This is a genomic window from Streptomyces sp. NPDC002092 (assembly GCF_053593775.1).
In genome coordinates this window covers 1-57,189 of record NZ_JBSFDG010000007.1, presented here as the reverse complement: position 1 = coordinate 57,189, position 57,189 = coordinate 1, and the positions used below count along the sequence as shown (strand labels likewise).

Genomic DNA, 57,189 nt, shown 5'->3' with positions numbered 1-57,189 from the left:
TGGGCCCTGCGCCTCACCGAGGACGGGCACGGACTCGGCCTGCTGATCGGGGAGGGCGACTGGACCGTCACCGACGAGCCGCTGCCCACCGCCGTGAGCGGTGGATGGACCGACGCGGACACCCTCGCCGTGGACGTCGTGTTCCTGGAGACGCCGCACCGGCTGACCGTCACGTGCTCGCTGCCGGAGCGCACCTTCACAGCGCGATGGCACACCACTCCGCTGCACAGCCCCCCGCTGCGTGCGCTGTGCGCGCCCCGGACCTCAGCCTGACGTCACCCGGAAGGTCCGCAGGAAGGTGTCCAGCGCCTGCCGGTCGGCGGCGTCGTTCCAGTCGGCGGCCGGAGTCGTCCAGCGCAGTGAGAAGCCGCGGCCGCCGCCGAGCAGGAAACCCCGCCCGAAGGTGCGCACCCGCGTGCCGTCGGCCTCCGACAGCCACTCCATGTCGGCGGCCTTGTGGCCCTGGTACGTCGTGGCCTTGATCTCGCCGATCCGCTGGAAGCCGTCGTCCTTCTCCAGCCGGGGCTCGACGTCGTCGCGCCAGACAGCGACCGGGTCGGGGCCCACAACGGTGCTGTAGGTGACCGCGAGGGTACGGGGATCGCCGTCCGCGCCGAAGGTCACGCGGGTCGAAAGGTCGCCGACCCGCGAGGTGTTCACCCGTTTCCAGTCCTTGGGGAGGGCGACGGCGAAGCCCTCGGGTGCGGTGTAGCGGTGGAAACCCGGCGGCAGCGCGCCGGCCGACGCGGAGGACGAGGGGGAGGGCGCGGATGTCGTCGGTGATGCGGTCGGCGTGGGCGGTGCGGACGGGCTGGGGTTCCTGCCGTCGGTGCGGCTGTCCGGCGGCGCGGCGGACGCGGTGGCGGAGACCGCCGGCTGGGGTGCGGTGTCCGTCGAGGACGTGCCGGCGCCCGGCAGTTGATCGGTGGCGGCCAGCACGGCGGCCGTCACGGTCAGCACGGCCAGTGCGGTCCCGATGGCCATGGTGCGTCTGCTCCAGCCGGGGGCGGCATGGCAGGCGGCGGTGTACACCCCGCGCAGCCGGGGCCGCGCCACGGTGGCCGAGAGCGTGTCGGGGTCCTCGGTCAGGACGCGGGTGAGGGCCTCGCGGACCACGGGGCGGGTCAGTCGCTCCCTGGAATTCTTGCGGAGCAGCCCCTGCACGGTGGGGGTGAGGGGCCCGGCGTGCACCGGGGTGCGCAGCGGAAGCCGGTCCACGCCCTTCAAGGTGGCCTCGGGCCGGTCCCGGTCCCGGAACGGAGGACGTCCCTCGACCATCGTGTAGAGGATCGCCCCCAGCGCCCACAGGTCGGCCGCCGGCCCGATGCGCTCGTCACGGGCCTGCTCGGGGGAGGCGTACGACGGTGCGGAGAGCCTTGGTGCGAGGGTCGCGCCGGCCAGGCCGAAGCCGGTGACCACGATCCCGCCCCGCTCCTGCACATAGACCTGGCCGGGGCTGAGTTCGCCGTGGGTGATGCCCTCGCCGTGCGCCGCCTCCAGCACCTCGAGCAGCTCCAGCCCGATACGGGCCGCCCGCACATAGTTGAACGTGCCCTGCTGGGCGACGAGTTCGCTCAGGGGCGTCCCGTCGATCCATTCGGTCACGGTCCACAGCGTGCCGTCCTGCTCCACGGCGTCGACGACCGTCGCGACCGCGCCGGGGCACATCAGCCCCATGGTCTCGGACATGCGGATGACACGGGCGGTCGCCCGGGGCGCGGCCTCGGCGTCCGGGTCGTCCGGGAGCGCGATCTGGGTGAGGAGATAGGCCCGTCCGACGTTGACGTCCTTGCCGTACCAGCAGATGCGGTTCGTCTCCTGGTGGACGACATCGACGAGCCGGTACCTTCCGGCGACCAACTCGTGCGTGAAGACATGCGCCTTGACCATGGCCATCCCTCGTCGTACCCCTGGCTCTCACCTTTCACAGAGGTACGGGGAGCGCGACGGTATGTGTTCAAAGGATCCACAAATCATCGGCGCCCATGGGCCCGGCAACTCAGCGCAGCCCGAAGCGTTCCGCCCACCCCATGACATCGGCGGTCGTCGCGTTGCCCCCGCACACGACCAGCCCCAGCCGTGCGCCCTCACCGACCCGCTGCAGGACCTGCCGGGCCGCGGGCAGCAGACAGCCGGCCGCGGGCTCGGCCCACACCTTGGCATGGTCGGCGAGGTCGAGCGTGCCCTGCACGGCCTCCCGGTCCGGCACCACGAGAACCTCGTGGACCAGCGCGGACACATGGTCGTAGGTCAACTGCGAGACGGAGGGTGCGCTGAGCGTGCTCACGACGGACGACAGGGCGACCGGCACCGGGCCGCCCGCCGCCAGCGCCTTTGACATGGCCTGGGCCCCCTCGGTCTCCACGCCCCAGATCCGCACCCCGGGCCGCCGGTTGCGCAGCGCGGCCGCGACACCGGAGATCAGTCCGCCGCCCCCGATGCTGACGAGTACATCGGTGACGTCACCCGCGTCGGCGGCGAACTCCAGCCCGACGGTGCCCTGCCCGGCCACGACCACCGGGTCGTCGAAGGGGTGGACCAGCGTCAGCCCTTCCTCCTGCAACCGCTTCACCAGGGCGAACGCCTCGTCCATCGCGTCCGTCAGCCGCAGCGATGCTCCCGCCGCCTCGGCGATCTCGATCGCGCGCGCGGGTGCCGAGCGCGGCATGACCACCGTGGCCTTCACATCGAGGGCGGCGGCCATGACCGCGACGGCGATCCCGTGGTTGCCACCGCTGACCGCCACGACTCCGGCGGCCCGCTCGCCGGCACTCAGCGACAGCAGCTTCGCCGTAGCCCCGCGGACCTTGAACGAACCGGTGCGCTGCAGCAGTTCCAGCTTGACGGTGACCGGAACTCCGAGCAGCGCGGCCAGTCCCGGGCTCGGCAGCGTCGGCGTGCGCACGACCTGCCCGGCGATGCGCTCGGCCACGGCTTCGACCTCGGAGATCCCGATCAAGACAGTCACCCTTCCCGGCACGGGGGAGACGAGGGCCCGTACCCCTTCGCACCCTGACGCCGGAGACGGCTCAGGTCAAACGCTTTCGCCGCTCATGGCGGGCGAAGGGCGACGGCGCCCCGCAGGCAGGCGCCGCCACCGCCTCAGAGGTCCCGCCGCACCAGATACTCCAGCAAGGAGCGCAACTCCTCCACCGGCCGTGCAGGCAGGGCCACATCGGCCAGAGCTGCCTCCACCGCGGCAATGCGCGCATGCGCCTCGGCCAGCGCCTCCGTCCGACCGCCCAGCGTCTCGATCAGCGTGGCCGCCTCCGAGGGGTCCCCGTCAGCATCCAGAAGCGCGGCGAGTCGGCGGGACGCCGGGGCCCCGGAGTCGAGTGCGGCCAGCACGGGGAACGTCTTCTTGCGTTCCCGCAGATCGCCATGCACGGGCTTTCCGGTGAGCGCTGGGTCACCCCAGATGCCCAGGACGTCGTCGACGACCTGGAAGGCGATCCCCAGGTGCCGCCCGGCCCGCTTGAGAGCGTCGACCACCGAAGGCGCCGCGCCGCCGAGCAGGGCACCGAGTGCGGCGGCGCAGCCGAGCAGTGCGCCCGTCTTGTACTCGGCCATCGCCCGGTACTCCTTCGGCCGCACCCGCTGCGGCCCCCTCCACGGGCGCGCGGCGAACAGCAGGTCGTCCGCCTGGCCGCGCACCAGGTCACCCAGCGCCACCGACAGCACCCGCACCGCCTGCGGCCCGCCCGGTGCCGCGGCGAGGGTCTCGACGGCCAGCGCGAACAGGGCATCTCCCGCGAGGACGGCGGGCCCGGTGCCGTACGCCTTCCAGACGGTGGGCCGGCGCCGCCGGGCCGCGTCGCCGTCCATGATGTCGTCGTGCAGGAGGGAGAAGGTGTGCACCAGCTCCACGGCGACCGCCGCGGGCACCCCGGCCCGCCCCTCCGCGCCGGCGGCCTCGGCTCCGAGCACGGCCAGCGCCTGCCGCACGCCCTTCCCGCCGGAGGCACCGGTCGGCTTACCGCCCACCTCGCACCAGCCGAAGGAGTAGGCGGCCATCTCACCCACCCACGGATGCATGCGCCCCACGGCCTCCACCAACGCGGGCCGTACCAACTCGCGGCAGCGGACGAGGACTTGGGGTGGCTCGGCCGGTGCCCGCAGCGTCGAGGGAAGCGCCGTCACCGTACGGCCTCCGCGGCCACGCCGAACTCCTGCTGCGCCCGCGCCACCATCTCCCGCGCGTGCCGCAGCCCGATCCGCTCCAACTCGCCCGCCAGCTCCGCGAGGTCGGCTGCCGTCTCGGCGCGGTCGCGGCCCAGCCGGGCCAGGGACTTGGCCAGGCCCAGCCGCGCCAGCGCCTGCCCGCGCGGCTCGCTCATCGCACGGAACTCCGCAAGAGCCTGCTCGTACAGGTCCCGGGCCTCGGCCCAGCGCCCCGCCCGGTACAGGACGTTGCCGCGCATCTTGTGGTTGTAGGCCAGCGCACTGGACAGCTTCATCGCCCGGCAGCTCGTCTCCGCCTCGGACAGCAGCGCCAGCGCCCGCTCGGCGTTCCCGTCCCGCACGGACACGATGTCGGCGAGCCCACGCAGCGCCCAGGCGTGGCCGCGCCGGTCGTCGGCGCGCGCGGCTATCTCGGCCGCCTCCTCGAACAGCGCGTACGCGGTGTCGTACTCACCCGTGTTGCGGTGGATCTGCGCGATGCCCTCCAGCGCCCACACAGTGTGCCGCGCCTCGCCACGCCGCCGCGCCTCCGCCAGCAGCTGCTCGTGCAGCCTGCGGACGGCCTGGTAGTCGCCCTGGATGCGGCCGGTCTCGGCGAGTCCCGCGAGGGAGTAACCGCGTACGACGACGTCACCGCCGCGTTCGCCGAGTTCCGCCGCGAGCCCCAGCAGCCGCCGGGCCAGCGGGAAGGCGCCCCGCTGCCGGGCCAGGGTGCCGCCGCTCCACAGCGCCCACGCCATCGCCGCCGTGTCCCCGGCCGCGCGGGCCGCACGGTAGCTCGCCTTCCACGCCCGGTCGGCGTCCCCCACCTGCCCCAGCCGGCGGTGCGCCTCGGCCACCGCGAGGCCGGAACGGGCCACCTCCCCGTGCCGCCCGGCCCGCTCGGCCGCTTTTAACTCCCGTGTGCCGGCGGCCAGTACATCGGTCAGCGAGGAGTTCACGGAGAGGGTGTTCAGGGCGCCCTGGTATTCCGGGGCGAATGCCTTGCCGTACATGAATCCCTTTCGATGGCCGGTATACACGCCATCTATACATTGCACGTATACATGGCGTGTATAGAGCGTCGAAAAATGGGCCCTGACCCATGGGGCCAGGGCGTCACCTGTTGGGGATCAAGACGTCGGCGGCGCCGGAGAGGTTGCTCCTGAGGCGCAGATCACTCCGTGGGGCTCAGTGCTGCTGGGCCTTCTGCGGCGTCGCCTCGCTCGGCCGTACGACCACATGTCCGTCGCCCTGCAGCATCAGCTGCACGGCCTCCCCGCTGCCGCCGCGCAGCATCGATCCGATGGACTGCGAACGGTGCAGCGAGGTCTGCAGACCGGCCGTCCAGCCGACCACCGCGTCCGTGTCCACGTACACCGGGAACTGCGGGGAGACCGGGATGACCAGCGGATTGCCCTCGCACACCAGACCCAGCCGGCCCTGGCCGGTGAAGACACTGTTGAACAGGCCGCCGCCGGCGATGCCCGCGCCCTTCACCGTCGCGATCCGGTACGACAACGAGGCGTCGAAACACAGGACGTTGCGGCCGTTGACGGTGAACTCGTCACCGGGGTCGACCTCGACGACGAAACAGTTCTGCGCCTCGTGCGCGAACCAGGCCTCGCCCTGCCCGCGCACCGCCATCAGCGGCAGCCCCTCCCCGGTGACCGCGCGCTTGAGCATGCCGCCCACGCCCTGGCCCTTGCGCTCGAACTGGAGGTTGCCGCGGTAGGCGACCATCGCGCCCTGGCGGGCGAGCATCTCGCCGTTCACCGCGTATTTGATGCACTTGGCGTTCTCGATCGTCATGCCGGGCGCGGTCGCCGGCTGGACCATGTGCTCGCTGGAAAAGAGGGAACCCTTCATACGCGCATCCTGTCCCGGAGGATTCCGTTCCGCCAAGATCGCGGGAAGGGGCTCCGGTGGTCAGGCGCCGAACAGCTGGGTCCAGTACATGCCTGCCGGGCCACCGCCCGAGAAGCCGATCCCGATGTGGGTGAAGTCGGGTTCGAGGATGTTGGCGCGGTGGCCGGGGCTGTTCATCCAGCCGTCGACGACCTCGGCGGGTGAGCGCTGACCGCAGGCTATGTTCTCGCCGATCGAGCGCCGTCGTGCGCCCGCGGCGGCGGCCCGGTCCCAGGGCCGGCTCCCGTCCGGTGAAGTGTGCGAGTAGAAGGCGCGGGCCACCATGTCCGCGCTGTGCGCCTGCGCCGCGGTGGTGAGCAGGGGGTCGGTGGTCAAGGGCGGCAGACCGGCGCCGGCGCGCTCCAGGTTGGTGAGGCCGACGACCTCGGCCGCCGTCCGCGCGAGGTCGCCCGGGGTGAGCGGCCTGGCCCACAGCGCGGTCCAGTAGATGTCTCCCGACCGGCCGTCGCCGACGTACGCCAGCCCGGCATGCAGGAAGGCCGGGTCGCGCAGGGTGCGGCCGGATTGCTCTTCGCTCAGGCAGTACCGGACGAACTCGGCGGGCGTACGCGGGCCGGAGACCAGGTGCTCGCCGACGGTGAGATATGTGTACCCGGCGGCCGTGACGCGTTGGTAGAGGGAGAGGCCGTCGCTGCCCTCGACACCGAGGCGGCCTGCCGAGGTCATGGCGGCCGCATGGGCGTGGGCCGCTGATGTCAGACGGGCGTCAAGGGCCACGGGCGGGGAACCGGCTTCGGCACGGGCGGAGTTGACCGGGCCGAGAAGGCCGTCCGGGTCAGGGGACTTCTGTGCGGCCGGGGCGGGGGAGTGGGGGCGGGCCCGGGGGGCCGGCGGCGTTGGGGGCGTCGGCCAGGTTCCGGCGCGCCGGGATGCGGGGGCCGCGGGTCGGGACGTCGCGGCCGACGGTGCGGGCGGGGACGTCGGTGTCGGGGCCGAGGCATGGCCTCCGGGTGCACGTCGCGTCGCAGAGCCGGTCTGCACCCCGGGGGTCGTCGCCGATGCCGCCGAGGTCCCTTCGTCGAGGACGTCCACGCCGAAGTCCCGCGCAAGCCCGGCGAGCCCGTCGGCGTAGCCCTGTCCCAGGGCTCGCAGCTTCCAGCCGCCGCCCCGCCGGTAGATCTCCGCGAGCAGCAGCACCGTCTCCTGGCCCGGGCGTGGCGCGGCGAAGCGGGCGAGTGGGCGGCCGCCGGGGGCCGACACGTGGAGCGTGGGCGCGGGCAGGCGGAGCAGGGGAGTGCCGGGTTCGGCGGGGCTGACGACCACGGTGACCCTGGTGGCTGCAGGGCGCAGCCTCCGCGGGTCGACGGTGAGGGTGTGGCCGTCAAGGTGGGCGCCCGGGGCGGAGGGCTGGTTGTAGAACACGAAGTCGCCGTCGCCGCGGACCCTGCCTCCGTCATCCGTGATCAGCGCGGACACATCGAAGGGGCCGGGCACCCGGACGGTCAGGGCACCGTCCGGAAGGGGCATGTTGCCCCCGGGCACCAACTCGCTCATCCCGCCGCCCCGGTGTCGTCGCTCATCCCTCGATGGGCTCCACCGGACAACGTCCACCGGGGCGGCCCGGTTCCCACCGGCTCAGTTCCGGGCAATCCCGGGAGCGATGTCCTCGTAGCGCTCGACGGGCGGTGCGGCGCGCCGGACCTTCGTCTGCTTGCCGCAGAACGCGGACTCCATCGTGCCCTGCATCGTGTTGAGCACGGCGACGTTGTTGGACGTGGTGGCCACAGCCGTGAAGCTGCGCCGGCCGTCCTTCGTGGCGAACGCGTACGTGTAGTAGCCCTGGACGACGCCCGTGTGCCCGTACACCGAGATCCCGCAGGACAGATCGCGCCGCCCCAGCCCCAGCCCGTACCCCTGGGTGCTGCTGACCGGCACCATGCGCTCCATCTGCCGCAGCTGGGCCGGCGAGGTCAGCCGGCCGCCGAGCAGGGCGGAGAGGAAGGTGTTCAGATCCCGGGTGCTGGAGATGATCGCGCCCGCCGTCTGCGCCCAGGACATCGTCTGCTCGGTCGCGTCGATCAGGGGCGCGTCCTTCTGGTCCGGTGCGAGATAGCCCCTGGCGTGGCGGCCGGGGATCTGCGTGCCGGGGTGGACGTAGAAGGTGTCGCGCAGTTTCAGCGGCTTGAAGATGCGGTTCTCGTACTCCGTCCGCACGGAGTGGCCGGTCAGCTTCTCGATGAGCATGCCCGCGACGACGAAGTTGGTGTTGGAGTACGAGAACGCGCCCGGGGCGCTGGTGCGCGGGTGCCACAGCGACCGCTTGACGAGCTCACGGTAGGTGAAGACCTTGCTGCGGACCTCCTGGAAGCCGGGGACCGTCTTCGCGAACATCGTGTTCGTGTAGTCGTACAGGCCGCTTCGGTGGCCCAGGATCTCGCGCACCGTGATCGTGCGGTCCGGCAGCAGCCCCGGCAGATACCGGTCGACCGGGGCGTCGAGCCTCAGCTTGCCCTCGTCGGCCAGCTGCAACAGCACGACGGCCGTGAAGGTCTTGGTGACACTGCCGATGCGGAACCGGTCGGCGGTGCTGATCGTCCGTCGGCTCCTGCGGTCGGCGACGCCCATGGCGGCCCCTTCGACCCTGCCGTGGTCGTCGAGCCGGGCGACCGCGCCCGGTGCGCCCTGTTTGAGCGCGGTGACGAGGTGGCTTTGCAGGCCGATCAGATCGGGCTTGGGCAGCGGCGCGGTGGCGGTGGCATACGAGGGGACCGCGAGCAGGGAGAGCACGACCGTTCCCAGGACCGTGCCCTTGGATGCGAGATGAGTCACATTCACGTGAGGCAACTTTCTTCCGTGTCGTCACATCTCCACAGTCGACACACAGTTGGTCACCCACTGATCACTGAGCGATGTGGATTTGCAAAGTATTGCCATATATCGCACGGAAAGCGATATTTTAGTCTTTACATGGACATGACTCGTCCGAAAGGGTTTCTTTCCGGGGCCCGACCAGCCCCCATGGCGCCCAACGGCGCCATGCGTCAAGGCGATTGGTGATCCCGGCCGCCTTGCAAGGAAGGAACCCTCATCAGTGCGTAGACCGCACATACGCAGCGTGGCGGTTGCCGTCGCCGTGACGACGGCCGCCACGGGCCTGGCCGGCACCGCCTTCGGCACCACCACGGGGACGAGCCACACCGCCGCCACCGTCGGCACCTCGGCCGCCTCCGTGGTGACCGCCGCCCGCGCCGCCGCCTTCGCCCACTCGTCCGCGACCGGCGTCTCCCAGGGCGACGAACTGCAGGCCGAGGACGTCATGATCGACCCGGAGGGCGCCCGGCACGTCCGGTTCACCCGGGCACACCAGGGCATGCAGGTGCTCGGCGGCGACCTCGTCGTCCACCTCACCAGGCAGCTGACGTACGCCGGTGTCACCCGGGCCGCCGGACACACCGTCAAGCCTGCTGCCGCCACCGCGGCCAAGCTGTCGGCCGCCGAGGCGCAGCAGAAGGCGGCCACCGCCGCCAAGGGTGACGCCGGCACCGCCGAGCTCGTCGTGGACGCCCGTGACGGCGCATCCGCCCTCGCCTACCAGGTGCGGGTCAGCGACAGCGGCACCGCCGAGGGCAGCGGCTCCCGGACGGTCGTCATCGACGCCGTCACCGGCAAGGTGCGCAGCAACACCCCCGACAGCGACGAGTTCCTCTCGCCCGCGCTGCTCGACACCCTGCGCGAGCACGGCGAGAAGCTCGACCCCGCCACGGGCGCCGGTGCGCAGACGGCCGGACTCGCGGCCGCGTCGGCCTCCTCCGCGGCCGCTGCCACCCGCTACCCGTCGACGGCCCACGGCACCGGCAAGTCCCTCTTCGTCGGCACGGTCCCGCTGACCACCACCCGCACGGCCCGCACCACCTACCTCCTCAAGGACCCGACCCGCTGGGGCACCGAGACCCGGGACGCCAAGGGGCAGGAACTGGAGAACTTCGCCCGCGGCAAGAAGATCACCACCACCAACGACGTCTTCGGCAACGGCAGGGTCACCAGCCGCAACACCGCTGCTGCCGACGCCCAGTACGGCATCACCGAGACCCTGGACTTCTACAAGAAGACCTTCGGCCGCAAGGGCATCGAGAACAACGGCAAGGGCGCTCAGGCCATGGTCCACTTCGGCAACAAGGTGGCCAACGCGTTCTGGGACTCGACCTGTGACTGCATGCTCTACGGCGACGGCGACGGCGACATGTTCAAGAAGCCGCTGGTCGCCCTCGACGTCAGCGGCCACGAGCTGACCCACGGCGTCGTCGACGCCACCGCCAAGCTGGAACCCACCCGCGTCGACGCGGAAGGCAACCAGTACGGCGAGCCGGGCGCGCTGAACGAGTCCCTGGCCGACATCTTCGGCTCCAACGTCGAGTTCTTCGCGAACAACGCGTCGGACAAGCCGGACTACCTCATCGGCGAGAAGATGGGCCTGGCCCAGAAATTCCTGCGCCGCCTCGACCACCCGTCGCTCGACCGGCTCGAGGGCACCATCGACTACTGGTCGCCCGAGGCGTACGACGCCGAGGTGCACGCCGGCTCCGGCGTCTCCTCGCACGCGTACTACCTGCTCGCCGAGGGCAGCGGCCGCAAGACGATCGGCGGCGTCCAGTACGACTCGCCGACCTACGACGGCTCGACGGTCAAGGGCATCGGGCGCACCAAGGCCACGGCCATCTTCTACCGGGCCCTGACCCGCTACATGGTCTCCACGACCGACTTCCACGACGCGCGCAACGCGACGCTGAAGGCGGCCAAGGACCTCTACGGTGCCAACAGCACGGAGTACACCACGGTGGACAAGGCCTGGGCCGCCGTGAACGTCACCTCGGCCAACACCCCGGCCGCACACCGCTGACCGCGGAACAGTGACACCGGTCCGGGCGCCCCAGTCAGGTGGGGCGCCCGGATCCGGCACATCCACCCGCTTCTGAAGGGCCCGGCTTCTGAACGGCCCGGTCATCGCCGCACTGCGGTGGCCGAACTCGAGTGCGACAATGCGCACACAGCTGTGTCTCCCGCAGGTGAGCCCGAAGCCCGTCTGACTGGAGGAGTCGATGTCCCCCGGAAACCTCGGCGAGCGGCTCCGTCACTTGGAAGGGCATCGCCCGGTGAACGCCCGCTTCGCCCGGGCCGGCCGACTCGGCGCCCTTCTGCTGCTGGCCGGTGCCATCCAGGCGACCCCGGTGCACGCAACCGACGATCAGGCCCCGTTCACCGTGGTGGGAGCGCCCGCGGACCGCCGTGAGGTGGTCACCTGGGGGGCGAGCGCCGAGCGCATGGACGACGCGGTCGCCGACCGCGGCTACCGGCTCGTCGTCCACACCAGCACCGCCGGAAGCGACCTGCGGATACGGCTCTCCAACGCCTTCGGCGACCGGCCGGTGACCTTCGACAGCGTATACGCCGGTCTGCGGCAGCAGGGCGCCCGACTGGTCCCCGGCAGCAATCACCGGCTGACCTTCGGCGGCTCCCGTTCCGTCACCGTCACCGCGGGCGCCGCCGCCCTCAGCGACCCGCTGCCCGGCCGGCTGCCCGCCGCGACCGACCTCGTGGTCAGCATCCACTCACCGGACGCGGCCGGACCCGCGACCGGTCACTGGCTGGCGCTGCAGACGTCCTACACGAGCGAGGGCGACCACACCGCCGAGACCGGCGCCGCCCACTGGACGCAGACCACCGGCTCCTGGTTCTACCTGGACGCCGTCTCCGTACGCCCGCCCGCCGGCACCGCAGCGGTCGTGGCCCTCGGCGACTCCATCACCGACGGCCGGCAGTCCACCACCGACCTCGACCGCCGCTGGCCCGACTACCTCGCCCGCCGGCTGCGGTCCTCCGCCGGCCACGTCAAAGGCGTGGCGGACGAAGGGATCTCCGGCAACCAGGTCCTTGCGGACGGCGGCGGCCAGAGCGCCCTGAAGCGCCTGCAGCGCGACGTCCTGTCCCAGCCGGGTGTCCGCACCGTCTTCCTCTTCGAAGGCGTCAACGACATCAAGGCCCATACCGGAGTCACCGCCCAGGACCTGATCGCTGGCTACCGCGAGATCGTCGCCCGGGTGCACGCGGCGGGGAAGTGCGTCGTCGCCGCGACCGTCGCCCCGTACAAGGGCTGGCCGGAATGGGATCCGGCCGGGGAGAAGACACGGGGGGAGGTGAACCGGTTCATCCGCGGCAGCGGCGAGTTCGACGCCGTCACCGACTTCGATCATGTCCTGCGCAGCCCCTACGACCCCGAGCGCGTCCGTCCCGTCTTCGACAGCGGCGACCATCTGCACCCCAACGACAAGGGCATGCGGGCCCTGGCCGACGCCGTCGACCTGAGGAGCCTCGACTGCGCCGCCCGGCACCCCGGCGGGTGAGGTCAGCCCGATGCCATCGGCTCCGGTGCGATCAGCCCCTGCCGGTAGGCGATCGCCACCGCCTCCGTGCGGCTCGAAGCACCCAGCTTGGCCAGGATGTTGGAGACGTGGACGCTGGCCGTCTTGCCGGTGATGAACAGTTCTTCGCCGATCTGCCGGTTGCTGCGGCCGCGGGCGAGCAGCCGCAGCACGTCCTGCTCCCGGGCGGTCAGCGGCGAGGGACGCTCCCCGTCCGACGGGGCGCCGGCCAGACGGCCGCGGCGTATCAGAGCGTCGATCCGCTCCAGCAGGGGCGCCGCGCCGAGCCGCTCGGCCACCGCTCGCGCCTCGCGGGCCCGCACGGCCGCCTCCTCGCGCCGCTCGGCCGCCAACAGGGCCTCGACGAACCGCACTTGGCAGCGGACCCGCTCGTACACGTCCCCGAACCCGAACGCGGTCACCGCCCTCTCCCAGGCCACCGCGTCCGGCCCGGACACCGCCCGCAGCCACTCCGCCTCGGCGCGGGCCAGCCAGGCCATCCCCTCGGGCCCCTGCGGCCTGCCGTCCTCGCCGTGCAGGGCCGACTGCCGGGCGAGCTCGACCAGTTCGTCCGCGGTGTCCTTCCAGCGGTGCCACTCGCCGCCGGACGCGCGCAGTTGCATGGCGGCGTCGGCGACCGCCGTCAGGGCGAGCGCCGCGAACCGCACCGAGGCGTAGGGGAGGTGGCCCGCCTCGTCGGTCAGCGCCGCGACCGTCGCCCGGGTCCGCTCCACCGCCGCCTCCGGCTCGCCGCGCAGCACGGCGGCCTCGGTCAGCGCGATGCCCGCGACCAGCGTGGCCATCCAGTCGAAGGGCCCCTCCAGCAGGGTCTGAGCCCGCTTGACGGCGCCCATGTCCCCGCGGGCCAGCGCCACATACAGGGCGGGGCCCATCGCATAGCCGCCCGCCGAGGGCAGCACGGTCGCGTCGGCCGCCGCGGCCCGCACGCACTCGTCCCAGCGGCCCAGCGTGTACAGCGCCAGCAGATGCAGATAACGCATCTCCAGCGGATACGGCGAGGACAGCAGCCCGGCCCGCCGGGCGCGCTCCAGGCCCTCGGTCACCCATGGCAGACAGCCTTCGAGGTCACCCGCCTCGAAGCAGCCGACGGCCAGGTTGAACAGGGCGCGCATCTCCACCGGCGCGTTCCCCGCCCGCCGGGCCAGCTCCCGGGCCTGCTTCAGCCGCTCAAGGCCCGCGACGGTGCGGCGGCCGCCGCCCTCCAGGATCGCCAGCGAGATGAGCAGGTCGGCCTGCGCGTCCGCGACCCGCAGCTGTTCGGCCACGCCCAGGGCCTGGTGGGCGACACGCAGCGCCGTCTCGTCGTCCCCGATCTGGCGGGCCGCCATGACATGCGTGGCCGCCGCCCACACCCAGGTCCGGGTCGGCGGCTCGGCGGGGATCATGGCGAGCGCCTCGCTGCTGTAGGCGAACGCGGCCGTCAGACTGTCGACGCGCATCAGATTGCCGGCCAGGGTGTACCGGACCCGGGCGGCGAGTTCGGAGTCCGTGTCCTGGCCGACGCCGGCGAGCGCGGCCCGGGTGAGGGACACCGCCCGGTGCGACTCACCGGCATGCGCGGCCGCGGCCGAGGCGCGCAGGGTGAGCGTCACCCGGTCGATGCCGTCGCCCGCGGGCCGGACTGCCGGGTCCACCGACTCCCAGAGGTCCAGGGCGGTCTCGAGGTGCCGAAGTTCCTCGGCGGGCGCGCCCACCCGCCCGGCATGCTCTGCCGCCTCCAGGGAGGCCGCCAGCGCCTCGGCCAGGTCATGGCTCTCACGGTAGTGGTGGGCGCGCTCGGCGGCGCTCTCCGCCCGGTGCCCGGGTCCGGCGAGCAGCCGGGCGAACGCGCCGTGCAGCCGGGCCCGTTCGCCGGGCAGCAGATCCGCGTAGACCGCCTCGCGGGCCAGGGCGTGCCGGAAGGCGTAGGTGTCGGCGTCACCGGGGACCAGGAGCTGGCGGCCGACGGCCTCGCGCAGCGCCGCCTCCAGCTCGTCCTCGGGCAGCCCGACCGCTTCGCGCAGCAGGTCGTGCTCCACGCGCCGCCCGGCGACCGCGGCGGTGCGCAGCACCTGCTGGGCGGTGTCGGACAGCTGCTCGATGCGGATGAGGAGGACGTCGGCCAGGCCGCTGGGCACGCCGCCCGCCTCCGTGTCCGTGGCCGCGAGCAGCTCCTCCGCGTAGAAGGCGTTGCCCTCGGCGCGCTCGACGATCCCGCGGACCGTGGCCTCCGGCAGCGGGCGCTCCTGCAGCGCGCGCACCAGCCGGGTCACCTCGGCATCCGCCATGGGGCGCAGCTCCAGCCGCTCCACGGCGGGCAGCCGTACCAGCTCGGCCAGGAGCGGGCGCAGCGGGTGGCGACGGTGCAGATCGTCCGCCCGGTAGGAGGCGAACACCGCCAGCCGGTGCGTGGGCGCACCGCCGGCCGGCCGCTGCAGGATGCCGCGGCTGAGCAGGAAGCGCAGCAGGTCCCGGGAGGACTGGTCGGCCCAGTGCAGATCCTCCAGGACCAGCAGCAGGGGAGCGATCTCCGACAGGTCGGCCAGCAGCCCCGCCATGCCCTCGAACAGCCGCAGCCGCCCTCCGCCACTGTCCGGACGCGTGGTGAGACCCCCTTCGTCCCGCACCGCGTCCGGCCCCGCACCCCGCAGCCGGTCCACCACCGGATGCCGGGCCAGCGCGTCCGCGAACCGCTCGTCGGCCGCCAGCGCGCCCAGGATCTCGGTGAACGGCAGATACGGCAGCCCGACGTCACCGAGGTCGACGCAGTGACCGGCGAGGACCGTCATCCCGGCCCGGGCGGCCCGCCCCGCGACCTCGTCCAGCACCCGGGTCTTGCCCACCCCGGCGTCCCCGGCGAGCAGCACGGCCCGGGCCTCCCCGCCCCGGGCACGCTCCAGCACCCCGGCGAGCCGGGCGATTTCCTCGTCCCGGCCGATCACCGGCGTGGTGTTGCGTATTCCCGGGGGATGACCCCCGGACCCCCAGCCGACAGGCATGCCGGCTGGGGTGATGGGTGCGGACATCGCGCGGCCACCCTGAGTAGATACGGTCTGCGGCACAGATCCATCCTGGCACGCGGCACTGACAAACGAGCCTGCGAACAGGGGAGGTCAGGGCCTCAGCGCAGCGTCTCCGCCCAGTTCTCCGGCACCCGCCCCGCGGGGCCCGGCGCAGGCTGGTCCGCGGGATGGCTCACCGGGGGAGCGAGGTCGGGCCCGGACTCGTACAGCTCGTCGGTGTCGAAGTTCCAGAACCATCCCTCGCCCGGCTCGAAACTGCGGATCACCGGGTGGCCGGTCTCCCGGTAGTGGGCGCTGGCGTGCTTGGCGGGCGAGTCGTCGCAACAGCCGATGTGCCCGCACTGCGCGCAGCGTCGCAGATGGAACCACCAGCCGCCGACCGCGTCGCACTCGACGCACCCGCTGCCGCTCGGCGGGACACCGGGGTCGATTCCATGGGCACTGGTCATGCGGGCTCCTCCGGTGTGTCGTCGTCCGCCGCGGTCAGGGGCAGCAGGACCTGGAAGCGGGTGTCCCCGGGTTCGGACTCCACCTGGAGGGTGCCGTGGTGCTTGTTGACGACGATCCGCCAGGAGATGTCCAGTCCCAGCCCGGTGCCCTCGCCCACCGGCTTGGTGGTGAAGAACGGGTCGAAGATGCGGCCGCGTATGTCCTGCGGCACGCCGGGCCCGGTGTCGCGGAACTCCACCAGCAGCCGGTCGTGCTCGAGAGCCGTCCGCACCGTCAACGTGCCTTCTCCGCCAGCGCTGTTGATGGCGTGGACCGCGTTGTCGATCAGGTTGGTCCACACCTGGTTCAGCTCCGCCGGATAGGCCGGGATCTTCGGCAGGGTTCGGTCGTAGTCCTTGACGACCTCGATCCGCGAGCCCATCTTGCCCGACAGCATCAGCAGCGTGCTGTCGAGGAGTTCGTGGACGTCGGCGTTCTGGTAGGGGGCCCGGTCGAGCTGGGAGTACTGCTTGGCTGCGTCGACCAGGTGCGAGATACGCGTAGTGGAGTCCTCGATCTCGTCCATCAACAGCTCGGTCTCGACCGTGTAGTTGAGCCAGCCGATCGCCGCGGGCAGGATCTCCTGGTCCACGTCCGCCGCGACCTGGTCCAGCCAGTCGACGTCCAGACCGGCCTGCACGAACGTGGGCGCGAGCCGCCAGCCGTCCGGGATGCCGTGGTCGTCGAGCCAGTCGGTGAGCGCGTCCTCCCGGTCCGCGGCCTCCAGCGGGCTCAATGTGGGTGCCTTGGCGACGAGTTCGGCGGTGCGCTCCTGCACCTCGATGAGGTTCGCCAGCGCCTCGCGCGAATACGGGCCCGCGGAGATGACGCCCAGCTTGTGCCGCATCTTCGCGACCCGCTCGCGCAGCGTCGCGGTGGCCCGCACGGCCGCCGCCGCCGGATTGTTGAGCTCATGGGTGAGCCCGGCGGACAACGAGCCCAGCGCCAGCAGCCGTTCCCGCTGCCCGATGACCCGCTGGGTGCTCTTCGAACCGAAGAACAGTCCCTCCAGCAGATGGACCGCCATCGGGAACCACTCCTGCATGACGGCCGCGAACGTGTCCGCGGGCAGCACGAAGAACCGGGTCTGCTCCGTCACGCGCATGGAGTTGTTGTACAGCTGCCGGACCCGGTCCCCGAGGTAGGCCTGCATGGCGCCCGAGTACACGCCGGGCTGCGAGGTACGGGTCACCTCGACGTCGTCACCGCCGACCCGCCGGGAGAGCACGACCGTGCCCTCGATCATCACGAAGAAGCAGGTGGCGGGCTCGCCCTCGGTGTACACGGGCCCCGCCTCGAAACGCTCCACCCGCCCCTCGCTGCACAGCCGCCCGAGCTGCTCCGGGGTGAGCTTCTCGAACAGGAACAGCGAACCGATCTCCTGCGGGCTGCAGGGCATCACCTGCCCGCTCACGACTGCTCCAGATACCGGTGGACGAGCATCACGGCCATGGCTCCCTCTCCGACGGCGGACGCGACCCGTTTCGCGGACTCGGCGCGGGCGTCGCCCGCCACGAACACGCCGGGAACGTTGGTCTCCAGGTGGTACGGCGGCCGGTCCAGCTCCCAGTCCGCCGGTGGCCGCCCGTCCGGGGTCAGGTCGGGCCCGGCCAGGATGAACCCGTGCTCGTCGCGCAGCACCGTGCCGTCGAGCCAGTCGGTCAGCGGGGCCGCGCCGATGAACACGAACATCCACTGCGCGTCGACGAGTTCGGTCTCGCCGGTCTCCGTGTCGCGCAGGGTGAGCTGCTCCAGCCGGCCGGAACCGTGTGCGGACTCGACGACCGTGCGGGCGCGCACGGAGATGTTGGGCGCCTCGTTGATCTGCTGGATCAGGTAGTACGACATCGAGGCGGACAGGTCCGGCCCGCGCACCAGCAGCGTCACCGACTTGGCGCCCCGCGACAGGTACATCGCCGCCTGCCCGGCCGAGTTGGCGCCGCCGACGATGTACACGTCGTGGCCCTGGCAGGAGGCCGCCTCGGTCAGCGCCGAGCCGTAGAACACCCCGCAGCCGGTCAGGTCGTTGCAGCCCGGCGCGTCGAGCTGCCGGTACGACACGCCGGTCGCCAGGATCACGCTGTGCGCGGCGACCGCCGAGCCGTCGGAGAACCGCACGGTCCGCGCGGCCCCGTTGACCTCGAGTCCGGTCACCTGGCGCGCGGTGAGGATCTCGGCGCCGAACTTCGCCGCCTGCCGCCGCGCCCTGTCGGTCAGCTGCGCCCCCGACACGCCGTCCGGGAAGCCCAGGTAGTTCTCGATCCGCGAGCTCTGCCCCGCCTGCCCACCGGTCGCCGACCGCTCCACGAGCACGGTCCGCAAGCCTTCCGAGGCCCCGTACACGGCGGCCCCGAGTCCGGCGGGCCCGCCGCCGATGACGACGAGGTCGTAGAAGTCCGCCGCAGGCGTCGTCGCCAGCCCCACCCGCGCGGCCAGCTCGGGCGCCTCCGGCTCGACCAGGGGCGTCCCGTCCGGGGTGATCACGAGCGGCAGCCGCTGCCCGTCCTGCCCGGCCGCCGCCAGCAGCCGTCCGCCCTCGGGCTCGTCCGCCGAGTACCAGCGGTAGGGCACCTGGTTGCGGGCCAGGAACTCCCGTACGTCCGAGGACCGCGCCGACCAGCGGTGCCCGACCACCTTGGTGCTGGGCACCGGCCGGAAGTCGCTGCAGCGCCAGGCCTCCAGCAGGTCGTCCAGGACGGGGTAGAGCTTCTCCTCGGGCGGGTCCCAGGGCTTGAGCAGATAGTGGTCCAGGTCGACGACGTTGATCGCGTCGATGGCCGCGCTGGTGTCCGCGTACGCGGTCAGCAGCACCCGCCGGGCACCCGGATACACGTCCAGGGCCTGCTCCAGGAACTCGATGCCGTTCATCTGCGGCATGCGGTAGTCGGCCAGGATCACCGCCACCAGGTCGCCGCGCAGCTTCAGCTCCCGCAGCGCATCCAGCGCGGACTCGCCGGACTCCGCGCGCACGATCCGGTACGACTCGCCGTAGCGCCGCCGCAGATCACGGGCGACGGCCCGGGAGACTCCCGGATCGTCGTCGACGGTCATGATGACGGTCCGTGCTGCGTCGGACGCCTGTGCCATACGTCTCCCACCCCGAGTGGTCGCACTGACGGCCGGCGAGCCCTGTCGCCAAGGCGGTCGCCGCCGGCTCCCGCCCATCGTATGTTCGATCGTCCCGCTTCGCTCCGGTATACGGCGGGGCCGCCGCTCAGCGGCGCCTCGACGAGAGCACGCAGAACTCGTTCCCCTCGGGATCCGCCAGCACCACCCACGACTGCTCGCCCTGCCCGACGTCCACGCGCCGGGCGCCCAGCGCCAGCAGCCGGGCCACCTCGGCGTCCTGGTCGTCGGGGCGGAAGTCCAGGTGCAGGCGGTTCTTGACGGTCTTGCCCTCCGGCACCGGGCCGAAGATCAGTCCCGGCAGACGGTCCTTCTCGGGCCGGATCTCGAACTCGTCGGCCGCGTCGTTGACCACGACCCAGCCGAGCGCCTCGGCCCACCACCGTCCCAGCGCGACGGCGTCGGCCGCGTCGCAGGAGCGTAGTGAAGACTGGGTACGAGTGACCTGGTCACGAGCCTGGGAGGCAGCCGCATGACCCGCCCGATCACCGCAGGTGTCGACGGAACCGAGGAGAGCGTCGCGGCACTGCACTGGGCGGCCCGGGAGGCGGTCCGCCGGGGGCTGGCGCTGCGGGTGGTGCAGGCCTGGCGGTTCCAGCCGTACGAGGCGATCGACGCGGCGGACCCGGACACCCAGGCCGGATGGGTGCGGGGCGCGCTGGCCGAGGTCGTGCGGAGTGTCACCGCGCGCCATCCGGACCTCGACGTCACCACGGACGTCGTGGCGGGGGAGACGGTCGACACGCTGCTCGATGAGGCCGCTGAGGCCGAGATGCTGGTGCTCGGCTCACGCGGGCACGGGCCCGTCGTCGGCTTCCTGCTCGGCTCCGTCGGGCAGCAGGTGATCGCCGAGACGACGCGGCCGGTGGTGCTCGTGCGCGCGAGCGACCAGCCGACGGCCGAGGCCGCCGGACGGGAGGTGGTCGTCGGCCAGCAGGGCCGACCGGACGACAGCGCCGACACCCTGCGGTTCGCCTTCGAGACGGCGGCCGCCCGTGGCGCCACCGTGCGTGCGGTGCGGGCCTGGACACTGCCGCCGGTGTTCGCGTACAGCCCGGGCTCGATGCACCTCCTCGACGAGGCCGGCGGCCTGGAACCGTTCCAGGCGAAGGCACTGGCCGCCGCACTGCAGCCCTGGCGGGAGCGCTTTTCCGACGTACCCGTGATCGAGCACCTGGAGATCGGCAGTGCGGGCCAGGTGCTGCTGTCGGTGGCTGGGCGGGCCCAGCTGATGGTCGTCGGCCGGCGCGCGCACCGCACGGCCGTCGGCGCCCGTATCGGCTCGGTGGCGCACGGAGTCCTGCACCACGCCGACTGCCCGGTGGCCGTGGTACCGCACGCCTGACTCACTCCGGGGTGACCGGCTCCAGGGTCTCGCGCGCCTTGGGCAGCACGTTCTCGATGTAGTCCTCCACCGCCGTGTCCAGCCCTATGTCGTGCTGCGCCCGCTCGGACAGGTACCAGCGGTGTTCGAGCAGCTCGTGGTAGATCTCCGCCGGGTCCATCGCGCCGCGCAGTTCGAGGGGTACGGCGCGCACGGTGGGCCGGAAGACGTCGCGGACCCACCGGTGGGCCAGTACCTCGGGGCGGGCCGCGAGGGGGTCGCCGGGCGCGTAGTCGTCCTGGGTGGCCATCCAGCTCTCCAGGTCGTTCAGCAGCCGCCGCGCCTGGTTCTCCTCCGCGTCCAGGCCGGTCAGTCGCAGCAGCTGCCGCTGGTGGTGGCCGGCGTCGACGACCTTGGGGACGAAGGTGACCGTGTCCCCGTTCGAGGAGTGCTGGATCTGCATCTCGGCCACGTCGAAACCGAGGTCGTTGAGGCGGCGGATCCGGCGCTCGATGTAGTGGTACTTGCCCGCCGGGTACACGGACGTGCGGGTCAGCTCCTGCCACAGGTCCCCGTAGCGGGCGCAGATCTCCATGCCGAACTCGACCGGGTCGACGGACGGGTGCAGCGCCCCCGAGGCTTCCAGGTCCAGCAGCTCGCCGCTGATGTTCACGCGGGCGAGGTCCAGGTCGTACTCGCGCTGCCCGCCGCTGAGCTGGGGATGCAGATCACCGGTCTCGGCGTCCACGAGGTAGGCGGCGTAGGCGCCCGCGTCGCGCCGGAAGAGGGTGTTGGACAGTGAGCAGTCGCCCCATGCGAACCCGGCGAGGTGCAGGCGCACCAGCAGCACGGCCAGGGCGTCCATGAGGCGGTGCATGGTGGCCGGGCGCATCGTCGTCTCGAACATCGAGCGGTACGGCTGTGAGCCGCGCAGATGCCGGGTGATCAGCACCGGTTCCAGCGGGTCGCCCTCCTGGTCGGAGCGCCCGGTGACCACGGCCAGCGGGTCCACCGCGGGGATGCCCAGCCGGTCCAGGTCGCGCAGCAGCTCGTACTCGCGCAGGGCGGGCCGTTCGGCGAGTTCCTTGACCGCGATCACCTCGTCGCCGGCGCGGGCGTAGCGCACGACGTGGCGGGATATGCCGCGCGGCAGCGGGACGAGGTATTCGTCGGGCCACTCCTCCAGCGGCAGGTGCCAGGGCAGGGCCAGCAGGAGCGCGGGGTGCTCCGGGTTCGTCGCGCTGATCTGCAGTGCCATGGCGTGCGTGTCCTTGCCTCGCGGGTGATCGTCACCTCACCTTAGAGGGCACGCTCCTTGGCCTGAAGTGCCGCTTCACGTACTGGACCGCGGTGCACCGGACCGTGCCCCGGCAGCAGCAGCTCACCGTCCAGTGCGGCGAGGATGTCCAGCGAGGCCACGGCACGGGCCCGCTCGTGGTGGAACATGTCGGGCAGCAGCTGCGGCCCCTGGATCCGCGAGGTGGCGTGGCCGGTGGCCAGGGCGTCGCCCGAGATCAGCACCCCGGTGTCCGGCAGGTGGAAGGCCGCGTGGCCGTCGGTGTGGCCGGGCGTGTGCACCGGCACGGGGCGGCCCGGCAGGTCCAGCGGGCCCACCGCCGGAAACGGCTCCGGGGCGGCGACCGGCACATGGGCCATGCCGCCGGCGCGCAGGGTGTGCACCGACCAGGGCAGGACCCCCGGCCGCCAGCTGTTCTTCACGACCTGCCCGACGGTCACCTGCTGCAGGAACTCCCGGCGTGCGTGCGGCACTTCGGCCTCGTGCAGATACACGGGTGTGCCGTAGGTGCAGCGCAGATACTCGGCGGAGCCCAGATGGTCGTTGTGCGCGTGGGTGATCAGCACCGCCGCGACGGCCTCCGGCGCACCGCCCACCGTCTCCAGCGAGGCGAGCAACTGCTCCCGGTCTCCGAGGTAGCCGGTGTCCACCAGGGTGATCTCGTCGCCCTCGGTGAGGATCACCCAGTTGGTGTTGCTGCCGTGTACCAGGTGAATGCCGTCGGCGACTTGCCGCACGTCTGCCTGCATGATTGCCCCGCGTGGTGAGGTCCCTGACCGACGGCACAAGCAAAGCAGACCAGGACCGCACCGGAAGCGGCAGGTCCACGCCAATCTGCGGGCTCGGAGAGTGAGGGCTGCCTCCGGCACCGTCCGCCGGAGGCAGCCCCCTGCGTGCAGCCGAAGCGGCCGCCTCTCCGCCTCACTGCACGCCGTGCGGGCGGAACTGGATGCTGATGCGCGGTCCCGCGGCGCGTGTGGTCTTCGGGACGGAGTGCTCCCAGGTCCGCTGGCAGGAGCCGCCCATCACGATGAGATCGCCGTGCCCCAGCGGGCGCCGCACGCTCTCGCCGCCCCCCATCGGGCGCAGCAGCAGATCGCGGGGCGTGCCCACGGAGAGGATGGCGACCATGGTGTCCTCGCGGGCGCCCCGCCCGATCCGGTCGCCGTGCCAGGCGACACTGTCCCGCCCGTCGCGGTAGTAGCAGAGCCCGGCCGTGGTGAACGGCTCGCCCAACTCGTCGGCATAGTGCGCGGACAGGACCTCGCGCGCCTCGTCCAGTACCGGGTGCGGGAGCGCGTCGCCCGCACCGTAGAACGCGAGCAGCCGGGGTACGTCCACGACCTGGTCGTACATCGTGCGGCGCTCCGCACGCCAGGGCACCTCGGCGGCCAGCTGTTCGAACAGCGTGTCCGAGCCGCCGAGCCATCCGGGCCGGACGTCGATCCAGGCGCCGAGGCCGAGGTGCGTCCGGCGGATCCCGTCGAGGGGGGCGAGACGCAACTCGTCGGTCTGGTCGAAGAGGGAGCCCTGGAGGTGCATGTCCACAGATACAGCGTACTCCTCTATTCGAAAATCTGTTCCTATCGTGTTCGGTCGGAACGGCACCAGGCCCACCTTCCGATACATCGATGTATCGGATACATTCCTGTATTGAACGGAGGTCGAAGATGACGACGGAGCAGACGGCCCCACGTGTGACCAGGCGCCGGGTCCGCACCCGCGCCAACCTCCTCGACGCCGCCTTCGCCGTGTTCGCCGCCAAGGGCTTCGGGCGGGTCTCCATCGAGGAGGTCTGCGAGGCCGCCGGGTACAGCAGGGGAGCCTTCTACTCCAACTTCGACAGCCTGGACGAGCTGTTTTTCGCCCTCTACCAGCAGCGCGCCGACCTCATCGCGGACCAGGTCTCCGGTGCCCTCGCCCTGGACGGACCGGACCTGGACGTGCCCGCCGCGGTCGACCGCGTCACCGAGGTACTGCTCCTCGACCTGGACTGGCTGCTGGTGAAGACGGACTTCCTGGTGCACGCCGCCCGCGATCCCCAGGTCGCCGAGACCCTGCTGGAACACCGGACGCGGCTGCGGCAGGCGGTCGCCGACCGCCTCGCTCGCGCGCAGGGCCTCGCCCAACTGCCCGCCGTGCTCGGCGACATCGACGGTGCGGCGCACGCCGTGGTCGCCGCGTACGACGGCGTCACCACCCAACTGCTGCTGGACAAGGACGTCGACGGTGCCCGCCGCTGGCTCAAGCAACTGCTCACCGCGCTGCTGACCGACGGCAGCGGCACCTCCCGATGAGATCTCGAACGAGCCCCACAACCAGACCACCCAACGAGCAAAGGAACCCTCGCCATGGATGCGGACGTCATCGTCGTCGGAGCGGGCCTCGCGGGCCTGGTCGCCGCGCACGAGCTCACCAGCCGGGGCCGCAGGGTCGCGCTGGTCGACCAGGAGAACGCCGCCAACCTCGGCGGCCAGGCGTTCTGGTCCTTCGGCGGGCTGTTCCTCGTCGACTCCCCGGAGCAGCGCCGCCTGGGCATCAAGGACTCCTTCGACCTGGCCTGGAACGACTGGCAGGGCAGCGCCGGGTTCGACCGGGTCGACGACGAGGACTCCTGGGCGGTGCGCTGGGCCCGCGCCTACGTCGAGTGGGCGGCGGGCGAGAAGCGGTCCTGGCTGGACGGGCACGGCATCAAGCTGCTGCCGACGGTCGGCTGGGCCGAACGCGGCGACCTGCGGTCCGACGGGCACGGCAACTCAGTCCCCCGCTTCCATGTCACCTGGGGCACCGGCACCGGCGTGGTGGAGCCATTCGTCGACCACGCCAAGCAGGCCGCCCGCGACGGCCTGCTGACCTTCTACCACCGCCACCAGGTCGACGAGCTGGTGATCGAGGAAGGCGCCGCCCGCGGAGTGCGCGGCACCGTACTCGCCGAAGACCGCTCGCCCCGGGGCGTGGCCTCCAACCGTGACCGCATCGGCGACTTCGAACTCACCGCCCAGGCCGTCGTCGTCACCACCGGCGGCATCGGCGCCAACCACGACATCGTCCGCCGCTACTGGCCCGAGCGCCTCGGCACCCCGCCCACCGAGATGGTCACCGGCGTCCCCGCGTACGTCGACGGCCGCATGCTCGACATCAGCGCCGAGGCCGGCGTCCGCCTGGTCAACCGCGACCGCATGTGGCACTACACCGAGGGCCTGCAGAACTGGGACCCGATCTGGCCCGGCCACGGCATCCGCATCCTGCCCGGCCCGTCCTCCCTCTGGTTCGACGCCCTCGGCCGCCGACTGCCCGACCCCTGCCTGCCGGGCTACGACACCCTCGGCACCCTCAAGTACCTGCGCACCACCCCGGACATCGCGGACCACGACCACTCCTGGTTCATCCTCACCCAGAAGATCATCGAGAAGGAGTTCGCACTGTCGGGCTCCGAGCAGAACCCTGACATCACCGCCAAGGACAAGGGCGCGGTCCTGAAGAACCGCCTGGGCAAGGGCGCCCCGGCCCCGGTCGACGCGTTCCTGCGCAAGGGCGCCGACTTCGTGACCGCACCCACCCTGGAACAACTCGTCACGAAGATGAACGAGTTGACGGACAAGCCGCTGCTCGACGCGGACGTCCTGCGCCGCCAGATCGAGGCACGCGACCTGCAGATCGCCAACCCCTACAGCAAGGACTCCCAGATCCAGGGCATCCGCAACGCCCGCCGCTACATCGGCGACCGCCTCGGCCGCGTCGCCACCCCGCACCGCATCCTCGACCCGGCGGCCGGCCCGCTCATCGGCGTCAAGCTGCACGTCCTCACCCGCAAGACGCTCGGCGGCATCCAGACCGACCTCGACTCCCGCGCCCTGGGCGCCGACGGCAACCCGATCGACGGTCTCTACGCGGCCGGCGAGGTGGCGGGCTTCGGCGGCGGAGGCGTGCACGGCTACAACGCGCTGGAGGGCACCTTCCTCGGCGGCTGCCTCTTCTCCGGGCGGGCAGCCGGCCGGGCGGCGGCGAAGCAGACCGCCTGAGCGACGGACGGCAGGGGCGGTCGGAGCACGAACTGGCCGCCCCTGTCGCGTCCTTGCGTGAACCGCCCGCCGCTGCAAGGGGATTGACCCACGGACACCTCCCGCCGGGCGGACGGCAGCGAACTGGAGATCCTCAGCCCCCTCGTCGTCACGGCCGCGGGCGCCCTGCAGACCCCGCCGCTGCTGCGCCGCAGCGGCCTGGGCGGGCATCCCCGCCTGGGCCGCAACCTCAGCGTCCACCCGGCCACCAGCGTCGCCGGCCGCTTCACGGAACCGGTCACGTCCTGGGAAGGCGTCCTGCAGAGCACCGGCGTCGAGGAGTTGCACGACCGCGGGATCCTGATCGAGGCGACCGCGAGCCCGCCCGGCATGAGCAGCTTCGTCCTCCCCGGCCTCGGGCGCGCGCTGCGCCGTGAACTGGAAGGGGCCGACCGGCTGGCCATCCTCGGCGCCATGATCGCCGACCGGCCCTCGGGACGGGTTCTCGGCCGCGACCGCACCCTCGTCCGCTACCGCCTGGACCCCCGTGACGGCGCCCGGCTGATGACGGCCGTACGCGCCATGGGCCGTGTCCTCTTCGCCGCCGGGGCCGTGGAGGTGCTCACCGGCATCCCACGGGCGCCCCGCGCCCGCACCCTCCCGGAACTCGACGCGCTGCTCACCGGGATCACCCCGTGCGACCTGCACCTGTCGGCCTTCCACCCGGCCGGCACGGTCGCCGCGGGCAGCGAGCCCGAGCGGGCGCCGGCCGATGCCGAGGGCCGGCTGCGGGGCGTCGACGGTGTTGTGGTCACCGATGCCTCCGCCCTGCCGGGCTGCCCGGAGGTGAACCCGCAACTGAGCATCATGGCGGCCGCCCTGGCCGTCACCGAGACCTACCTCGAACGCGAACCCAGCAGCCGGAGCAGCACCTCGGCATGACTGTGCTCGGGCTCCTTGGACGCGGTCAGCAGCGTCACGGGCCCCTTGTCCACCAACTCCCGGACGTGTTCGAGCAGTTCGGCCGCATCCGGGGCGTCCAGCTCCGCCTCGTAACGGTCGGCGAACTCCTCGTAGGACCCCTCGCCCGCGTGATACCAGCGGCGCAGTTCGGTCGACGGGGTGAGGGCCTTGGGCCACTCGTCCACGTGCGCGGCGTCCTTGGACAGTCCGCGCGGCCACAGCCGGTCGACCAGGACGCGTACACCGTCGTCCGGCTCGGGCGGTTCGTAGACGCGACGCACGCGAACGCTCACGATCGGGTCCTTTCTGGGTGGCGGGTGACCTTGAGCGTAGTGCGCGGGCGTCGAGTGACGTCGTATCACTTGACCTGATCGAGAAGGAAACCGGGCCGGGCTGCCCATAACCTGGGATTCGTATGATCATCGGCCACCCCCCCAGGAGCGCATGTGAGGCAGTCCAGCCGTCACGCCGTCAGACCCACCACCGTCCTTCGCCGCGAGGCCCTGACCGCGACCGTCCCGGTCGCCCTCGCGGCACTGCTCGCCGCCGCCGGACCCGCGACCGCCGGCACCGGTGGCGCATCGGGTGTCGGTGACCCTTACTTCCCGCTCGCCGGCGACGGCGGCTACCACGTCGACCACTACGACCTGACCCTGCGTTACGACCCGACGAGCCGTCACCTCGGCGGTGCCGCAGTCCTCACGGCCCGCGCCACCCAGGACCTGACCCGTTTCGACCTCGACCTCAAGGGGCTGAAGGTCACCGGCCTGACCGTCGACCACGCCCGGGCGCAGTACCGCCGCGACGGCCAGGAACTCGTCGTCACCCCGCGCCGCACCCTGCACAAGGGCGAGGAGTTCCGCGTCGGTGTCACCTACAGCGGCATCCCCGAGCAGGTCACCGACCCCGACGGCTCGGCCGACGGCTGGATACGGACCGACGACGGCGCCTTCGTCGCCGGGGAGCCTCAGGGCGCCATGACCTGGTTCCCGGCGAACAACCACCCCAAGGACAAGTCCTCTTACGACATCACGGTCACCGTCCCCGAGGGCCGCGCCGCCGTGGCCAACGGCGTCCTGGTCGGGCAGCGGACCGCGCACGGGCAGACCACCTTCCACTGGCGCCAGATCGAACCCATGGCCGCCTACCTCGCCACGGCGACGATCGGAAAGTTCAAGGTCGAGCAGTACACCACGCGCGACGGCATCCGCGTCTACAACGCCGTCGACCCGCGCGAGGCGTCCCAGGCGGCCCCCGTCCTGAAGAAGCTGCCGTCCGTCCTGGAATGGGAGAGCAAGCTCTTCGGGTTCTACCCGTTCCGCAACGCCGGGTCGATCGTGGACCACGCGCCGGACGTCGGATACGCGCTGGAGACCCAGTCGCGCCCGCTGTACGACTCGGCGCCGGACCTGAGCACCCTCGTCCACGAGAGCGCCCACCAGTGGTTCGGCGACTCCGTGTCGCTGACCTCCTGGAAGGACATCTGGCTCAACGAGGGCTTCGCGACCTACGCGGAGTGGCTCTACAGCGAGCAGCACGGCGGCGACAGCGCCCAGAAGACCTTCGACGGCCTCTACCACCACCCGGCGAGCGACCACCTGTGGGCGTTCCCGCCCGGCGACCCCGGCAGCGGCAAGAACATCTTCGACACTCCCGTCTACGACCGCGGCGCCATGGCCCTGCACGAACTGCGCACCGCCGTCGGCGACCGCACCTTCTTCGGCATCCTGCGGGCCTGGGCGGCCGAACACCGCGACGGGCACGGGACGACCGCACAGTTCATCCGCCTCGCGGAGCGGAAATCCGGCAAGGACCTCAACCATTTGTTCACCACGTGGCTGTACAGTCCCGGGAAGCCGAACGAAGCCTAGAACCTGACGAGTTCCTCACATGTGTCGGTCACAGTCGACCCGTGATCATGAATAGACCCCGTGTCGCCCTGCTCGCCGCGTCCCTGCTCCTCACGGGATGCGGCGGCGGGGCAGTGGCGTCGCCGGGCCACCCGTCCGGCGCCCCCACGGCCACGACGAGCACACCGGACGTCGCCGCCCTCGCTCCGCCCTCGCCGGAGATGTCCGTCCAGGCCGCCCCGTTGCGCCTGCCGGGCCTGGGGCCGAGGACACTGGCCGCGATCCCCGCCGACGCCCGCCAGGCAGTCGTGGTCACCGGACGAGACAGGAACTCCCCGCTGTCCACGGTCGTGCTGTACGAGCGCACCGCGGCCGGCTGGCAGGCGGGCGAGAGCTGGCCCGCGCACAACGCGCTCAAGGGCTGGTCCGAGCACCACACGGGCGGCGACCTGCGCTCGCCCATCGGCGTGTACGGCCTCACCGACGCCGGCGGGCTCCTCGTCGATCCCGGCACCCGGCTGCCCTACCACCGCTCCGGCGCCTTCACCTCACCCGGCACGGGCTTCGAGGGCGAACCCCTCGCCGGCTCCTTCGACTACGTGATCGCCATCAACTACAACCGCAAGCCCGGTGCGTCGCCCCTCGACTGGACCCGGCCCCTCGGCGCGGGCCGCGGCGGCGGCATATGGTTCCACGTCGACCACGGCGGCCCCACCCACGGCTGCGTCAGCGTCTCGGAGCAGCACATGAAGGAGCTGCTGCGCACGCTCGACCCCGGCCTCCACCCCGTCGTCGTCATGGGCGACGCGAAGTCCCTCGCCCGCTGAAGCGCCCAGGAGCCGCCGCGTGTGCGCACATGTGCTGGTCGCAGAGGACGACGAGATGCAGGCCGAACTCATACGCCGCTCCCTGCTGGCGGAGGGTCACTCGGCCACGGTGGTCCATGACGGCGCGGCCGCCCTGGACGCCGCCCGCCGGCTCAGACCCGACCTCGTGGTCCTCGACCTGATGCTGCCCGTGGTCGACGGCTTCGGCGTGTGCCGGGTGCTGCGCGGCGGCGAGGAGGACATACCGGTGCTCATGCTGACCGCACGGTCCGAGGAGGACGACGTCCTGCTCGGCCTGGAACTGGGCGCCGACGACTACATGACCAAGCCGTACAGCCCGCGCGAGCTGATGGCCCGCATCCGTACCGTGCTGCGGCGCAGCGGCCGGACGGCAGGCGTGCGGGAGGATCCCGTCGTACGGGCTGCCGGGCTGACCGTCGATCCGGAACGGCACGAGGTGCGCTGCGACGACGTACCCGTGGAGTGCACACCGGCCGAGTTCCAGATCCTTCTCGCCATGGCGGCGGAGCCCGAAAGGGTCTTCACGCGGCGCCAGTTGCTGCAGTGCACCCGCGGTTTCGACCGGGCCTCCACCGAGCGGGCCGTCGACGTCCACATCATGAACCTGCGCAAGAAGATCGAGACCGACCCGCGCCGGCCGGTGCGGCTGCTGACCGTGTTCGGGGTCGGCTACAAGCTCAGCGGCGGCCGTCCGTGAAGCGCCGCATACCGCTGCGCAAGCGGCTGCTGGTGCGCCTGCTGATCGCGTCGGTGCTGATCGCCGTGTGCTCGGTGGCGGCGACGGCCTGGCTGGCGGTGGAGACCACCACCCGCGCCCTGCGTGAGGAACAGGGCCAGGACCTCGCCGACGACATGCGGATCCTCGCGGAACTCAGCGGCTATGCGGCAACGCACCCCGACTGGAAGGGCGTCGGGGCCACCGTCCGCTCCCTGGCCGCCACCATGGGCCGGCGCATCGCCCTGACCACCGCCGACCGCACCCTCATCGCCGACTCGGCGCGTACGGGCACCTCCCTGCCCCTCGGCGCCGCCGCGACCGTCGACCCCCTGCACACCGACACCTACACCGAGACCGGCGCCCAGCTCAGCGGGATCGACCCCCGAGCCGTGGGCCCCTACCGGCTCACGGCGAAAGAGCGCGCACAACTGGACGCGATGGCCGAGAAACAGCGGACGTGCTACCGCCGGTTCGGCGTCGAGACCAAGGTCGAGCACAGCCCGAGCGGCCGCCCCACGATCGTCAACTCCGACGGCTCCGCGGCCCCCGACTATCTGACCGAGGACTGCGGCTACGGGCTGTTCAGCGACCCCACAGGCACCGAGAAGAAGGCGCTCGACGACCTGACCCGGGGCGCCCGCGCCTGTCTGCAGCAACACGGCCTCGAGCTCGGCAGGCCGCTCTACCTCATGCTCAACCCCACCGGCAAGGCCCCCGTGAGCCGGTACGCCATCGCCAAGTTCGCCAAGGAGGGCGACACGAAGGCGATGCAGACGGCGCAGAGCTGCACCGACGACGCCCTGCGTGCCCAACTCGACCCGTATGTCGCCCCCGTGGCCGAGCTCTACCTCGGCGGCGACGACACCACCCCGCCCCGTTTCGACATGTCCCCGGCCAACAAAGCCAAGATCGTCGGGGCCGCGGGTCTCGTCCTCGCCGTCACCCTCGCCGTCACGGCCGTCGTCGCCACCCGGCTCGTACGGCCCCTGCGGGCGCTGACCGAGGCGGCGCAGCAGCCGCCGGACCGGCATGTGCGGGTGCCGGTGACCACGCGGGACGAGACCGGCATCCTCGCCGAGGCGTTCAACGACCTCACCGAGCGGCGCGCACGTCTGGAGGCCCAGCGCAAGGCGATGGTCAGCGACATCGCGCACGAACTGCGCAGCCCGCTGACCAACATCCGCGGCTGGCTTGAGGTCACCCGCGACGGCGTCGTCGACGCGGATCCCGCGCTGCTCGGCTCACTGCACGAGGAGGCTCTGGTGCTGCAGCGCATCATCGACGACCTCCAGGACCTCGCGGCCGCCGACGCGGGCACCCTGCGCCTGCACCGCGAACCGGTCCGCGCCGACGACCTGCTGGACCAGGTCGCGGCCGCCCACCGCGTCGCCGCCGACGCCGCCGGCGTCACCGTACGCACCGAACAGGACGGCAGCCCGTGGCTCGACGCGGATCCGGTGCGCATGCGGCAGGCGCTGGGCAACCTCGTCTCCAACGCGCTGCGGCACACGCCCCCCGACGGCACCGTCACCCTGGCCGCCCGCCGCGACGGTGAAGAGGTCGTCTTCACGGTGACCGACACCGGCACGGGGATCGCGCCGGAGGATCTGCCGCACGTGTTCGACCGGTTCTGGCGTGCCGAGAAGTCCCGCAGCCGCCGCACCGGCGGCAGCGGGCTCGGCCTGCCGATCGTCCGTCATCTGGTCGCCGCACACGGCGGAACGGCCGTCGCCGCGTGCGAGCCGGGCGCAGGCGCGGTGTTCACCCTGCGACTGCCGGGCGCCCCAACTCCGAAGAGCTGAGGCGCCCGGACAGGCCCTAACCGTTGCGCGCGGCCGCGCGCCGGCGCCGCCTGCGCTGCATGGCGTGCCGTTCCGTCTCACCGGTGCCGCCCCACACGCCCAGGATCTCGCCGTGGGCCAGCGCCCATTCAAGGCACTGCTCCCGGACCGGGCAGCGGGCGCACACCGCCTTTGCCTTCTCGGTCTGCAACAACGCGGGGCCTGAGGTGCCGATCGGGAAGAACAGCTCGGGGTCCTCGTTACGGCACGCGGCCTGGTCTCGCCAGTCGTCCATGAAATGTCACCTGCGATCGAAGTCGTACGTGCCCTCGCGAATGGCTTACTCGGTTTCGAGTCACCTGTCGATGCGCGAGTGAAACGACAAAAGTCGCGCAGATACGGTGCTCATTGCTCGCGCATGCCCCACGGGGAGCCGTAGGCGGTCAGCAGATCCAGGAACGGGCGGGCCTCGAACGCCTCCGGGCCGAGGACGCCCGAGCCGGACCAGGCGCCGGTGGCAAGGAGTTCGAGCGCCACGACCGGGTTGACGGCGGTCTGCCACACCACCGCCTGGCTGCCGTACTCCGCCACGGACCACTGGTTGTCGACCACGTGGTACAGGTACACCTCGCGCGGAGCACCGTCCTTGACGCCGCGCACCCAGGTGCCCGCACAGGTCTTGCCGTGCATCCGCTCGCCCAGCGTCGCCGGATCGGGCAGGCACGCGGCGACGACGTCCCGGGGCGAGACGCAGACCGGTCCGGCGGCGCTCGGCACGGTCACCGGCGCGGTGCGGTCCAGGCCCAGCAGGTGCAGCGTCTTCAGCGTCTCGATGAACTCTTGGCCCAGCCCGTACTTGAAGGTGACCCGGCGCGCGTCCACCCAGCGCGGGACGAGCAGCACCTCCTCGTGCTCCACGTTCACGCACTCCACGGGACCGATGCCCTCGGGGAAGTCGAACACCTCGGGCTCGCTGAACGGCTCGGTGGTGAACCAGCCGCGCCCGGCCTCGTAGACCACCGGCGGGTTGAGGCACTCCTCGATGGTGGTCCAGATGCTGAAGGACGGGGCGAAGTCGTAGCCGTCGACGGTGAGGTTCGCGCCGTCGCGGACGCCGATCTCCTCGATCTCGTCGAAGAGTTCGTCGGCGGCGTACCGGGCGAAGACGTCCGACAGACCGGGCTCCACGCCCATGCCGACCAGGGCCAGCGCGCCCGCCTTCGCCCACTCCTCCGCCTGCGCGAACTGGTCGTCGCCGAGCTTGACCCCGCACTCCGCGTACGGTCGCTCGGGGTGCGGGTGCGAGAGGGCCATCGCCATGTCGAGGTAGGTGGCTCCGGCGGCGCGCGCCGCGCGGAACAGCGGCATCACGAAGCGCGGGTCGGTGGCGTTGAGGAGGACGTCGCAGCCGTGCCGGCGCAGCAGCTCCGCCACGGCCGACTCGTCGCTCGCGTCGACGCGCTGGGCGCCGAAGCGACCGTCGTCCAGGGCCGCGACCGCCGCCTCGGCCCGTGCCGGGTCGTAGTCGGCCACCACCATCGCCTCGAAGAACGAGCGGCGGGCGGCGATCCGGGTGATGGCGGTGCCGACACCGCCGGCTCCCACGAGCAGGACACGCATGACAGATCTCCCTGTCGGAGGGTTGATGACGAGGGGCCCCGCCGGAGATACAACGCTGTGGGTTCACATAAGGTCAATGGCGTTGGCATAAGGCCTGGGGAGGTTGTCATGCCCAAACCGGTGGTGCCCGAAGAGAAGCGGCGCAGACGGCGGCCGACCAAGAGCGGCACGGTCCTGTCGGAGCGGCTGATCGTCGAGACCGCGCTGCGGATGCTGCGCGAACACGGCAGCGCGGGCCTCACCGCCCGCCGCCTGGGCCTCGCGCTGGACGCCGACCCGAGCACCCTCTACCGCTACTTCCGCGGCATGGACGAGCTCACCCTCGCGATCGGCGACGCGCTCATCGGCCAGGCCCTCGACGGCTGGCGCCCCACGGGGGAGTGGCGGGCGGACCTGCGCGCGGTCGGCCTGCGCATCCACGCCGCCTGTCTCGCCCACCCGCAGGCCGCGGTGCTGACCACCAGCCGCGTCACCGGCCGGGCCAACGAACTGGCCGCCGACGAGGCCGTGCTGGACGTCCTGCGTACCGCTGGATTCCCGCTGCCGGACACGGTGCGCATCTACCACGCCTTCATCGACCAGACCCTGGCCTTCGCCGCCCTCGACGCCGCCTCCCTCGCCCTGCCCAGCGCGGCCCTGCGAGCCGACGAGGACATGTGGCGCTCGACGTACGCCCGGCTGCCCCGCACCACCCACCCGCGGATCGCCGAGGCGGCGCCCCTGCTGGCGGCCCGCATGGCCGACAGCGCCTATCCGACGGCACTGGAGATGCTGCTGGACAGCGCGGAGGCACAGTTGGCGGCACTCGGGGCCTGACGTGATCCGCCCGCTCGATTGCTTGATGCAAGTCACGGCTCTATAGTCGGTCGAGTCGATTGCATCAAACAATCGACCGCTCGGTGCCGGAGGCGGAACATGGAGCGTCGCTGGAAGGTCCTCGTCGTCACCTCGGCCGTGGTCTTCATGGCCCTGCTGGACGTCACCATCGTGAACATCGCGTTCACCGACCTCGGGCGGTCGTTCCCGCGCGACTCCCTCGCCGACCTGTCGTGGGTGCTGAACGGATACAGCGTGGTGTTCGCCGCCGCCCTCGTACCGGCAGGCCGCCTGGCCGACCGGTACGGACGCCGGCGGCTCTTCCTCGCCGGGCTGCTGCTGTTCCTTGCCGCGTCCGTGGCGAGCGGCCTGGCCGCATCGGTGCCGGTCCTCGTCGCGGCCCGGGTCGTGCAGGCACTGGGCGCCGCGACCGTGCTGCCGACCTCGCTGAGCCTGACGCTGCCGGAGTTCCCGCCCGAGCGGCGCGGCACCGCGATCGCCCTGTCGACGGCCGCGGGCGCGGTCGCCGCCGGAGTGGGGCCGTCGCTCGGCGGACTGCTGGTGGACTGGCAGGGCTGGCGTGCGGTGTTCTTCGTCAACCTCGTCATCGGCCTGCCCGCGCTCATGGCGGCCGCACGGCTGCTGCGCGAGAGCCGCGACGAGCGGGCGCAGGGCGTTCCCGACGCCCTCGGCGCCCTGCTGCTGGTCGGCGCCGTGGGCGGCCTCGCACTGGGCATCGTCAAGGGCGCGGACTGGGGCTGGAGTTCGGGCGGAGTGCTCGCCGCCTTCGGGACCGCCGCCGTACTGCTGCTGCTGTTCGTCCTGCGGTCCGTCGCCCACGCCACACCGGTGGCCGACCTCGGTCTGTTCCGTCTCCGTTCCTTCACCGTGGCCACCCTCGGCACGTTCGACTTCGGCGCGGGGTTCTTCGCCTCGCTGCTGTGCAACGTGCTGTTTTTGACCACCGTGTGGCACTGGCCGGTGCTGCGCGCCGGAGCCGCGGTCACACCGGGACCCGTGATGGCCGCCCTCGTGGCCCCCCTGGCCGGCCGGCTCACGGACCGCTACGGACCGCGCGCCGCCGCCGTGCCGGGCACCCTCCTCTTCGGTACCGGCCCGCTGCTGCCGGCCCTGACCGCCACGGCCCAACCGCAGTACTGGACGGTTCTGTTCCCGGCGGCGGCCATCACCGGCGTCGGAGTCGGCCTGTCCCTGCCCGCGCTCGGCGGCGCCGCCGTCCTGGAACTGCCGCCGCCGAGCCTGACCACAGGCATCGGCATGACCTCCGCCCTGCGTCAACTGGGCGCCGTGGTAGGCGTCGCGGCCCTGGTCGCCCTCCTCGGCACGCCCGGACCTCAGGCCCTCGGCGGCTTCCGCCACGCCTGGCTCATGATCACCGGCGCGGGCTGGCTCGCCGCCGTTCTCTCGCTGGCCCTGGGCCGTGTCCGGGCACCTCGCCCGGAGGCCGACAAGACCGGGGGACAGCGGCTCACGCCACTCAAGGAAGCACCATGACGTCACAGAAGGAGAGGCCATGAAGGAGACCGACGCCCTGCGCCGTGCAGCGCGCTGGCCCGGCGTCCCCGACCGGGTGACTGCCGTGCTCGCCCAGCAGCTGCTCGCGGCCCGCCAATTCCGCGAAGGCCACGACTACTTCACCGCCCTCAGCGCCGAACGTCCAGAATCGGCGCTGCTGGAAAGCCTGGCGGGAGTCTTCCAGGCCCGCCTCGACGGACCGGACGAGAAGGCGATCGCCCGGCTCGACGCGGCCGCCGAACGCGGGCTCGGGCTGCCCCAGTACTTCAGGGGAACCGCACTGGCGGGCCTCCCGGACTGCGCGGGCCGGGCCGAGACGGTGATCGCCGACCTGGAGTTCGTGCTCGCGGTGCGGGACCGGTTCCCGGCCGGGTTCCTGCGCTCCGTGCACGCGGCCCTGGCCCGTGCCTACGCCTGCCAGGGCCGTACGGAGGAAGCCCGGGCCGCGCGCGAGCGCCTCGGACACGCCCCCGGCCTGTCACTCGTCACGGACTACCTGGTCAGCGCCGAGGAGGGCCTGCGGATGACCGCTCCACGGCTGGTGGAAATGGCCCCGGGCGTGCACGTCGCCCAGGGCCACGACCTCGCCGACTTCGCGTTCGTCCGCACGGACGACGGCATCGTGGCGATCGACGCGGCGAGCCACCCCCGGCACGTGGAGGCGGCCCTGCGCGATCTGCGGGCCGTCACCCGCGCACCGATCACCCATGTGATCCTCACCCACGCACACTTCGACCACATCGGCGGCCTGGAAGCACTCGTCGGCCCCGGAACCCAGGTCGTCGCTCAAACCGCCTTCCCCGAAGAACTCGCGCTGCAGGCCGTGAGCCCGCCGCCCTTCCCGGCCCTCCTGCCGGACGGCCAGGAGCACCGTCCGCACGTCGTCCCGGACCGGCTCGTCGAACGGCCCGAGGCCCTGACCGTAGGCGGGCGGAGGTTCACGCTCATCCCCGTCGCCGGAGGCGAGACCCGCGACGGCCTTCTCGTCCAACTGCCGGACGAGGACGTGGTCTTCGTCGGCGACATGTGCATGCCCTACCTCGGCGCGCCGTTCTTCGCCGAAGGATCGGCCGAGGGGCTGTTCGACGCACTGCAGACGGTCCAGGACCTGCGCCCCCGGCTGCTGGTCCACGGCCACCCGCCGCTGACCGAGAATTTCACCGTCGAGGCGCTGCCCGGCCTGCTCGCCGCCCTGCGGGACCTGCATGCCGTCGTCGCGGACGACATCGTCGCGGGCCGGTCGCTGACCGAGGTGCTGGACCGCGACCACCTTCCCGAGGTGCTGCGTGGGCATCCGGCCGCGATCCTCCCGTACCTGATCATGCGCGAGGGCTTCGTCCAGCGCGTCCACGACCAGCGGACCGGCTACTGGAAGGCGGACGGGGACGGGGTGGACCCCGTCGGCCGCACGCAGTGGGCCGCAGCGCTGGACCTGCTGGCCGGCGGCCGGGCCGAGGCGTTCGCCGCGGCGGGTGAGCAACTGCTGGCGCGCGGGGAACCGGCCGTGGCGCTCAGGATCGTCGACTGCGCCCTGCTGAGCCACCCGGACGACCCGTCGCTCGCCGAGTTGCGCGGACGGGTCCTGCACGCTCTCGTCGAACGGCACCAGCTCTTCAGCCCGTTCAGGTTCGCCTACTACGCGGGGCTCGCGGGACTGACCGTGGAATCCGCGGGCTGAGCACCGGGCCCGGGCCGCATGTCGCAGTCGTACGGCCCCAGCGGCTTCCCGCAGGCGGAGCAGGTGAGCCCGGGCCGCAGCCGGCCGCCGCAGCCGCGGTGCACGACTACCAGCGGCGGCCCCTGCGGCGCCCGGTGCCCGTCTCCCCACAGCAGCAGGGACATGATCACCGGCCACAGATCCAGGCCGGCCGGGGTCACCACGTACTCGTACCGCTCCGGGCGCGTCTGATAGAGCCGCCGCTCGAGAATCCCGGCCTCGCAGAGCTTGCCCAGCCGGTCGGACAGCACGTTGTGCGCGATGCCGAGACCTCCGCGGAAGTCCTCGAACCTCCGCGTGCCGCGCAGCGCGTCCCGCACGATCAGCAACGTCCAGCGCTCACCCACCACTTCGAGCGACCGGGCGATCGAGCAGACCTGACCTTCGTATGTACGAGGAAGCACGCCACCATCGTACGTCGATTGCATCACGCAAGTCAGTGGTGGCTGTCGGCCCCGCCCCGCAGCGCCGGCAGCCGCCTCCGTCACCGCTGGGCGACCGCCGCGAGCGCCGGGGAGCCCAGCTTCCACTGCTGCCAGTACAGCGGCACGTCGAGGGCCCGGCCCGGCGAGGTGCACCAGACCCCAGCCCATGCCCACCGCGACGGACTCGGCACACCCCCCCGAGGTGGGCACGAAGTGCCGGACCGGACTCGCCCCGCTTCGCCGCGCTCGGCTTCGGCGCCCGCGGGTTCGGCCGCTTCCTGGCCAGGCCCGCGGCCTGGCGGGTCATGGACGGACTGGGCGCCGCAAGGATGCTCGCCCTGGGCGGCATGCTCGTTGCGAGGGCGTGAAGTCCGTGGTGTGAAGTCCACAAGCTGAGATCGCGCGTCCCGAAGTCCCGGACGGTACTGGGATAGTGAACCCCGACCCGAAAGATGTATCGAGCAACCAGGAAGCCCGTGGACACCAGCGAGAGCAGCACCGAACCGCAGACACCGGACCCGGTCGCGGTCGACCCGCCTCGGCGCGGCTGGCGCCGGTGGGCCATGGACACCCGGCCGCTGCGCATTCCGGCCTACCGCCGACTGTGGGCCTCGACGATCGTCACGGCGGTCGGCAGCCAGCTCACCGCGGTCGCCGTGCCCAAGCAGATCTACGACATCACCGGCTCCTCCGCGTGGGTCGGCGCGGCGAGCCTCGCAGGGCTGCTGCCGCTGATCGTGTTCGCGCTGTGGGGCGGCGCGGTCGCCGACAGCATGGACCGCCGCAAGCTGCTCCTGATCACCAACAGCGGCATCGCCGTCACCTCACTGCTGTTCTGGCTCCAGGCCTTCACGGGGCTCGAGTCCGTGACCGCGCTGATGGTGCTGCTCGCGATGCAACAGGCGTTCTGGGGCCTGAACGCCCCCGCCCGCAACGCCTCCATAGCCCGCCTGGTCCCGGAGAGCCAGCTGCCCGCCGCCAACGCCCTCGGCTCGACCGTCATGCAGACGGGGCAGGTGGTCGGACCGCTGCTCGCGGGCGCCCTGATCCCGGTCATCGGCCTGCCCGAGCTCTACCTGATCGATGCCCTCGCCCTCTGCGTCACGGTGTGGGCGGTCTACAAGCTGCCCTCCCTGCCGCCCCTGTCGGGCACGGAGAAGCGACGCGCGGGCGTACGGGAGATAGCGGAGGGCTTCCGCTACATCTCCGGGCACAAGGTGCTGCTGCTGTCCTTCCTCGCCGACATCATCGCGATGGTCCTCGGCATGCCCCGCGCCCTGTTCCCCCAGCTCGCCGCCCAGACCTACGGCTCGTACGGCGAAGGGCTCGCCCTGGGCCTGCTGTTCGCGGCGATCCCCATCGGCGCGGTGCTCGGGGGACTGTTCTCGGGCACGTTCTCCCGGGCTCGCCGGCACGGCTGGATGGTGATCGGCGCCGTCGTCGCCTGGGGCGCGGCGATCGCCGGCTTCGGGCTGAGCGGCAACCTGTGGGTCGCGGCCGCTTTCCTGGCCCTGGCCGGGGTCGCCGACATGGTCTCGATGGTCTTCCGCGGGGCGATCCTGCTGTCCGCCGCCACCGACGAGATGCGCGGCCGTATGCAGGGGGTCTTCACGGTCGTCGTCGCCGGCGGTCCGCGCCTGGCCGACGTCCTGCACGGCACCGCGGGCTCGGCCTTCGGCCCGCGCACGGCCGTGGCGGGCGGCGGCCTCCTCGTCGTCGCCGTGATGCTGGCCCTGACCGCCGCGATCCCGGCCCTGCGCCGCTACCGCATCTGATCCCGCCCGGGGGTGGCTGCGGCACACCGTTCCGTGCAGCCGACCTGATCCGAACGACAGAGCCTAGAGCACGCTGCGTCCGCGGCCCGCGTGCTGTTCCATGAGCTTGCCACGGGTCATCTCCAGCCGGTGCGCGAGGATCTCCGCGACGCTGCGTACCAGCGCGAGTCCGAGCTGGGTGTCCTGCTCGCACAGCCGCAGCACCGCCGCCGCGTCGAACTCGTAGGCTCGGACGGGGCTGAAGGCCTCCGCGCCGAAGTCCCATTCGTGCGGCGGGAACAGCCAGGACCAGCCCAGCAGATCGCCCGAGCCGAGGCTCGCCACGGTCACCCGCTGCAGCGAGTTGACCCGCTGGTCGAGCGAGACGGCGCCCGAGCGGATGACCCAGAAGCGGTCGGCCTTGCCGCCCGCCTCGAAGATCCGGGTGTCCTCCGGGAAGGAGACCTCCTGCGCGAGCGTCATCAGGCTCTGCCGCTGGGGTGGGGGAAGGGCGGTCAGCAGTTTTATCGCTTTCGTCATGACGCGGGGCTCCTCGCCGGGATCGGTTCCGGTGCTTTCCCTACGCTCATTTCAGCCGCTGCGGGCGCCCCGAGCACCTCGGCGGACAGCAGTTCCTGCCCAGAACCGCCAAGACATGAAAAAGCCCTGGCTGGACGGGGGAGGCCAGCCAGGGCCGTAAGCGGTGGCGTCGGAGGACGGTACGGTCGACTCCGTCACCACGTATGAATGAACCGTAAACCATCTGCCGCCGTTTTCCTCACCCAGAACCGGGTCACGTGACCGGTTTCACTCCTTGGGCTCCTCCACGACCCTGATCGTCTCGAGCTTCGGATCGCTGGGGTCCGGCAGGTACATCCCCGCCTCCAGACCGGTGCGCAGAGAGCGCAGCACGGGTTCGGTGCGTCGCTCGCCGGCAGTACGGCCGGGGTCCGCCGGCCCCGTCAGCCGGTCTTGCCCGGGGTCAGAATCTCGTCCAGCACCCTGAGGACGGCTTCGTAGGCCAGCGTCCGTACGGCGGCCTCGCGTGCCTCCTCCGGCTCGTCCGCCCGCAGGCCCTCGTCCCGCGCCTGCCACCGGTGCTTCTCCTGCTGCGCACAGGCCCGTGCACGCTGGATGCGGCGCAGCAGTTCGTCTGAGTCCACAACATCGGTCATGGCTTCCGCGTACCCCCTGATGGCCGTGGCACGTACTTTCCGCCGGGAGGTTTGGCTGGGCCAGCGCAGGTGAGCCGAACTAGGAGACCTGCGGTGCTCGCGCAGCGGAAGGCGGAATCGCTGCCGAGGGGCGGGGGAAGCAGCCGTGTCCGAGAGGCGCTCGGTGCTTGCCCGGACTGCGGCGGCCGCGGGTGAGGCAGGGTCCGGCTTCCCGCCCCCGCACAAGGAGGCCGGTTCTTCACCGAATCAGGGAGCCAGGCGATGTGCGAGGAGCACGGGACCGAATCCGCCCTCGGGCGACTGGGCGCGCAGCGGACCGGACCGCCGCGCTCCTGCAAGCCCGCAGAGGCGCGCAGGGCGGTCGAGCGGGCGGTCACGGAACGCTGCAGGGCCACCCACACCCGCTGTGACGAGGAGGCTCTGGGGGATGCCCTGCTCGTCGCCACCGAGCTGACGACCAATGCGATCCTGCACGGCGGCGGCGTCACGGACTTCCGCGTCGACGTCCTCGGAACGGGCGTGCGCGTCTCGGTGAGCGACCGCAGCGACCGGCTGCCCATGACCAGGGCGTCCCAGGATCCGCGGCGACGGCACCGCGTCGGCGGCCACGGCTGGCCCATCGTGTGCCGGCTGGCCCGCGACGTGCGCGTGTCGGAACTGCCCGCCGGCGGGAAGTGCATCACCGCCGTGGTCGCCTTCCGCTGAAGGCCCTCCACGAGGGGCGGCGTTTGTTCCCAGGATCGCCGGGCATACGGATGTTCGTGCTTCGGACCGGAGGCGCGCCAGCGGGAGCCACATGGCTGCTCGGCCCTCTGATCGGTCCGGGCGTCGGCCTTCCCGCGGTAGTCCCTGAAACCCCTCGTTCAGGAGCGAATCCGCATGCTTATCGACATGTCGACCAGCACTTCCGGCGCCAAGGCCCGGACGACCGCCCCCACCCGGCGGCACGACGACGCCCCCGACACGGCGGACCTCTTCGTCCGCCTGGCCACCCTGGAGGACGGCCCCGAGCGGGAGGCGGTCCGCGACGAACTCGTCACGGCCTGGCTGCCCATGGCCCACCGGATCGCCGGCCGCTTCCGCGACCGCGGCGAGTCCATCGAGGACCTGCGCCAGGTCGCGGCACTCGGCCTGGTGAAGGCGATCGACCGGTACGCCCCCGAGCGGGGAGCCTTCGAGAGCTACGCCGTGCCGACCATCACCGGCGAGGTCAAGCGGCACTTCAGGGACCGGATGTGGGCCCTCAGGGTGCCCCGCCGCATCCAGGAACTGCGCAACAAGGTGCGCGTGGCCCGCCGCGAGCTGACCCAGACCCCGGGCAGCTCCGAACCCTCCGCCGCCGACATCGCCGCCCACACCGGGCTCACCGAGGACGAGGTCAACTCCGGCCTGGAAGCCCTCGACAGCTTCAGCACCCTGTCGCTGGACGCCGAACTCTCGGGCGACGAGGACGGCTACAGCCTCGCCGACACCCTCGGCGCGGCGGACTCCGCGTACGACGTCGTCATCGACCGCGAGGCCGCCAAGGAAGGCCTGCGGCGCCTGCCCGAACGCGACCGCGCCATCCTCTACCTGCGCTACTTCGAGGACATGACACAGAGCCGGATCGCCGACCGCTTCGGCATCTCCCAGATGCATGTCTCCCGCCTCATCAGCCGCAGCTGCGCCCGGGTGCGGGCCGAGGCACTCGGGCAGGCGGGCAGCAATGGGCGGGCGGCCGCGGCTTGAGCGGCCCGCAGCGAGGAGGAGGACCGATGCTGATCCCTCATCCTGCCGTCCTGCGCAGGCTTGTCGAGGAGTACGAGACCGCGCTGGCCGAGGAGGCCGAGCGCGGCGGCGGGCCGAGCCCACGGGTCGAGGACCTGGCCTACACCCTGTGCGTGTCGACCGGCACACGCAACGTGGGGCGGGCCCTGGAAGCGGCCCATCGGCTGCTCGCGGCCACACCCTCGCCGAGATCGGGGTCGCCACAGATCGTGGTCCGGTGACACCAGGCATGGCAACAGTCGACGTCCAGGTGGCCGGCCGTGCGGAGCGCGGCCCGGCCATCGGGAAGCACACCTGCCCTACGGAGCCCGGGAGGCGTTCGTGAACTCCAATGCCATGGCGCGGACGAGCAGGCTCGGGGCCGAGCGGGCGGCGCGCGGCTCGATGACCGAGGGCGCCGCCCGGGCGGGGCTCGCCGCCCGCGGGGTCATCTACCTGCTGGTGGGTGTCCTGGCGCTGCAGATCGCCTTCGGCGACAGCAGTCGGCAGGCGGACCGCGGCGGCGCCCTCGCCACGCTGGCCGGGCAGCCGTTCGGCACCGTGCTGCTGTGGGCGCTCGGTCTCGGGCTGGCCGGCATGGCGGTGTGGCGGCTGTCGGAGGCCGTCTTCGGCTCGGTCGGCCCGGACGGCCGTAAACCGCGAAAGCGGTTGCTCGCGGTCGCCCGTTGCGTCTTCTACGCGGTGGTGGCCTACTCGGTGCTGACGTTCGCCGCTGGCCCCCGCGGCGCCGGCAGCCGATCGAGTGACGCGCAGTCCCGCGACGTCACGGCCAGGGTCCTCGATCTGCCCGCCGGGCAGTGGCTCGTGGGCGCGGCCGGAGTCGGCATCATCGTGGCGGGCGTGTGGATCGGCGCACAAGCGGTACGGCGCCACTACCGCAAGGAGCTCAAGCTCGGTGAGATGACTCCCTGGGCCCGCCGGCTGGTGGACGTCACCGGCGTGGCCGGCGGCGCGGCGCGCGGCCTGGTGTTCGCCGCCGCGGGCATCTTCGCCGTCCGCGCCGCGGTCGACTACGACCCGCAGCGGGCCAAGGGGCTCGACGACACCCTGCGCTCGTTCGCTCACACTCCGCTGGGTCCGGCGTTGCTGGCCTGCGTCGCGGCCGGTCTTGCCCTGTTCGGGTTGTTCTCGTTCGGGCTGGCTCGCTGGCGCAGGGTCTGACACGCGCCGCACGGGGAACACGAACCTGATGAGCGAATCCGAGTTTCCACCGGAGCACCGGCCCGTCGATCTCTACCTCGGCCTCCTGCGCACCCGGATGGACACGGAGGACTTCCGGCAGCTGCTGGGTGTGGTCGAACCGGTCCTGCGGGCGATCGAGGAACAGCGCATGCCCTCCGTGGACTTCGCGCTCGGCGAGGACCACGGGGAGGGGCTGTCCCAGGAGGTCCGTGACGAGGCCGCCCTGGTCATCGCCGCCGCCGTGACCGGCCGGCTCGACAACGAGGTCGTCGAGATCGACCTCGAGGGGACCGGCCCGATCAGAGTGATCACCGATGCGGACACCGCCTCGGACCCGGTTCGACTGGGCGAGATCGCCGACTACATCCGGGAACGGCACCGCCAGGACGAGGAGCTGCGCGGCATCGCCGAGGTGAGCGGTCTGCCCACCGACTTCTGAGGGCGGGGCGCTCACCGCTTCGGCGCTGCCACCGGCACCTTCAGCGGCCGGGCCAGGCCCACCACCGCCTCGTCCAGGCGCTGCAGATGGCGCAGCACCCGGTCGGTGATGCGGCCGTAGCGCGAGCCGCCGGGCAGGTCGGACTCCAGGAGGGCGGCGATGCTCGCCCCCGTCTCCACCTCGACGGCGGCCCGCTCGTCGGCGACCCGCGCGGCGATCGTCCCGATGTTGCCGAGGATGCGCTTGCCGGCCCCCCGCAGCCGCGGATCCGCCGCGATCGAGGGATGCGTCGGCAGCAGCTCGGCCATCGCGGCCAGTGAACGCGCGTGGTACGCGCAGGTCTCCAGCAGCGCGACGACATAGCGGGCGGTGTTGCGCCGGGCCCGCAGCGGAGTGACCGGGTGGGTGAGCGGCTGGGTGGCGGTGCGCAGGTCGGCCAGCGCCTGGTCGAGGTCGCGTGCCTTGTCGAGGAGCTCGGCCGGTTCCCCGCCGCTGAGCTGGTCGACGGCGGCCTCGGTGACGTCGGCGAGCCGGTCCAGGGTGGTGACCAGGAGGTCGTTGGTACGGCGGTCGGTGTGCACCGGCAGGACGAACGCCGCCGCGATGATCCCGCAGGCCGCCCCCAGCGCCGTCTCCTCCACCCGCAGCACCAGCACCGACAGGCTGTAGGTGTGCAGCAGCGTGTACAGCACGCCCAGCGCCGCGGTGACGAAGAAGGACATCAGCGTGTAGGACAGCGGCGCCGTGTAGAACATCGCGAACACGCACAGCAGCACCAGCGCGAACGCCGTCCACGTGTGGTGCCCGACCAGCCCCGCGAGCAGCAGGCCGGCCACCACTCCGAGCACCGTGCCCAGCAGCCGCCGGTAGCCCTTGACCAGGATCTCTCCGGTCGAGGCGGTGTTGATGAACACGATCCAGCAGGTCAGCACCGCCCAGTACCAGCGCTGGCTGGAGAGGAACTCGCCACCGACGATCGCCAGCGCCGAACCCACCGAGACCTGCACGGCAGCCCGCGTGGTGGGCCGCCGCAGCCCCGTCGGCGCTTCCTCGGCGGCCTCCTCGCCCGCGTCGATCGCCGCGTCCTCCGCGTCCAGTTCCTCGCGTGAGCGGGCCGTCGACGGGGTGTCGTCCGACTCGTCCTGCGGACCGCCGAGCGCGATCCGCAGCCCGAGCACCGCACGGGCGGCCTCACCGACACCGCGGAAGACGTCCTGGACAGCGGGGGAGGCCTTCGGCAGGTTCTCCTCGTCGCGGTAGCCGAGGAGCCGGTTGCGCAGTCGGGCCAGACCGGTTCCCAGGTCCTCGGAGACGGGCCGCAGGACCAGCAGGCGAAGCGCCTCCAGGTCACGGCGCAAAGTCGCGGTCGACTCGTCCTGTACGGGCAGCCGGCCGCCCGGCGGGACGGACGCGCCCGGCAGGTGCAGGGTCAGCGTGTCCGCCCGCTCGGCGCTGCGGGCGGTCAGCAGCAGCAGTCCGAGGCGTTCGGCGGCGATCTCGGCGTCCGCGATGCGGCGCTGCACGAGCCGCGCCACGGCCTCGTCGGCGGTGCCTTCCTCCAGCCGCCCCTGGATCATCATGGCCGTCTCGTTGAGGCGGGCGGTCCCGTCGCGCACGTCCTCAAGCGCCTTGTCGATCTCGTCCGGCCCGGCGTCGAGGAGAGCGAGCTGTGCGGTCACCAGCTGCGCCAGCCGGGCGCGGAAGGCCTCCCGCAGCCGCTGCAGGATGCCCGCGGACGTCTCGGGTACGAGCGCGAAGCGCACCACGGCGCTGGAGGCGACGGCGACGGCCACGACGCCCCACAGCTGCGGCAGTGCCGACACGGTGGCACCGACGAACAGGGACATGAAGTAGACCTGGAAGCCGATCAGCCCGAGCGTGGTGCCACGGTCGCCGAAGCGGCGGGCGTAGACGGCGCAGAAGATGAGCGCGACGAAGAAGAGGTCCCCGCCCACCACCCGCGAGTGCAGCACCGCGCCCAGCGACACGGAGGCCAGCGCCACCACAAGGCCCAGCGCGAGCGTGACGGCCTGGCGGCCGCGTTGCTTCTCCCGGATGGCGAAGGTGGAGACCATCGCCGCGATGGCGCCTGCCACCAGATGGCGCACGTCGGCGCCGAGCACGGAGAGCACGGCCAGCGTGAGCGTGATGGCGCCGACCGTTCTCAGGCCGGCGGCCAGACGCAGCAACCCGGGATCGGCGGCCGCGACGAGATCGCGCAGCCGTGCCCGGACCGACCCTCCCACTGCCCTCACGCCGCCGTACTCACTCCCGCTTCACGTCATGATCCGGATCTCAGCATGACACGACGCGACCGGAGCGGCGCCACCCGTCTCACTCCCTGGGGTCCGTTCCCTCGACCTGCGCCCGCACCTCGTCCGGCGTCAGATAGGCGTTGGTGTACTCGAAGTCGTGCAGTTTGGCCGGCTTGCGGGCCTGGAAGCCGGTGCGGACGAAGTCGTCGCCGGCGATCGCGTTGAGCGTCCAGTTCGTGGCGACGCGGACCTTGGCGACGTTGGTGCGCAGTGCCGCCCAGTGGTAGCCGCGGGCCGCGACCTGGGCGGGCAGGCCGCGCAGTTCGATGCCGAGCGGCTTGGAGACGGCGTCCTTGCCGCCGAGGTCCACGACCAGACCGAGGTCCTTGTGGACGTAGGGCGTCAGGGCCTGGTTGCGCAGGGTCGCGATGACGTTGTCGGCGACCTTCTTGCCCTGCCGCATCGCGTGCTGCGCGGTGGGCGGGCAGACCGCCGCCGCGTCGTCCTTGGCCTTGTCGGGCACCGCGGCGGCGTCGCCGAGCGCGAACACGCCGTCGTGGCCCGGTAGTTGCATCTCGGCGTTGACCGCGAGCCGGCCGCGCACGGTCTCCGCGCCGAGCGTGGCGATGAGGGGGCTGGCGACGACACCGGCGGTCCAGATCAGGGTGCGGGTGGGGACCACCCGGCCGTCGGTGAAGGTGACCTCCTCGGGCCCCGCCTTGTCGATGGAGACGCCCAGGGAGACCTCGATGCCGCGCCGCTTGAGGATCTCCTGCGCACTGCGGCCGAGCTTGTCGCCCAGCTCCGGCATCAGCTTCGGGGCGATGTCGATGAGATGCCACTTGATCAGCGCCGGGTCGATGCGCGGGTAGCGCTTGACCGCGGCGTGCGTCAGCTTCTGCAGACAGGCGGCGGTCTCGGTGCCGGCGTATCCGCCGCCGACCACCACGAACTGCAGGCGCGAGGCGCGCTCCGCCGGGTCGTCGCTGGCGTCGGCCAGGTCGAGCTGGGAGATGACGTGGTCGCGGATGTAGGCGGCCTCGGCCAGCGTCTTCATGCCGTACGCGTGATCGGTGAGCCCGGGGATGTCGAAGGTGCGGGTGATGCTGCCGGGGGCCAGCACGATGTAGTCGTACGGCTCGTTGACGATCTGGTCGGTGATCGTGCGGACGACGCAGACCTTGGCCTTCAGGTCGACGCCGATGGCCCCGCCCGGAATGATCCGGGTGCGGTACTTCTTGCTGCGCCGCAGCGACACCGCGATCGACTGGGGCGTCAGTACGCCGGAGGCGACCTGGGGCAGCAGCGGCAGATAGAGCTGGTAGGCGAACGGCGTCACCAGGGTGACGTCCGCTTCGTCGGGCGCGAGTTTCCGCTCCAGCCGGCGTACGCACTCCACGCCGGCGAAGCCTGCGCCAACCACCAGGATCCTGGGTCGTGTCACGGTGTTCATCCCTCTCTGCGGCTCCAGGCGGTCTGCATCCAACGCCCTTCGCATGCCCTGGATCGCTGCTTGCACCACATCGATCCCACCGTGGCCTCAGCCGTTCCGCCAGCTGGGTGCGGCAGGCAGACGAACGCGTCGAGCACCACCATGCCCGTCTGCGTGCCCAAACGCACCGGTCGGGAGTGAACCTTTTGGATCACGTGCTGCGCAGAAAGTGGCGGGATTGTGTTCAGTCGGTGGTCAGCGGAACACGTTGTCGGCCTCGTCCCAGCTCGACAGTTCGTCCGGCACCGTCTGCCGGGGAGCGCGGGTGCGTGCCTGGTACATCGCGTCGATCTCGAACGCGTAGTGCCGCACGATCGCGTCGCGGCGCAGTTTCATGGACGGCGTCATGAGCCCGTTGGACATGTCGAACTGCTCCGGCAGCACCCGGAAGACCCGGATCGACTCCGAGCGCGAGACGGCGCTGTTGGCCGCGGCCACGGCCCGCCCGATCTCCTCACGCAGCGCGTTCTCCTCGCGGGCCTCCCGGCTCGGCATGTCGCTCTGCAAGGACAGGGAACCGCGCCAGTACGCCAGGAACTTCGGATCCAGGGTGATCAGCGCACCGACACAGGGCCGGTTGTCGCCGACGACGACCGCCTGGTGGATCAGCGGATGCATCCTCAACCGCTGTTCCAGGGCGGCCGGGGCGACGTTCTTGCCGCTGCTGGTGACGATGATGTCCTTCTTGCGGCCGGTGATCGTCAGATAGCCCTGCGCGTCGATCCGTCCGAGGTCACCGGTGGCCAGCCAGCCGCCGCGCAGCACCGCCCGCGTCGCCGCCTCGGCGTTGATGTAGCCCTGGAACACCGAGGGACCGCGGACCAGGATCTCGCCGTCCTCGGCCACGGCGATCTCGTTGCCCGGCAGCGCCTGCCCGACGGTTCCCGACATCTCCCGGCCCAGCGGCTGCGCGGTGACGCCACCGGCGGCCTCCGTCAGGCCGTACCCGTCGTTCACATAGATCCCGATGCCCTCGTAGAAGAGGGTCAGTTCACGGCTGAGAGGCGAGCCGCCGGACGTCGCCCGCATCACCCGGCCGCCGATCGCGGCGCGCAGCTTGCGGTACACCGTCCGCTCGAACAGGGCGTGTTGCAGCCGCAGATCGAAACCGGGCCCCGAACCGCCGCCCAGCCGCTGCCGCTCCAACGCCGCGGCGAAGTCGCGTGCCGTGTCCGCGGCCCGCTCGAACAGCGCCCCGCGGCCCGCCTCCTGGGCGACGCGCAGGAAGTTCTTGTAGATCTTCTCCAGCAGCGAGGGGACCGCGCACAGGTAGGTGGGGCGGAAGGAGAGCAGGGACGCCGAGAGCGCCTCCTCACTCATGTCGGGCTCGTGCGCCATCACCATGCCGCCGCGCATGCACAGGGTTTGCACCAGAAGGCCGTAGACATGCGAGAAGGGCAGGAAGGCGAGCACCGAGGCCTGCTGTTCGCCCGGCGGGATCACGGTGTGGCCCCAGCCCGTCAGCAGGGTGTCGCAGGCGCTCGCCAGGTTGCGGTGGCTGAGCGCACAGCCCAGCGCCCGGCCCGTGGTGCCGGAGGTGTAGCTGATGGCCGCCGTGGAGTCCGGCAGCACGATGCGGCGCAGCGAGTCGACCGTGGCCAGCGGGATGAACCTGCCGCGCTCCCGCAGATCGTCGAGCGCCCCCGCGTCCAACTGCCAGACGTGACGCAGCAGCGGCAGCGACCCGCACACGGAGCCGACCGTCATCACCGCCTGCTCGTCCTCCACCACCACGGCCACGCAGTTCGCGTCCCGCAGCACCCACTCCACCTGATCGCGCGAGGAGGTCGGATAGAGCGGTACGACCTCGGCACCGACCGCCCACAGGGCATGGCTGAGCACCGTCCACTCGTACCGGGTACGCGCCATGATCGCGACACGGTGGCCCGGCGAAATGCCGGACGCGACCAGCCCCTTGGCCAGATGCACCACCTCGTCCCGCACCTCCACGGCGGTCAGCTCCTCCCAGGTGGCGGAGGACGGGGTGGGGCGGCGCGCCAGCATCGGCTGCGTGGGATTGAGGGCTGCCGTGTCGAAGACGGTGTCGGCCAGTCCGCCGGTCAGGGGCGAGACGGTGGGGGGAGCGAGGGCGAAGTCGCGCATGCGCTGCTCCTGAGCTGTACGGAGGGTGACCATGCCGACGAGTTCCGTTGTCGACGGTGCTCGAATCTAGCCCAGGTGGGTGCGGATGGTGACCGGAACCTGCGAAGTTGCGGATCCGTGATGATCAGGCCTGGGTGTGGCGCACGCAGCCCGTGACGACCTCGCGCAGATTGCCGTTGCGGGCCAGGAGTTCACGCTGAACCTGTGCGCCGGTGCCGCCCTTGAGCAGCCGGACGCAGGTCTCCCGGGCGCGCTCCAGGTCGCCGCTGTCGGCGAGCGCGTCGCCGATGTGTTCCAGCAGCGCCCGCACCACACTCTCGGCGGACTGCCGCCGCATGGTCACGGGGTGCAGCAGCTCGTCGCTGAGACCGGAGCGCGCGGCCTGCCAGGCGGCCAGCCGCAGCAGGCTGACGCTGTGGTCGAGGGGCGGGTGGCCTGCCCACCACTCCCGCGCGGCGGTCTCCACGAGCCCCCGGGTCAGCGTGGCGACGAGGGCCGCCGTACCGGCGTGCAGGCAGACGTCTGCGACCCGGACCTCGACGGTCGGGTACTGCCGGGACAGACGCGCGTCGAAGTAGATCATCCCGTCGTCGAGGATCACCCCGCTCGCGACCATGTCCGCCACCCGGCCGTGGTAGCGCTCGGCCGAGCCGAAGACCTCGGTGGGTCCGGCCGACGGCCAGCGCTGCCACACCCGGCTGCGGTAGCTGTTGTAGCGGGTGTCCCTGCCCTGCCAGAACGGTGAGTTGGCGCTCAGCGCGGAGATCACGGACAGCCAGGGCCGGATGCGGTCGAGTACCGCGACGCCCTCCTCGTCGGAGTCGACGGACACATGGACGTGACAGCCGAGCACGAGCTGCTGCTGAACGGCGATGCCGTACTGCTCCTCCATCCACTGGTAGCGGCTTCCCCTGGTGACGGTGGGGCTGACGGGCAGGGGCGAGGTGGCGAGCGCGGCCACCGTGCAACCGATCTCCCCGGCGTGCCGGGCGGCCTCCCGGCGACAGCGCACGATCTCCTCGTTCAGGTCCACCATGTCGGCCTGGGGATGCGTGTTGAACTCCAGCATCTGGTTGTACAGCTCTTTCTCGAACACGCCCTCGCACGTGTCGTCCCGCGCCGCACGGGCGAGCACCGCGGCGGACAGCGCCTTGGGCTCGCCCGTCTCCGGGTCCACCAGGAGGAGTTCCTCCTCCACTCCGACGGTGCGCACGTGAGGCCGCCTTTCTGTGGCCGGGCTGCGGCTACGACGAACACCGAGTACCCCGCCTGGCCGGTCACAGCAGCGGAGTCAGCCAGATCGTGGCGAGCGGGGGCAGGGTGAGCGTGATCCTTCCCTCCTCCACCTTGACGTCGTCGGGGTTGGTGACGTCGCTGCCGCCGTAGCACAGGGCGTCGGTGTTGAGGATCTCCCGCCAGGCGGGCACCTCGTCGGGCGCCCACAGGCGGTAGCCGTGACGCACGACGGGGGAGAAGTTGGAGACCGCGAGGAGCGGGCTGCCGTCGGCGGCGAACCGCAGGAACGCGAAGACGTTGTCCTCGGCGGCGTCCCCCATCACCCACTGGAAGCCGCAGGGCCGGGTGTCCTGCTGCCACAGCGCAGGGGTGCGGCGGTAGACGGCGTTGAGGTCGCGCACCAGGTCGCGGACCCCGCGGTGGTCGGGCTCGGCGCCATAGCAGCGATCGACCAGCCACCAGTCCGGACCGTGCTCCTGGGACCATTCGGAACCCTGGGCGAACTCCTGCCCCATGAAGAGGAGTTGCTTGCCGGGGTGGGCCCACATGAACCCCAGGTACGCCCGGTGGTTGGCGCGTCGCTGCCACCAGTCGCCCGGCATCTTCGACACCAGCGCCTGCTTTCCGTGCACCACCTCGTCGTGCGAGATGGGCAGGACGTAGTTCTCGCTGTAGGCATACACCATCGAGAAGGTCATCTCGTTGTGGTGGTACTTGCGGTGCACCGGCTCGTGCTCCATGTAGCCGAGCGAGTCGTGCATCCAGCCCATGTTCCACTTCAGGCCGAAGCCCAGCCCGCCGCTGTCGGTGGGGCGGGTGACCCCGTCCCACGCCGTGGACTCCTCCGCGATGGTCACCACGCCGGGCGCCCGCCGGTACACGGTCGCGTTCATCTCCTGCAGGAACGCCACCGCGTCCAGGTCCTCGCGCCCTCCGTGCACGTTCGGCGTCCACTGGCCCGAGTCCCGCGAGTAGTCCAGGTAGAGCATGGAGGCCACGGCGTCCACCCGCAGACCGTCGATGTGGAACTCCTCGCACCAGTAGACAGCGTTCGCCACAAGGAAGTTGCGCACCTCGATGCGCCCGAAGTCGAACTCGTAGGTCCCCCAGTCCGGGTGCTCGGCCCGCCGCGAGTCCCCCGGTTCGTACAGCGGATCCCCGTCGAACCGGGCCAGCGCCCAGTCGTCCTTGGGGAAGTGGGCGGGCACCCAGTCCATGATCACGCCGATGCCGGCCCGGTGCAGGGCATCGATCAGGCACTTGAAGTCGTCAGGCGTACCCAGCCGGGACATCGGCGCATAGAAGCCGGTGACCTGGTAGCCCCAGGAACCGGCGAAGGGATGCTGGGCGACCGGCATGAACTCGACATGGGTGAATCCCAGACCGCTCACGTACGGCGGCAGCTGCTCAGCAAGTTGACGATACGTCAGCCCATGCCGCCAGGAGGGGAGATGGATCTCGTAGACCGAGAAGGGTGCCTCGTGCACCGGCAGGTCACCGCGGTGCGCCATCCACTCGTCGTCGCCCCACTCGTAGTGCGAGGCGTGCACGACCGAAGCCGTGTCCGGCGGGACCTGCGCGTACCGCGCCATGGGGTCGGCCTTGAGGAAACGGCCGCCGTAGCGCGAGGTGATCTCGAACTTGTACAGCGCGCCCTCCCCGATACCGGGCACGAACAGCTCCCACACCCCCGAGGCACCCAGCGACCGCATCGGCAGGGCTGTCCCGTCCCAGCAGGTGAAGTCCCCGGCGACCCGGACCCCCTGGGCGTTCGGCGCCCACACGGTGAACCGGGTGCCTGTCACGCCCTCGTGCTCCATGGGCTCGGCGCCGAGCGCCTTCCACAGCTGCTCGTGCCGGCCCTCGCGGATCAGATGAAGGTCCAGCTCACCGAGGGCGGGCAGGAAACGGTACGGGTCGGCCGTCTCGTGCTCACCGTCCGCGTACCGCACCACCAGCGTGTACTCGGGGATCGCGTCGAGTGGCAGCACTCCGGAGAACAGGCCGTCGCCCTCCGAGGCCAGCGCTCGCCGCTGTCCGTCGACGACGACACTCACCGCGCGGGCGTACGGCCGCAGTGCCCGGAAGACGATGCCGCCCGGAGCCGGGTGGGCCCCCAGCAGGGCGTGCGGGTCGTGGTGCCGGCCGGTGAGCAGACGTTCGCGCTCGCCGGGATCCAGGGCGGGCGCGGTCGTGCATCCGGCGGTGAGCGGTCCGGACCGCTCGGGGAGCGAGGTGTCACGCAGGGCCACGGGTTCAGCCTCCTCTTACGGCGAGACGCTCGATCGCCGCCATCGGTACGGGGAGCCAGTCCGGCCGGTGCCGGGCTTCGTACAGGACCTCGTACACGGCTCGATCGGTCTCATAGGCACGCAGCAGTCCGTGCTTCTTGCGCGGGTCCCAGCCGGCCCGCTCGGCATAGCCCGCGCAGTAGGCTTCGCGGCAGCGGCGCGCCCACTCCGGGCGCCACGGGCGGCGCTGGCGGGCGGCGTAGTCGAAGGAGCGCAGCATGCCCGCGATGTCCCGCACCGGGGACTGGGTGCTGCGCCGCTCGGCGAGCGGGCGGGACGGCTCGCCCTCGAAGTCGATGACGAACCAGTCCCGGCCGGCCCGCAGCACCTGACCGAGGTGCAGGTCGCCGTGGATGCGCTGGGCGGGCGGCCCCGGATCGCAGGCGACGAGCGCACCGAAGGCGGTGCGCAGCCGGGGCACGTACGGGCGCAGCGCCGGTACGCAGTGGGCCGCGGCGTCCAGGCGCTCGGTCATGGCCGCGGCCGTCCGTACGCTCTCGTCGTGGGCTCCGGCCGGGAAGGCGGCCGCCAGCGCGAGGTGCACCTCCGCGGTGGCCCGGCCCAGCTCGCGGGCCTGCACGGTGAACTCGTCGCCGGCGGCGAGCGCCTGCAGGGCCAGCGCCCAGCCGTCGGAGGCATCGGGCAGAAACGGCTGCAGCACGCCGAGCGTCGCCTGCTGGGGATGCGTCGTACGGAACCACGCAACCGGCGCCGGCACCCGGCCGCAGCCCTGCCCGGTCAGCGCACTCGGCACCTCCAGGTCGGGGTTGATGCCGGGCTGCACGCGCCGGAACACCTTCAGGATGAACTCGTCGCCGTACACCAGGGAGGAGTTGGACTGCTCGGCCTCCAGCACCCGCGGCACCAGCCCGGCGGGCACATGGACGGACGGATCGGCCTCGAAGCGCAGCGGGCCCGCCGCACCGGGCTGCCGCAGCCGCTCCAGGAGCAACTGGGCCGAACGGGGGTCCTGCAGCGCGTCGTACACGGTCAGACCGGCCAGCGGGCCCTCCTCCGCCCTGCCGATCAGGGCCCGTCCGAGCCTCGGCGACACGTGCCGGCGCACGCCGAGCAGCAACTGGTAGCAGTCACCGGCCGGCGTGGCGCCGCTGGGCGAGGGCACGCCGCTCTGCCCGGTGTGCACCAGCAGATGCAGACAGCCGGGGAACAGCTCCGTCATGGACAGCAGGCCCAGGTCCGTGACGGGCCGGTCCTTGCCCGCGAACCAGCGCTGCCGCGGCAGCCACTCGCGCAGCAGCCCGGCGAGCGAGGCCATGGGCCCGGCGGCGAGGCTGGGTCTGGGGCGGAGCGGTGCGGTCTTCGCCATGGTGACGCGTCCTTTCCTCGCCTCACGCTCGAGGGCGGCGGCCGATGCGGGATGCGACTCGGGTGAGCCGGAACCAGTAGAAGCCGTGGCCGGCGAGGGTCAGCAGGTACGGCAGCTCACCGATGGCGGGGAAGCGCACCCCGCCGATGAGCTCCACGGGGTGGCGCCCGTCGTAGGCCCGCAGATCGAGCTCGGTGGGCTGCGCGAACCGGGAGAAGTTGTTCACGCACAGCACCAGGTCGTCGCCGTACTCCCGCAGGAAGGCCAGCACCGCGGGGTTGGAGGACGGGAGTTCCGTGAACGACCCGAGGCCGAAGGCCGGGTTCTGCTTGCGGATCTCGATCATCCGGCGGGTCCAGTGCAGCAGCGAGGACGGGTCGGCCATCGACGCCTCGACGTTCGTCACCTGGTAGCCGTAGACGGGGTCCATGATGGTCGGCAGGAACAGCCGCCCCGGATCGCAGGACGAGAAGCCCGAGTTCCGGTCGGGCGTCCACTGCATCGGGGTGCGTACGGCGTCCCGGTCGCCGAGCCAGATGTTGTCGCCCATGCCGATCTCGTCGCCGTAGTAGAGGATCGGCGAGCCGGGTAGCGACAGGAGCAGGGCGGTGAAGAGCTCGATCTGGTTCTCGTCGTTGTCCAGGAGCGGGGCGAGCCTGCGGCGGATGCCGATGTTGGCGCGCATACGCGGGTCTTTCGCGTACTCCGCCCACATGTAGTCGCGTTCCTCGTCGGTGACCATTTCCAGGGTCAGCTCGTCGTGGTTGCGCAGGAAGATGCCCCACTGGCAGCCCGCGGGGATGGCGGGGGTCTTGGCGAGGATTTCCGAGACCGGATAGCGGGATTCGCGCCGTACGGCCATGAAGATGCGTGGCATGACGGGGAAGTGGAACGCCATGTGGCATTCGTCGCCACCACTCTGGTAGTCGCCGAAGTAGTCGACCACGTCCTCCGGCCACTGGTTGGCCTCGGCCAGCAGCACGGTGTCCGGATACATCGCGTCGATCTCGCGGCGGACACGCCTCAGGAACGCGTGGGTGGCGGGCAGGTTCTCGCAGTTGGTGCCCTCGGCCGCGTACAGATAGGGCACGGCGTCGAGGCGGAAGCCGTCGATGCCCAGGTCCAGCCAGAAGCGCAGGGCGGCCAGGATCTCCTCCTGCACCGCAGGGTTCTCGTAGTTGAGGTCCGGCTGGTGGGAGAAGAAGCGATGGAAGAAGTACTGACCGCGGACGGGATCGAAGGTCCAGTTGGAGGCCTCGGTGTCGACGAAGATGATCCGCGCGTCGGCATACTGCTTGTCGTCGTCGGCCCACATGTAATAGTCGCCGTAGGGGCCGTCCGGGTCTTTTCTCGATTCCTGGAACCACGGGTGCTGGTCGCTGGTGTGGTTCATGACGAAGTCGATGATGACGCGCATACCGCGCTGGTGGGCGGCGTCGACGAACTCGACGAAGTCGGCGAGGTCGCCGAATTCGGGCAGAACCGAGGTGTAGTCGGAGACGTCGTAGCCGCCGTCGCGGAGCGGTGACTTGAAGAAGGGCGGCAGCCACAGGCAGTCGACGCCCAGCCACTGCAGATAGTCGAGTTTGGCGGTGATGCCCTTGAGGTCGCCGATGCCGTCGCCGTTGCTGTCCTGGAAGGAGCGGACGAGGACCTCGTAGAAGACGGCACGCTTGAACCACTCCGGGTCCCGGTCCTTGGCGGGAGTGTCCTCGAAGGTGTCCGGGACGGGCTGGTTGACAGTCATGTCGCTCTGAATCTCCGATCGGTGGCTACGCGGACGACTGCTGGACGTGGAGCACGTGTGCCGGGGCCCGCCCGGGATCCAGGCGCACATAGTTGGTTCTGCCCCAGTGATAGGTCGCACCCGTCAGTTCGTCGTGCGCGGACATGAATGCGTGCCACTCCAGACCGAGTTGCGGCATGTCCAACGAGACCGTGGCCTCCTGGGTGTGGTGCGGGTCGAGGTTGACGACGACGAGGACCGTGTCCCGGCCCGTGGTCTTGCTGTACGCGATGACCATGTCGTTGTCGGTGTGGTGGAAGCGTAGGTTCCGCAGGCGCTGAAGAGCGGGATGACGCCGCCGGATCGTGTTGAGTCGGGTGATGAGGGGGGTGATGGTGCGGCCTTCGCGTTCGGCTGTTTCCCAGTCGCGGGGGCGGAGCTGGTATTTCTCCGAGTCGAGGT

Annotated in this window: 49 protein-coding genes and 3 pseudogenes (1 of these 52 only partly in view); 22 read left to right on the top strand and 30 right to left on the bottom strand. The window is 71.6% G+C overall.

The features are described 5' to 3' along the window. Positions 1-273, top strand: the 3' end of a protein-coding gene (locus ACWCRD_RS17445; RefSeq protein ID WP_450966690.1) for a serine hydrolase domain-containing protein. 1,173 nt of this gene lie to the left of the window's left edge; only the last 273 of its 1,446 coding nucleotides appear in the window; its start codon lies beyond the left edge, outside the window; its stop codon occupies positions 271-273. Here the strand turns inward: ACWCRD_RS17445 and ACWCRD_RS17440 are convergent. The 7 genes from ACWCRD_RS17440 to ACWCRD_RS17410 form a co-directional block, all read right to left on the bottom strand. Then, positions 265-1,890, bottom strand: a complete 1,626-nt coding sequence (locus tag ACWCRD_RS17440) for a serine/threonine protein kinase (RefSeq protein WP_450967011.1) — start codon at positions 1,888-1,890, stop codon at positions 265-267. The two genes, ACWCRD_RS17445 and ACWCRD_RS17440, sit on opposite strands and share 9 nt — an antisense overlap. Positions 1,891-1,999: 109 nt before the next feature. After that, positions 2,000-2,959 (bottom strand): threonine/serine dehydratase, encoded by a 960-nt coding sequence (locus ACWCRD_RS17435; RefSeq protein ID WP_450966689.1) that lies wholly within the window; start codon positions 2,957-2,959, stop codon positions 2,000-2,002. A 143-nt stretch (positions 2,960-3,102) separates the two neighbouring features. Continuing rightward, entirely contained in the window at positions 3,103-4,140 is a 1,038-nt protein-coding gene (locus ACWCRD_RS17430; protein ID WP_450966688.1) for a polyprenyl synthetase family protein, read from the bottom strand. Continuing rightward, entirely contained in the window at positions 4,137-5,177 is a 1,041-nt protein-coding gene (locus ACWCRD_RS17425; protein ID WP_450966687.1) for a tetratricopeptide repeat protein, read from the bottom strand. The genes ACWCRD_RS17430 and ACWCRD_RS17425 overlap by 4 nt, the downstream gene beginning before the upstream one ends. 175 nt (positions 5,178-5,352) lie before the next feature. Further along, positions 5,353-6,030, bottom strand: coding sequence for an AIM24 family protein (locus ACWCRD_RS17420; protein WP_450966686.1), 678 nt, complete (start codon positions 6,028-6,030; stop codon positions 5,353-5,355). A gap of 60 nt (positions 6,031-6,090) precedes the next feature. After that, positions 6,091-7,584: a CAP domain-containing protein gene (locus ACWCRD_RS17415; protein ID WP_450966685.1), complete on the bottom strand. Its 1,494-nt coding sequence runs from the start codon at positions 7,582-7,584 to the stop codon at positions 6,091-6,093. Between the two features lie 81 nt (positions 7,585-7,665). Continuing rightward, positions 7,666-8,874 (bottom strand): serine hydrolase domain-containing protein, encoded by a 1,209-nt coding sequence (locus ACWCRD_RS17410; protein WP_450966684.1) that lies wholly within the window; start codon positions 8,872-8,874, stop codon positions 7,666-7,668. A gap of 247 nt (positions 8,875-9,121) precedes the next feature. Here ACWCRD_RS17410 and ACWCRD_RS17405 point away from each other — a divergent pair, with 247 nt between their 5' ends. Beyond that, positions 9,122-10,927, top strand: a complete 1,806-nt coding sequence (locus ACWCRD_RS17405) for a M4 family metallopeptidase (RefSeq protein ID WP_450966683.1) — start codon at positions 9,122-9,124, stop codon at positions 10,925-10,927. A gap of 253 nt (positions 10,928-11,180) precedes the next feature. Further along, complete coding sequence (locus ACWCRD_RS17400) at positions 11,181-12,428, top strand: SGNH/GDSL hydrolase family protein (RefSeq protein ID WP_450967010.1); 1,248 nt, start codon at positions 11,181-11,183, stop codon at positions 12,426-12,428. 2 nt (positions 12,429-12,430) lie between these two features. Here ACWCRD_RS17400 and ACWCRD_RS17395 read toward each other — a convergent pair whose 3' ends face one another. The 5 genes from ACWCRD_RS17395 to ACWCRD_RS17375 all read right to left on the bottom strand — a co-directional run bounded on the left by ACWCRD_RS17395 (position 12,431) and on the right by ACWCRD_RS17375 (position 19,475). Further along, on the bottom strand, positions 12,431-15,445 hold the full coding sequence (locus ACWCRD_RS17395) for a helix-turn-helix transcriptional regulator (protein ID WP_450967009.1): 3,015 nt from the start codon (positions 15,443-15,445) through the stop codon (positions 12,431-12,433). A 122-nt stretch (positions 15,446-15,567) separates the two neighbouring features. Beyond that, complete coding sequence (locus ACWCRD_RS17390) at positions 15,568-15,918, bottom strand: UBP-type zinc finger domain-containing protein (RefSeq protein ID WP_450966682.1); 351 nt, start codon at positions 15,916-15,918, stop codon at positions 15,568-15,570. Beyond that, entirely contained in the window at positions 15,915-17,372 is a 1,458-nt protein-coding gene (locus tag ACWCRD_RS17385; RefSeq protein WP_450966681.1) for an ATP-binding protein, read from the bottom strand. The genes ACWCRD_RS17390 and ACWCRD_RS17385 overlap by 4 nt, the downstream gene beginning before the upstream one ends. Next, entirely contained in the window at positions 17,369-19,045 is a 1,677-nt protein-coding gene (locus ACWCRD_RS17380) for an FAD-dependent oxidoreductase (protein WP_450966680.1), read from the bottom strand. The genes ACWCRD_RS17385 and ACWCRD_RS17380 overlap by 4 nt, the downstream gene beginning before the upstream one ends. 127 nt (positions 19,046-19,172) lie before the next feature. Next, positions 19,173-19,475: a VOC family protein gene (locus ACWCRD_RS17375; RefSeq protein ID WP_450967008.1), complete on the bottom strand. Its 303-nt coding sequence runs from the start codon at positions 19,473-19,475 to the stop codon at positions 19,173-19,175. Between the two features lie 81 nt (positions 19,476-19,556). On the opposite strand from ACWCRD_RS17375, the gene ACWCRD_RS17370 reads away from it, so the two are divergent. After that, positions 19,557-20,429 carry a universal stress protein gene (locus ACWCRD_RS17370; protein ID WP_450966679.1) on the top strand — a complete coding sequence of 291 codons (873 nt, stop codon included), beginning with the start codon at positions 19,557-19,559 and terminating at the stop codon, positions 20,427-20,429. Between the two features lies 1 nt (position 20,430). Here the strand turns inward: ACWCRD_RS17370 and ACWCRD_RS17365 are convergent, their stop codons facing one another. The 3 genes from ACWCRD_RS17365 to ACWCRD_RS17355 form a co-directional block, all read right to left on the bottom strand. Beyond that, the gene (locus tag ACWCRD_RS17365) at positions 20,431-21,666 is read right to left on the bottom strand and encodes a DUF4032 domain-containing protein (RefSeq protein WP_450966678.1); all 1,236 of its coding nucleotides are present in this window, start codon (positions 21,664-21,666) and stop codon (positions 20,431-20,433) included. Positions 21,667-21,707: 41 nt separating this feature from the next. Next, entirely contained in the window at positions 21,708-22,454 is a 747-nt protein-coding gene (locus ACWCRD_RS17360; protein WP_450966677.1) for an MBL fold metallo-hydrolase, read from the bottom strand. Positions 22,455-22,626: 172 nt separating this feature from the next. Continuing rightward, complete coding sequence (locus ACWCRD_RS17355; RefSeq protein WP_450967007.1) at positions 22,627-23,247, bottom strand: alpha-ketoglutarate-dependent dioxygenase AlkB; 621 nt, start codon at positions 23,245-23,247, stop codon at positions 22,627-22,629. A 128-nt stretch (positions 23,248-23,375) separates the two neighbouring features. Here ACWCRD_RS17355 and ACWCRD_RS17350 point away from each other — a divergent pair, with 128 nt between their 5' ends. The 4 genes and pseudogenes from ACWCRD_RS17350 to ACWCRD_RS17335 all read left to right on the top strand — a co-directional run bounded on the left by ACWCRD_RS17350 (position 23,376) and on the right by ACWCRD_RS17335 (position 26,648). After that, positions 23,376-24,002: a TetR/AcrR family transcriptional regulator gene (locus ACWCRD_RS17350; RefSeq protein ID WP_450966676.1), complete on the top strand. Its 627-nt coding sequence runs from the start codon at positions 23,376-23,378 to the stop codon at positions 24,000-24,002. A gap of 54 nt (positions 24,003-24,056) precedes the next feature. Continuing rightward, entirely contained in the window at positions 24,057-25,727 is a 1,671-nt protein-coding gene (locus ACWCRD_RS17345; RefSeq protein WP_450966675.1) for an FAD-binding dehydrogenase, read from the top strand. A gap of 123 nt (positions 25,728-25,850) precedes the next feature. Continuing rightward, positions 25,851-25,961, top strand: a pseudogene (locus ACWCRD_RS17340) (GMC family oxidoreductase N-terminal domain-containing protein); the annotation flags it as partial. Positions 25,962-26,096: 135 nt separating this feature from the next. Further along, positions 26,097-26,648 (top strand): GMC family oxidoreductase, encoded by a 552-nt coding sequence (locus ACWCRD_RS17335; protein ID WP_450966674.1) that lies wholly within the window; start codon positions 26,097-26,099, stop codon positions 26,646-26,648. Here ACWCRD_RS17335 and ACWCRD_RS17330 read toward each other — a convergent pair. Further along, positions 26,603-26,962 (bottom strand): DUF488 domain-containing protein, encoded by a 360-nt coding sequence (locus ACWCRD_RS17330; RefSeq protein ID WP_450966673.1) that lies wholly within the window; start codon positions 26,960-26,962, stop codon positions 26,603-26,605. The genes ACWCRD_RS17335 and ACWCRD_RS17330 overlap by 46 nt on opposite strands. Before the next feature lie 153 nt (positions 26,963-27,115). Here ACWCRD_RS17330 and ACWCRD_RS17325 point away from each other — a divergent pair, with 153 nt between their 5' ends. The 4 genes from ACWCRD_RS17325 to ACWCRD_RS17310 are packed head-to-tail and all read left to right on the top strand — an operon-like array spanning position 27,116 to position 31,887. Further along, positions 27,116-28,540: a M1 family metallopeptidase gene (locus ACWCRD_RS17325; RefSeq protein ID WP_450966672.1), complete on the top strand. Its 1,425-nt coding sequence runs from the start codon at positions 27,116-27,118 to the stop codon at positions 28,538-28,540. Positions 28,541-28,581: 41 nt separating this feature from the next. Next, entirely contained in the window at positions 28,582-29,346 is a 765-nt protein-coding gene (locus tag ACWCRD_RS17320) for a L,D-transpeptidase family protein (protein ID WP_450966671.1), read from the top strand. Between the two features lie 19 nt (positions 29,347-29,365). Next, positions 29,366-30,064: a response regulator transcription factor gene (locus tag ACWCRD_RS17315; protein ID WP_450966670.1), complete on the top strand. Its 699-nt coding sequence runs from the start codon at positions 29,366-29,368 to the stop codon at positions 30,062-30,064. After that, entirely contained in the window at positions 30,061-31,887 is a 1,827-nt protein-coding gene (locus tag ACWCRD_RS17310; RefSeq protein ID WP_450966669.1) for a sensor histidine kinase, read from the top strand. Before ACWCRD_RS17315 ends, ACWCRD_RS17310 begins: the two co-directional genes overlap by 4 nt. Positions 31,888-31,903: 16 nt before the next feature. Here ACWCRD_RS17310 and ACWCRD_RS17305 read toward each other — a convergent pair whose 3' ends face one another. Together ACWCRD_RS17305 and ACWCRD_RS17300 are read right to left on the bottom strand one after the other, a co-directional pair. Next, positions 31,904-32,161: a WhiB family transcriptional regulator gene (locus tag ACWCRD_RS17305; protein WP_450966668.1), complete on the bottom strand. Its 258-nt coding sequence runs from the start codon at positions 32,159-32,161 to the stop codon at positions 31,904-31,906. Positions 32,162-32,271: 110 nt separating this feature from the next. Beyond that, positions 32,272-33,486, bottom strand: a complete 1,215-nt coding sequence (locus ACWCRD_RS17300; RefSeq protein WP_450966667.1) for a saccharopine dehydrogenase family protein — start codon at positions 33,484-33,486, stop codon at positions 32,272-32,274. 108 nt (positions 33,487-33,594) lie between these two features. Here ACWCRD_RS17300 and ACWCRD_RS17295 point away from each other — a divergent pair, with 108 nt between their 5' ends. The 3 genes from ACWCRD_RS17295 to ACWCRD_RS17285 all read left to right on the top strand — a co-directional run bounded on the left by ACWCRD_RS17295 (position 33,595) and on the right by ACWCRD_RS17285 (position 37,516). Continuing rightward, on the top strand, positions 33,595-34,302 hold the full coding sequence (locus ACWCRD_RS17295) for a TetR/AcrR family transcriptional regulator (RefSeq protein ID WP_450966666.1): 708 nt from the start codon (positions 33,595-33,597) through the stop codon (positions 34,300-34,302). 99 nt (positions 34,303-34,401) lie between these two features. Continuing rightward, on the top strand, positions 34,402-35,817 hold the full coding sequence (locus ACWCRD_RS17290; RefSeq protein ID WP_450966665.1) for a DHA2 family efflux MFS transporter permease subunit: 1,416 nt from the start codon (positions 34,402-34,404) through the stop codon (positions 35,815-35,817). A 19-nt stretch (positions 35,818-35,836) separates the two neighbouring features. Further along, entirely contained in the window at positions 35,837-37,516 is a 1,680-nt protein-coding gene (locus tag ACWCRD_RS17285; protein ID WP_450966664.1) for an MBL fold metallo-hydrolase, read from the top strand. Here the strand turns inward: ACWCRD_RS17285 and ACWCRD_RS17280 are convergent. Then, complete coding sequence (locus ACWCRD_RS17280) at positions 37,474-37,959, bottom strand: winged helix-turn-helix transcriptional regulator (protein ID WP_450966663.1); 486 nt, start codon at positions 37,957-37,959, stop codon at positions 37,474-37,476. The two genes, ACWCRD_RS17285 and ACWCRD_RS17280, sit on opposite strands and share 43 nt — an antisense overlap. A gap of 80 nt (positions 37,960-38,039) precedes the next feature. Further along, positions 38,040-38,217: pseudogene (locus tag ACWCRD_RS17275) on the bottom strand (ArgP/LysG family DNA-binding transcriptional regulator); the annotation flags it as partial. Here ACWCRD_RS17275 and ACWCRD_RS17270 point away from each other — a divergent pair. Then, a pseudogene (locus ACWCRD_RS17270) lies at positions 38,217-38,348 on the top strand (amino acid transporter); the annotation flags it as partial. The pseudogenes ACWCRD_RS17275 and ACWCRD_RS17270 overlap by 1 nt on opposite strands. A gap of 84 nt (positions 38,349-38,432) precedes the next feature. Continuing rightward, positions 38,433-39,755: an MFS transporter gene (locus tag ACWCRD_RS17265; protein WP_450966662.1), complete on the top strand. Its 1,323-nt coding sequence runs from the start codon at positions 38,433-38,435 to the stop codon at positions 39,753-39,755. Positions 39,756-39,818: 63 nt separating this feature from the next. On the opposite strand, the gene ACWCRD_RS17260 is transcribed toward ACWCRD_RS17265, so the two are convergent. Both ACWCRD_RS17260 and ACWCRD_RS17255 read right to left on the bottom strand, forming a co-directional pair. After that, entirely contained in the window at positions 39,819-40,274 is a 456-nt protein-coding gene (locus ACWCRD_RS17260; RefSeq protein WP_450966661.1) for a cyclic nucleotide-binding domain-containing protein, read from the bottom strand. A gap of 422 nt (positions 40,275-40,696) precedes the next feature. Then, entirely contained in the window at positions 40,697-40,909 is a 213-nt protein-coding gene (locus tag ACWCRD_RS17255; protein ID WP_450966660.1) for a hypothetical protein, read from the bottom strand. 261 nt (positions 40,910-41,170) lie between these two features. Between ACWCRD_RS17255 and ACWCRD_RS17250 the strand changes: the two genes are divergently transcribed. The 5 genes from ACWCRD_RS17250 (at position 41,171) to ACWCRD_RS17230 (ending at position 44,297) form a co-directional block, all read left to right on the top strand. Further along, on the top strand, positions 41,171-41,614 hold the full coding sequence (locus ACWCRD_RS17250) for an ATP-binding protein (protein WP_450966659.1): 444 nt from the start codon (positions 41,171-41,173) through the stop codon (positions 41,612-41,614). A gap of 174 nt (positions 41,615-41,788) precedes the next feature. Beyond that, on the top strand, positions 41,789-42,637 hold the full coding sequence (locus tag ACWCRD_RS17245; RefSeq protein WP_450966658.1) for a SigB/SigF/SigG family RNA polymerase sigma factor: 849 nt from the start codon (positions 41,789-41,791) through the stop codon (positions 42,635-42,637). Positions 42,638-42,663: 26 nt separating this feature from the next. Continuing rightward, entirely contained in the window at positions 42,664-42,897 is a 234-nt protein-coding gene (locus ACWCRD_RS17240) for a DUF5133 domain-containing protein (protein WP_450966657.1), read from the top strand. A gap of 115 nt (positions 42,898-43,012) precedes the next feature. Next, positions 43,013-43,837, top strand: coding sequence for a DUF1206 domain-containing protein (locus ACWCRD_RS17235; protein WP_450967006.1), 825 nt, complete (start codon positions 43,013-43,015; stop codon positions 43,835-43,837). Positions 43,838-43,865: 28 nt separating this feature from the next. Next, positions 43,866-44,297, top strand: a complete 432-nt coding sequence (locus ACWCRD_RS17230; protein ID WP_344398150.1) for a hypothetical protein — start codon at positions 43,866-43,868, stop codon at positions 44,295-44,297. 11 nt (positions 44,298-44,308) lie between these two features. Here ACWCRD_RS17230 and ACWCRD_RS17225 read toward each other — a convergent pair whose 3' ends face one another. The 8 genes from ACWCRD_RS17225 to ACWCRD_RS17190 form a co-directional block, all read right to left on the bottom strand. Then, on the bottom strand, positions 44,309-46,552 hold the full coding sequence (locus ACWCRD_RS17225; RefSeq protein WP_450966656.1) for an FUSC family protein: 2,244 nt from the start codon (positions 46,550-46,552) through the stop codon (positions 44,309-44,311). A gap of 79 nt (positions 46,553-46,631) precedes the next feature. Next, positions 46,632-48,005, bottom strand: a complete 1,374-nt coding sequence (locus tag ACWCRD_RS17220) for an NAD(P)/FAD-dependent oxidoreductase (protein ID WP_450966655.1) — start codon at positions 48,003-48,005, stop codon at positions 46,632-46,634. 234 nt (positions 48,006-48,239) lie between these two features. Continuing rightward, positions 48,240-50,147 carry an AMP-dependent synthetase/ligase gene (locus ACWCRD_RS17215; RefSeq protein ID WP_450966654.1) on the bottom strand — a complete coding sequence of 636 codons (1,908 nt, stop codon included), beginning with the start codon at positions 50,145-50,147 and terminating at the stop codon, positions 48,240-48,242. Positions 50,148-50,271: 124 nt separating this feature from the next. After that, on the bottom strand, positions 50,272-51,360 hold the full coding sequence (locus ACWCRD_RS17210) for a glutamate--cysteine ligase 2 (protein ID WP_450966653.1): 1,089 nt from the start codon (positions 51,358-51,360) through the stop codon (positions 50,272-50,274). Between the two features lie 64 nt (positions 51,361-51,424). Beyond that, positions 51,425-53,635 (bottom strand): 1,4-alpha-glucan branching enzyme, encoded by a 2,211-nt coding sequence (gene glgB, locus ACWCRD_RS17205; protein ID WP_450966652.1) that lies wholly within the window; start codon positions 53,633-53,635, stop codon positions 51,425-51,427. Between the two features lie 4 nt (positions 53,636-53,639). Further along, on the bottom strand, positions 53,640-55,001 hold the full coding sequence (locus ACWCRD_RS17200) for a maltokinase N-terminal cap-like domain-containing protein (protein ID WP_450966651.1): 1,362 nt from the start codon (positions 54,999-55,001) through the stop codon (positions 53,640-53,642). A 22-nt stretch (positions 55,002-55,023) separates the two neighbouring features. Continuing rightward, positions 55,024-56,748: a maltose alpha-D-glucosyltransferase gene (treS, locus tag ACWCRD_RS17195; RefSeq protein WP_450966650.1), complete on the bottom strand. Its 1,725-nt coding sequence runs from the start codon at positions 56,746-56,748 to the stop codon at positions 55,024-55,026. A gap of 25 nt (positions 56,749-56,773) precedes the next feature. Beyond that, on the bottom strand, positions 56,774-57,189 hold a 416-nt coding region (locus tag ACWCRD_RS17190), incomplete at its 5' end, for an alpha-glucosidase C-terminal domain-containing protein (RefSeq protein WP_450966649.1).

Excerpts from the sequence above, each read along its gene's own strand:
- ACWCRD_RS17345 (WP_450966675.1), top strand. The coding sequence starts at position 24,057 with ATGGATGCGGACGTCATCGTCGTCGGAGCGGGCCTCGCGGGCCTGGTC.
- ACWCRD_RS17380 (WP_450966680.1), bottom strand. The coding sequence starts at position 19,045 with ATGGCACAGGCGTCCGACGCAGCACGGACCGTCATCATGACCGTCGAC.
- treS (WP_450966650.1), bottom strand. The coding sequence starts at position 56,748 with ATGACTGTCAACCAGCCCGTCCCGGACACCTTCGAGGACACTCCCGCC.
- ACWCRD_RS17290 (WP_450966665.1), top strand. The coding sequence starts at position 34,402 with ATGGAGCGTCGCTGGAAGGTCCTCGTCGTCACCTCGGCCGTGGTCTTC.
- ACWCRD_RS17335 (WP_450966674.1), top strand. The coding sequence starts at position 26,097 with ATGAGCAGCTTCGTCCTCCCCGGCCTCGGGCGCGCGCTGCGCCGTGAA.
- ACWCRD_RS17365 (WP_450966678.1), bottom strand. The coding sequence starts at position 21,666 with ATGGCACTGCAGATCAGCGCGACGAACCCGGAGCACCCCGCGCTCCTG.
- ACWCRD_RS17305 (WP_450966668.1), bottom strand. The coding sequence starts at position 32,161 with ATGGACGACTGGCGAGACCAGGCCGCGTGCCGTAACGAGGACCCCGAG.
- ACWCRD_RS17265 (WP_450966662.1), top strand. The coding sequence starts at position 38,433 with ATGTATCGAGCAACCAGGAAGCCCGTGGACACCAGCGAGAGCAGCACC.
- ACWCRD_RS17260 (WP_450966661.1), bottom strand. The coding sequence starts at position 40,274 with ATGACGAAAGCGATAAAACTGCTGACCGCCCTTCCCCCACCCCAGCGG.
- ACWCRD_RS17245 (WP_450966658.1), top strand. The coding sequence starts at position 41,789 with ATGCTTATCGACATGTCGACCAGCACTTCCGGCGCCAAGGCCCGGACG.
- ACWCRD_RS17390 (WP_450966682.1), bottom strand. The coding sequence starts at position 15,918 with ATGACCAGTGCCCATGGAATCGACCCCGGTGTCCCGCCGAGCGGCAGC.
- ACWCRD_RS17215 (WP_450966654.1), bottom strand. The coding sequence starts at position 50,147 with ATGCGCGACTTCGCCCTCGCTCCCCCCACCGTCTCGCCCCTGACCGGC.
- ACWCRD_RS17235 (WP_450967006.1), top strand. The coding sequence starts at position 43,013 with ATGGCGCGGACGAGCAGGCTCGGGGCCGAGCGGGCGGCGCGCGGCTCG.
- ACWCRD_RS17420 (WP_450966686.1), bottom strand. The coding sequence starts at position 6,030 with ATGAAGGGTTCCCTCTTTTCCAGCGAGCACATGGTCCAGCCGGCGACC.
- ACWCRD_RS17360 (WP_450966677.1), bottom strand. The coding sequence starts at position 22,454 with ATGCAGGCAGACGTGCGGCAAGTCGCCGACGGCATTCACCTGGTACAC.
- ACWCRD_RS17440 (WP_450967011.1), bottom strand. The coding sequence starts at position 1,890 with ATGGTCAAGGCGCATGTCTTCACGCACGAGTTGGTCGCCGGAAGGTAC.
- ACWCRD_RS17240 (WP_450966657.1), top strand. The coding sequence starts at position 42,664 with ATGCTGATCCCTCATCCTGCCGTCCTGCGCAGGCTTGTCGAGGAGTAC.
- ACWCRD_RS17295 (WP_450966666.1), top strand. The coding sequence starts at position 33,595 with ATGCCCAAACCGGTGGTGCCCGAAGAGAAGCGGCGCAGACGGCGGCCG.
- ACWCRD_RS17255 (WP_450966660.1), bottom strand. The coding sequence starts at position 40,909 with ATGACCGATGTTGTGGACTCAGACGAACTGCTGCGCCGCATCCAGCGT.
- ACWCRD_RS17395 (WP_450967009.1), bottom strand. The coding sequence starts at position 15,445 with ATGCCTGTCGGCTGGGGGTCCGGGGGTCATCCCCCGGGAATACGCAAC.
- ACWCRD_RS17220 (WP_450966655.1), bottom strand. The coding sequence starts at position 48,005 with ATGAACACCGTGACACGACCCAGGATCCTGGTGGTTGGCGCAGGCTTC.
- ACWCRD_RS17285 (WP_450966664.1), top strand. The coding sequence starts at position 35,837 with ATGAAGGAGACCGACGCCCTGCGCCGTGCAGCGCGCTGGCCCGGCGTC.
- ACWCRD_RS17230 (WP_344398150.1), top strand. The coding sequence starts at position 43,866 with ATGAGCGAATCCGAGTTTCCACCGGAGCACCGGCCCGTCGATCTCTAC.
- ACWCRD_RS17425 (WP_450966687.1), bottom strand. The coding sequence starts at position 5,177 with ATGTACGGCAAGGCATTCGCCCCGGAATACCAGGGCGCCCTGAACACC.
- ACWCRD_RS17350 (WP_450966676.1), top strand. The coding sequence starts at position 23,376 with ATGACGACGGAGCAGACGGCCCCACGTGTGACCAGGCGCCGGGTCCGC.
- ACWCRD_RS17370 (WP_450966679.1), top strand. The coding sequence starts at position 19,557 with ATGACCCGCCCGATCACCGCAGGTGTCGACGGAACCGAGGAGAGCGTC.
- ACWCRD_RS17355 (WP_450967007.1), bottom strand. The coding sequence starts at position 23,247 with ATGCACCTCCAGGGCTCCCTCTTCGACCAGACCGACGAGTTGCGTCTC.
- ACWCRD_RS17200 (WP_450966651.1), bottom strand. The coding sequence starts at position 55,001 with ATGGCGAAGACCGCACCGCTCCGCCCCAGACCCAGCCTCGCCGCCGGG.
- ACWCRD_RS17300 (WP_450966667.1), bottom strand. The coding sequence starts at position 33,486 with ATGCGTGTCCTGCTCGTGGGAGCCGGCGGTGTCGGCACCGCCATCACC.
- ACWCRD_RS17250 (WP_450966659.1), top strand. The coding sequence starts at position 41,171 with ATGTGCGAGGAGCACGGGACCGAATCCGCCCTCGGGCGACTGGGCGCG.
- ACWCRD_RS17415 (WP_450966685.1), bottom strand. The coding sequence starts at position 7,584 with ATGAGCGAGTTGGTGCCCGGGGGCAACATGCCCCTTCCGGACGGTGCC.